Source organism: Cupriavidus sp. 01T418 (assembly GCF_056398885.1).
The window spans coordinates 1-57,309 of record NZ_JBFTQG010000011.1 but is presented as its reverse complement, the minus strand read 5'-3'; the positions used below and the strand labels follow the sequence as shown (position 1 = coordinate 57,309).

Sequence of the window (57,309 nt, the reverse complement as noted above, 5' to 3'; positions counted from 1 at the left end):
GACTCTAGCACGACCAATCGGTTTTCGATGGCAAGAGCCTCCAGTTCGCACAGTTCATCCTCAGACAGCGCGGCCATGTCGAACCTGCAGTCGAGGTACCGCTGTCTGAATGTGGGCTTCTCCACCCGAAGCCCTCGATCCAGAGCTTCGGGGACTCGACGGAAATAGGCTCGAAGGTGACCCTTACCGGCCTTCCTCAGTGCCGCCACGAAAACGAGACGGACTGACTCCATTGGCCCGACGAAAGGCCCTGCTGAAATTGGCGACATCGGTAAATCCGAGCCGGTAGGCGATCTGCGAAATCGGGAGCGTTCCCTCAAGCAGAAGCTTCCGCGCGCGTTCGTTACGCACTTCAATGGCGAGGTCACGGAAGCTGCTTTCCTCCTTCTTCAGGTAGCGGTCCAGGGTGCGTGCCGAGATTGCAAGCAGACGAGCAAGTTCCTCCAGCGGAGGCTGGCTATCCTCTGCTTCGTTCAACATCATGACAACCCATTCGGTCCAGTTTCCCTGTTCACTGTACTTTTGCAGCAGTGCCCGGCATCGCTCCTCCGCCATGCGTACCGCGTGCTCGTCGGCCATCGGAAGAGCCGCGTCCAGGCTCCACGTATCGGCCACCATGCGGATCTCCGGCAGCGGCGAGGCGCCGAAATGCACGCGCGCAGGCGCCAGTTCCCGATAGCGCGCCGCATGCGGCGGCGCTTCCATCGACATGTAGATGTCGTAGACGGATGAGGGGTTCTGCAACAAGGACTTGCATTGCAGGTGCGTCGATACGGCAATCGCCTCCTGGACCAGGTTCAGCGTTTCCCTGGCCATTGGCAGCGCCGGCCGGTAGATGATTTCCACGTGATTACCGGTGCGCTGATAGCGCATCCTGAACATCGGTGTCAGCAGCCTGTAATAGCGGGAACACAGGCGCAGCAGGTGGTCCAGGGTGGGGCACGAAAGCATCGCATACCCCAGGATATCGTGGGAATTCAGCTTGAGGCGGCGACCCCACTCGAAGCCGATGTCGCTACGTCCGGTCAAGCGCAGGGCTTCTGCCAGCAAGCGATCGATCTGCTGTGTGGTGAGGCCGAAATCCGTTTCCCTGAACCGGTCAGGATCAATGCTTACCGCGCGCAGCAGTTCGCCAAGCGAAGTGCCGGCAGACTTGAGGCAATCGCCCATCAGCAGGAAATAACGGGCCGGTATCAAGGGGCGGGCGGCAGCTTTCATCTTCAAATGCCGGAAAGGGGAACCATGTCGAGTGCAGCGTCAAAGTAGTGTCTGAAAATGATAGATCGCTGTCTGAAAATGACAAGTGCGCGCGTGGGCTATCCCCCCAGAATGGGGACCTGCAGGAGCCCCATCCGTCCCGGATGAGGCAATACAAACGGAGACAGTCCATGTTGTTCGAATCCATCAACACCGGTTGCCTGGACGGCAACGATACCCCGTGGGTACCGTTTTCGCCATACAGCAACGACGTGATGATCAAGTACTTCAAGATCGATCCGGTACGGGGGGAAACCATTACGCTGCTGAAGGCGCCCGCTGCCATGGAATTGCCACGCCATCATCACACTGGCACGGTGATCGTCTACACCGTCCAGGGAAGCTGGCGTTACAAGGAACACGACTGGGTGGCCCATCCCGGCAGCGTCGTGTACGAGACCGCCTCCACGCGGCACACGCCGCAAGCAGCGTATGCCGAAGGCCCGGACATCATCACCTTCAACATCGTGGCTGGTGAGCTGCTGTACCTGGACGACAAGGACAACATCATCGCGGTCGAGAACTGGAAGACTTCGATGGACCGCTACCTCAACTACTGCAAGGCCAACGGCATCAAGCCCAAGGACTTGTCTGCCTTCGAAGGTTGATCTTCTGACCTGCGCGCGTTCTTTCCGTACCACCTCAAGCGTATCTCACGCAAGCTGGTCAGGTCGATGACGATCAGCGCCGCCAGGAAGAATGGCTACCTCACAGCGCTGAAGTAGATCTTGACGCATCACAAAAGACAGGAGGAGACATGATTGTACTGACTCGCACACCGTGGCTTCGGCGCGTACTCGTCGCGCTGCTTGGCACGGCCGCACTTCAGGCAAACGCAGGGACGGCAGCCCCAGGCATCGCCGATGCACAGGAAATTGCCACGGAAGCCTACATCTACGCCTATCCGATGGTGCTGATGGAAGTGACGCGACGCGTTTCGACCAACATCGAAGCGCCGGATTCCAAGCGCATGCGCGCGCCGATGAACCAGTTCGCGCACGTACCCGCCTTCCCGGACGACAAGTTCGACACGGTGGTTCGCCCGAATGCAGACACACTGTACTCACCGCTGTGGTTCGACGTCGCGCGTGAACCGATTGTCATCTCCGTGCCGGATTCCGGTGGCCGCTACTATCTGCTGCCGGCGCTCGACATGTGGACGGACGTCTTTACCTCTCCCGGTACGCGCACGACCGGTAACGGCCCGCAGCAGTTTGCCATTGTCGGCCCGCACTGGCATGGCAAACTGCCGGCTGGCATGCCTGCCTATGTCTCGCCGACAGCCGTAGGCTGGATGATCGGCCGGACGCAGACCAACGGCGTCGCCGACTACGCATCCGTGCACAAGTTCCAGGCCGGCCTCAAGGCCACGCCGCTCAGTGCCTGGGGCACGCCAGGATACGTGCCGCCCAAGGGCCCGACCAACCCGCAGCAGGACATGAGCGCGCCGGTGGAACAGGTGGCAAAAATGGACGCCGCGAGCTACTTCGCCATGTTCGCCGAGTTGTTGAAGGACAATCCGCCGCACGCGCAGGACTATCCGATTCTTGACCGCATCGCGCGCATGGGGCTGGTGCCGGGGCAGGCCTTTGATATGAATCGCCTGGCACCGGATGCGCAGGCTGCACTACGGGCGGCTCCGGCGGCTGCGCGGAAGCAGATCGCCCAGGCGCTGCCCCGCTCCGGTTCCGTGGCCAATGGCTGGAGAATGATCGGCAACCCGATCGGCACGTATGGTACCGACTACCTCCGGCGGGCGATGATCGCCTTTGCCGGCCTGGGGGCCAACCTGGTCGAGGACGCAGTCTATCCTTTTGCGATGACGGACGCTGACGGCAAGCCTTTCGATAGTGCGGCGAAGTATGTGATCCACTTTGACAAGGAGCAGTTGCCGCCGGCGCGCAGCTTCTGGTCCCTGACGATGTACAACGATCGCCAGTTCTTTGCTTCCAATCCGATCAATCGCTTCGCCATCGGTGATCGCAATCCGCTGAAGTACAACGCCGATGGCTCGCTGGATCTGGTGATCCAGCGCGATCCTCCCAAGGGCGCCGATTCCAACTGGTTGCCAACGCCGGTAGCAGGCAGCTTTTCGATGAACCTTCGCCTTTACCTGCCCAGGCCCGAGGCGCTGGACGGTGCCTGGAAGCCGCCGGTGATCAGGCGCGTAGCAAGCTGAAATCTGAACGCCCGCATGCCCGATAGAGCGGGCGCTCAGGCTTGCCCCGGCTCGACGTCGTTATGCTTGCCGTGCTTCCAGCGCTCGATGATGGTCGTCGAAAACAGGCCCGCTTTCGTGAACGGGTCGTTGGCGACAAAGGCCTCTACTTCATCCCAGTCGGCAGCGTCGAGAATCAGGAAGCTACCCGTCATGTGCTCGTCACCTGTTCCGCTGCCGGCGCCCAGCGTCGGGCCGCCCAGCGTGATCTTTTCCGCGTAGGGTGCGAGATATTCCAGATGGCGCGCATAGTTTTCGAGTCGGACGTGCAGCTTGCCGGGTTTATCTTTTCGGTAGACTAGAAACAGCATGGTCGCTCCTTGACTGCGTGGCTGGCATTGTGCAACTTGCTGGCGATCTTGACACAGCCCGATTGGCTTGACGTTCGACGGAACCGATGTACATGTTCGATAACTGCGAACATGAGGCCAGGGCTCCCGCATCGCAGTCGGCATGAGCGATTCGAAGATGCTGCCAAACGGCTCGGACGGGGCCGGACGGGTTTTATGAAACTGCCGCATCCGGCACTGCGGTGCCACTGTGGGAGTATGCAGAGTCCTGGGCCAGTGCCGCGACCGTATCCAGGCAGTCCATGGCCTGATGAATGATGCGCAATTCCTGATCAGGATCGCGCGCGGCCTGGACCACCAGCCTGGCGCTCATGCAAAGTCGCAAGGCACTGACGGGGACGCCCGCCTTGTGGCCGCAGTCAACCGGTTGACCGAGGTGATAGGCCAAGGCGCCGGCGCCGCACTCCGGCCTTTGCAGCCGGCGATGGATGCCCGCCGTCTCGTCGCGGCTGAGCACTGCCCTGCCGCCACGCGAAGCTGACCGGTACAGCAGGAAGGGATGAATAGTCTGAATATCATCCCAGCTCGATGGACTGTTCAGCGCGGAGCGGTCCAGCGCCGGCACGTCCAGTGCGGCGAAACCTGGATCGCGGCTCAGCCTTTGCTGGATGGCATTGGCGAAGCGCCGCAGAATGCCCTCGACCTGCGGCGCAGGCACTGCACGGAACTCGCGCAACTCATGGATTGCCGCCTGCCACCGCAGCAGCAAGCCGAAATTCGCGTGCGATCCAAGGGCCTGCGCGCAGGCCCAGTCATGCGGCCATTCCTCGCGCGCGGCGTAGGTGCGGAGTTCCGCGGGGATGCCTCGCTGGCGCAGTTTCTCGCCGACCACCGCTGGCAGCAGCAAAGCGCCGGAAAACGATGGCCCCGCCACGAACTTGGAGCCGGTCAGCGCAATCATGAAGCCGTTGCGCAGGTATGCCTGGATGGTGTCCGGCTCGATGCGGAACTGGCAGGCGTCGACCAGCACCTGCACCTCCGATTGCCAGCGGCGGCGCACTTGCATCGCGCACGAGATGCTCGGCGCAATGCATCCCGTCTTGGACACATCGATCAGCACCAGCAGCACGTGGCGCCCGTCATGCACGGCCTGGCTGACGAGCGCATCGACTTCCGCATCGACCACGTCCGCATCCCGGGGGGTTCCGTCAGCGTTGCGGATCGGCACATTGAGGATGTCGCTGGCGCATGCGTGGCCAAGGGACTCGCCCGGCACGGTGATGCGCCCCAGCGCGTTATACGTGCTGAAGTGCCGCCCGCTCAGCGCCGCGGGCACGCCGCTGCCACTCTCCGCCTCGCCGGCCAGGATCACCAGGGGCCTGACCGGATAGGCACCGGCATCCCCCGCCACTTGCGCCGCTACCCGCGCCGCGAGCAGATGCACATCGGTGCCCGACGCCGAGAAGGCCAGCCCGGGGTCGAGACCATGCCCGATGCCGCATAACGCCAGCAACTCGCGGCGCAGCCGGTCCATCTCGCAGTGATACAACCCGGCCGGAGACTGGTGCGCGAGCCCGGCGGCAATCCGGCCGCGCAATGCGTCCGCCATGGCGAACGCCGCCGGCGAGACCCCCGAGGAAGTGGACGAGCCAAAGGACACCAGCCCCGGCGAAGCGAGTGGCTGGCAACCATACTTGTTCCGTCCGGTGACAGGGTCCAGCGCAATGCGATGATCGCCGCCGCTGACCAGCAAGTCAGCCGTCGATGGCAGCGGTATCGGGGGCGTGCGGTTGGTCGGCATGGTCTCTCTGGCTGGCGTTGATCAGCATGGTCCTGAACGCAGCGAAGATCTTGTGCATCTGCGGCTGCTTGTAGGGAAAAAGATCGACCGGATCGATGTCGTGCACCACCATGGCCGTGTCCGCCTCGAACACCAGCAATGCACCGTCCGGCGTCTCGGCGCAATCCAGACCGACATAGTCAAGGCCCAGCCGCTCCTGGATCAGCGCGAGCGCGTCCCTGTGGCGCAGCGCGAAGGTGTGGTCGAAGTCGCGCATGATCTGCGCTTCTTCATCCCGCTTGGCCTCGCTCTCGGCCATGCCGGCATTGAGATAGTGAATCATCCAGTGCGCGGAGATGCCGACGTGGCAGACGTATGCGCGGCCTTCGATCAGCACGAGCCGGTATTTCCGGTACAGGCCGTCCGCGTTCCGGTAGTCGATGAAGCAGGAAACGTAGAATGCCTGCTCTTCCATTTGCGCCAGGTAGCCGGCGAGTTCGGCCGCGCCGCCGATTTTTTCCAGTCCCTTGCCGGCATGGGAACCGATCGGCCTGACTATGATCGGGAAAACGCCCTCCCCCAGCACCGAGGAGACCGTTGCCTGCTCGCTGGCGACGCTCGCCAGTGCCTGGCGGTCCACGCGCCGGGTCGGCGGCATGCAGATGCCCGGCGCCGACGCCAGCATCGAGGCGGCCGCGTCCCGCGACAGCTGTTGCAGGCGATCCGGCATATTCAGCACCGGGCGCGGCCAGATGGCGGCTAGCGAGCGCAACTGCTCCAGCACGGGCTGGGTGCGGTCGGATTCGCCAACGGCGATAAAGAGCACATCGTGCTCCGGCACGGCCTGCGGCAGCGGGCTTTCCGGGGTGACGTACAGTGCGTCGAGCGCCACGTCGGAATTGCCCAGCAGGCATTCGATCGGCGTATTGGCCATCAGGTCGCCCGACACCATGATGGCCAGCACGCGCAGGCGCACGCCATCATCGCGCAAGGTCGGCAGATGATAGAGCTGCCGCGTCTGCAGCGCCTCGGCCTGGATGGTCATGGCAAGCGCATGATCGCCGATCAGTTGCAGGACCAGCGAGAGATCCATCAGCGCGTTCGCGTCGTCCGGATGCGACTCCAGATGCTTGATCAGCGCCGCGCCAAGCGGGCGCAGGTCCTCATTCTGGTGGGCCGCCCGCAGCAGGTGGCGCAGGCCGATCAGGGTATCCGGGGCCGCCGACCTGGTCACGGGGTCATCGATTGCGTTCATTGTGGTAATCCGCTGGCTTCGGGAATGGATAACGGCACGCTCAGCGACCGGCCGAGAGCGAGGGTGGCGCCCAGCAGGACATCGATGTCCTGCGAGGTGGTGCGATGGTTGAAAAGGGCAACCCGGATGGCGAAGCGGCCGTCGAGCACGGTCGATGACGGCGCGGCCAGGCCGGATTCCTGCAGGGCGACGACGAGATCGCGGTTGACTTGTTCGATGGCGCCGTGCTCATCAAGCCCGGCGCCGATGAAGCGGAAGCAAACGATATTGAGGGACACCGGCGCCAGCAGTTCCAGTTCCGGCTCGGCATCGATGCGGCGCGCGAGTTCCTGCGCGAGGGCGCAGGTATGGACCATCGTGGCGCCCAGCCGCTCGGTACCGTAGACCTTGATCGTGAACCAGGTCTTCAGCGCGCGAAAGCCGCGCGAGAGGTCCGGTCCGAAATCGCAAGGCCAGGGCGAGCCGGCCGCCATGCCGCGCTCGCCGCGGCTGAGATAAGTGCCTTCGTGCGTCGCGAAGGTGCGCAGGTGCCATTGCCGGTCGCGGACCACGAAGAAACCGGCGTCATAGGGGACTTGCAGCCATTTGTGGAAATCGAATGCGATCGAGTCCGCTTGCTCGATGCCGAGCAGCCGCGGAGCCAGTTGCGGACTCAGCATGGCCAGGGCGCCGAAGGCACCGTCGACATGAAAATGCAGTTGCTCCCGGCGCGCAATGCGCCCGATCCCGGCAAGGTCGTCGATGGCCCCCGTATCTACGGTGCCGGCAGTGCCGACGACGAGAAACGGCAAGAAGCCGGCGGCGCGATCGACAGCAATGGCAGCCTCGAGACAGGCCATATCCATGCGCCCCAGATCGTCGACAGCAATCGATCGGAGATTGTCTTTCCCCAGGCCGGCAAGGTCCATGCCCTGCGCGATGCAGCCGTGTGCCCTGGCGGAGGTATAGGCGGTGATACGGTGCGCAGCCTGCGCCACACCGCCCGACCGTACCCCGCTGCCGAGCACCCGGGTCCGGGCGACCAGCACGCCGCAAAGGTTGGCCATGGAAGAACCGGTCAGGAACAAGCCGCTGGCATCCTGCGGGAAGCCGAACAGCTCGATCACCCAGCGCAGCACCTGCCACTCCACCTCGACCGGGATTTGGTCGCGGCCACCCAGGTTGGCATTGAGCCCCGCCGCGAGCATGTCCGCCAGCATGCCGACCGGCGTACCCCCGCCATGCACCCAGCCCATGAAGCCGGGATGCGCGTTGCCCACGGCAAACGGCAGGATGCTGTCCATGAAGGTCCGATGCACCTGCTCCAGCCCGGTGCCATCCCGCGGCAAGGGCTCGCGAAAGCGCTCGCGCACCTGGTCGGGAATCGGCTGCCAGACCGGCTGCTCGCGAATGCCCTGGAGATAGTCCAGCATATCGTCAAGCATGCGGTGGCCCTGCGCCCTCAGTTCGCTCCAGTCGACGGGGTCGAGACTGGCCGGGACTGGCTGCCGGCGGCCCTCGGTGGTTGGTGTTGACATGGCTATTGCGGTCCGGAAAACGCATGTACCCCAGACCGGGGGGCGTTGCGCGACCTCGGCTCCGGGACATCGTGGCGGGGATCATAGCGTCGGGCCGCCGGAGCGTTTTGAGGAGGATGGCGGGTTTATTGCCTTATTTCTCTGTGAAGCCAGGTGCATCGTCCACGCCCCAACCCGGTGCGCGAGCCGCCGCGGGCACCAAAAAACAACACCGCCGCCCGCCTTACCACAATCCAATCATTTGCGAGCGCCGTCGCTCGGGACGATAATTGTGTCGTCAAGCATCTTAAGCGGCGCTCGCACCACCCGTCAGCACCCTCCCACTTCCACTCCCATGCAGCCACACCAAGGCCTACCCTATCCCCAACGATCCTGGGCCATCCTCACTGTGTTCTGCGGCCTCATCATGGCCGTGCTCGATGGCTCGATCGCCAATATCGCGCTGCCCTCGATCTCGCGCGAGCTCGCGGCGGACCCGTCCAGCACCATCTGGGTGGTCAACGCCTACCAGCTCACCGTCACGGTGTGCCTGCTGCCGCTGTCTTCGCTGGGCGACATCCTTGGCTACAAGCGCGTGTACCGCACCGGCCTGGCGGTCTTCCTGGTGGGCTCGCTGTTGTGCGCGCTCTCGCCCAACCTGCCGGTGCTGGTCGCTGCGCGGGTAGTGCAGGGCATCGGCGGCGCGGGCATCATGAGCGTGAATACAGCGCTGGTGCGCTTTATCTACCCGCCCACCAAACTCGGCCGGGGCATCGGCCTGAATGCGCTGGTGGTTGGCATCACCATTGCCGTGGGGCCTTCGGTAGGCGCGCTGATCCTGTCCATCGCAAGCTGGCCGTGGCTGTTCGCCATCAATGTGCCGGTGGCGTTCTTCGCGCTGGCGCTGGCGCGCAAGTCGCTGCCCGCAACACCGCCCCAACCGCATGGTTTCGACTATCGCAGCGCACTGCTGTCGGCCGTGGTGTTCGCCTTGTTCATCCTGGGCGTGGACGGCGCGGGCCATGCCGCCTGGCGGCCTGCCGCGGCGGCCGGGCTGGTGTTGGCGGCAGGGCTGGGCTGGCGGCTGGTGCGCATGCAGCGTGGCAAGCCGGCGCCGCTGGTGCCGGTGGACCTGTTCGCGAGCCGCTCGTTTACGCTGGCGGTAGGTACGTCCTTCTGCTCCTTCATGGCGCAGATGCTGTCCTTTGTGGCGCTGCCGTTCTACCTGGAATACCAGCTTGGCCGCTCGCTGCAGGAGACCGGGCTGCTGATCACGCCGTGGCCGTTGATGGTGGCCATCATGGCGCCGCTGTCGGGGCGTTTGTCCGACCGGTATCCTGCCAGCATCCTGGCGGGGATCGGGCTGGCGTTGCTGGGTTCGGGGCTGGTGGGGCTGGCGCTGCTCGGGCCGGAAGTGTCGAGTTTCGGGGTGTGCTGGCGGATGGCGATGTGCGGGCTGGGTTTTGGCTTGTTCCAGTCGCCCAATAACCGGGCGATGATTGGGGCGACGCCGCCGGCTCGCAGCGGGGGAGCCAGCGGGATGCAGGCGACGACGCGATTACTCGGGCAGACCACGGGGACGGCCGTGCTGGCGCTGCTGTTCGGTATCGACCAGAGTGGCGCGGCTCGCCTGGCGCTCTGCGTGGCGGCTGCCGTTGCGGGGATTGGCGCAGTGGTTAGTTTCAGTCGGTTGCGCAGTGGCAGTGGTTCGGCCGCGCCGGCCAGGTCGGCTGCCGACGCGGACCTCTGAGATTTCGCTGCAGTGCGCCAACCACCCGGGCACGCTACGGAAAGTGGCGAAATGTCACTTTCCGGCTTAATCAGTGCTAGATAGCGGAGGGGAAATGCCAGAAAACCGCTTATGGCTCACACGGGACACGGGCGGCCGCACCTGATGGCCCGGCCGAGCGGCCCCGCGCGGGGCCGGCTCGCCTAGTGCCGGCGCGATGCCTTACACTGGTTCGCATGAGCACAGTCTTTGACCCCATCGCATCGGAATTCACCACAGCTGAAGAAGCGGAGGCGTATGACCGTTGGCTGCGCGCCAAGGTGCAGGCCTCGCTGGATGATCCGCGCCCAAACCTCCCGCACGACCAAGTGATGGGCCGAATGCGTGCGCTTCTGGCTGAAAAAAGGAAAACAGCCGACTCGAATAAATAGTCGTTACTACAAACCAGCTCTACGACTTAATTCGAGCTAACGCATGCTTCCTATCGAATGGCGCCCTGAAGCGAGCGCCGACCTGGCCACGGTCATCACCTACATCGCCGAACGCAATCTGCTGGCCGCCGAACGTCTGCATGCGACCATCGAGCAGGCCACTACCCAGCTCCGCTGCTCCCGTACCTGGGCCGTCCTGGCCGGGCCGAGGACACGCGCGAACTGGTGGTTCACCCCAACTACATCGTGGTCTACCGCGTCACCCTGGTAGCCATCGAAATCGTGGCTGTTGCCCACGCCCGCCAGCAGTACCCGAAGCAGGCTAGGTAAGCCCGCTGCGCGGTTGCATGCTGTTTGAGTCGACACTCATTTGAATGCCAACTCAAATGCTCAATCCGCTATCCCTATTCCGCCTTGGCCCCCGAATCCTTCACCACCTTGGCCCACTTGGCAATCTCCGCCCGCTGGTAGCTGGCCAGCTTTTCCGGCGTGCCCAGGATCGGGTCCAGGCCCAGGGTCTTGAGCCTGGCCTGCACGTCCGGCAACTGGTAAATCCGGTTCAACTCGGCGTTCAGCCTGGCCAACACATCCTTGGGTGTATTCGCCGGCGCGAAAATCGCAAACCACGAATCGGCATCGAACCCCGGCAAGCCTTGCTCCGCCAGCGTGGGAATATCCGGCGCCGAGGGCGAGCGCTTCGCGCTGGTCACCCCAAGCGGCCGCACCTTGCCTTCCTTGATCACCGGCAGCGCCGAGGGCAGGTTGTCGAACATCATGGAAATATGGCCGCCGAGCAGATCCGGAATGGCCATGGCGCGGCCTTTGTAGGGAACATGGGTGAGCTTCACCCCGGCCAGCGCATTGAACATCTCGCCCGCTACGTGCGGCGAGGTACCGATACCCGGCGTGCCGAAGGTGAGGCTGCCCGGCTTGGCCTTGGCCAGCGCGATCAGTTCGGCCACGTTCCTGGCCGGCACGGATGGGTTGACCACCAGCACGTTCGGCGTGGACGCAACCAGGATCACCGGCGCGAAATCCCTGACCATGTCATACGGCATCTTGCTGTAGAGCGCGCCGTTGATGGAGTGCGTGCCCACCGTGCCCAGCGCCAGCGTGTAGCCATCCGGCGCGGCATGCGCCACGGCTTCGGCGCCGATGTTGCCGCCGGCGCCGGGCTTGTTGTCCACCACCACCGGCTGCCCCCAGGACGGGGAAATCTTTTCCGAGAAGATGCGCGCCAGGATATCGGGCGCGCCGCCGCTGGGGAAGCCCACCACCATCCGGATCGGCTTGGAGGGATAGGTGTCGGCCTGGGCCGAAGGTACGGCGAATGCGGCGCAGGCGGCCAGCACGGCCGCTGCGAAAGAGGTGCTGCGCATGGTATGTCTCCCGATGTTTTTCTGGTCGAGCTTGTATCGCGCGCGGGCAGCGGACAGATTCCGTCTTGCGCCTGTGCGCCCACCCACGGAGGTTCCGCCAGCTCTCACGCGGACCTCAAGCCACGCTCATACCACCGTGCCGCCGAACTCCGCCATCACTTTATCGTGCAGGCGGCGCATTCCCTTTAGCCACCGGTCGTAATCCTGCCCCTTGCGCTGGTAGTACTCGAGCACTTCCGGATGCGGCAGGATCAGGAAGCGTTCGTCCTTCACGCCTTCCAGCGTGACCTGCGCCACATGCTCGGGCGTGACCGAGCCGGCCTGCAGGAAGCCCTTGCGCTCACCGTCTTCGCCGAACAGCATTTGCGTCTGCACGCCTTGCGGGCAGATGCAGCTGACCTTGACGCCGCGATCGCCATAGGTGATCGACAGCCATTCGGCAAAGCCGATGGCGGCGTGCTTGGTCACGGCATACGGCGCCGAGCCGATCTGCGACAGCAGCCCGGCGGCCGACACCGTATTGACGAAATAGCCATCGCCACGCGCCAGCATCTGCGGCAACACCGCGCGCGCGGCGTGGATGTGGGCCATGACGTTGATCTCCCAGATGCGCTGCCATTCCTCGGCGCTGGCATCCAGCCCCTTGCGCAGGATGATGCCGGCGTTGGAGCAGAACACGTCGATCTGGCCGAAGCGCTGGGTGGCTTCGTCGGCCAGGGCCTGCACCGCGGCGGCATCGGCCACGTCGACCGGTTGCGCGAACACCTGGCAAGCGGGGCTGGCCTTGGCCAGTTCGGCGGCCACCGCTTGCGCGCCCTTCGCGTCCAGATCGGCCACCGCCACGCCGCGCGCGCCGCCGGCGGCAAAGGCCAGCGCCAGCGCGCGTCCGATGCCGGTGGCTGCACCGGTCACCACCACCGTCTTGTTGAGAATCTCCATCATTGTCTCCTTTGTTTTCTATGTCTGTATTGCCTGCTGGATGGTTGGCACTTGGGCCACGAAAATGCGATGCGTGGCAGCGATGGCGTATGGCGATGCTATCCGCGCCCCTGCCACAAGCGGGCCTGCAGCGCATCCGCCAGCTCGCGGATGCGCGGGCCCAGGTTGCCCTCGAGGATCTCCGGCGTGAGCCGGGTGGCGGCGCCGCCGATATTGATGGCCAGCACTTCCGCGCCGCCTTCCAGCACCACGGGCGCCGCCGCGCCGCTCACGGTGCGGTCCCACTCCGCGTGCGCCTGGCAGAAACCACGCTTGGCGTAGTCGCGCAGCGCACGCTCGAGCTTGATGCGGATCGCAGGCCAGCGCGCCCCGTAGTGGCGCTCCAGGTCCGCCATCACCGCAGCGCGCCGCTGCGGCTCCTGCCCGGCCAGCCACGCCCGCCCGATGGCGGAGGTGGCGGTGGGCAGGCGCGATCCCGGCGCCAGCCGCATGACCAGCGCGCCGCGCGGCTGGCAGACTTCGAGGTAGACCATCTCGTGGCGGTCCGATGTCGCCAGGGCGACCGTGCAATCGGTGGCAAAGGCCAGCGACTGCATCAGCGGCTGGGCGATCTCGCGGATGCCGGAGCCGGCCAGGTAGCGCTGCCCGAGCACCATCGCGCCCTGGCCGAGCCGGTATTTCTCCAGCGACTCGGAATAGATCAGGTAGCCCAGGCTGGTAAGCGTGTAGGTCAGGCGAGAGACGGTGGGCCGCGGAATGCCGGCTCGGCGTGCCAGTTCGGCATTGCCCAGGTAATCGTCGTGCGGGCCGAAGGCGCGCAGCAGGTCGAGCCCGCGCGCCAGCGCGGTGACGAAGTTGCGGTCGTCGCGATCGGAGTCCGGAGCGGCATCATGCGCGGCGGCAAGCGGCGGCGCGGCGGCGGGCGAGAGCGGGATCGACGAGGTGCGCTTCATACGTGGCGAGATCGCTTGGCAACGGCTGGTGAAGAACGTGCCTGTGACCGCCAGGAAAGGCCGCGGACAAGGCGCGCCGGCTATTTCGCTGTGCGGAAGACAATTCCGTATGTCTTGACTGTGCCTCAGGCCGTATGCAACAGTCAATGAAAACGAACGATCGTGCTGGAACGTGACTACGACGACATGCGTGGGACGCTTCACGGTACACGACGAGACCCGCCCCCGGGGCCTGCCCGCAGCAGGCCAACCGCATCGCACAGGAGACAAAGCATGCATTACATGCATTACGCCCTTCAACAGGCCGCACCTCCCCGCGGCTGATTCCCGATTCCCACCCCGCTTGACCGAGCGCCCCCCGTGCTTCGCGCGCGGCGCCGCAACTTCCACGCAGTCCGCGGCGCGGCCTGCGTGCCTTCGTTCGTGATTCGCAAAGTCGCATGAGGTAAGCCCGTGACATTGTTTCTCCAACAAGTCCTGAACGGCCTGACGCTTGGCGGTGTGTACAGCCTGGTGGCGCTGGGCCTGACGCTGGTCTACGGCATCCTGCACGTGCCCAATTTCGCGCATGGCGCCTTCTACATGGCAGGTGCCTACGTCTCGTACTACATGATGACGACGCTGGGCGTGAACTACTGGCTGGCGATGGGCGCCGCCGCCCTCGCAGTGGCGGTGCTGTCGATGCTGGCCGACCGGCTGGTGTTCCATCCGCTGCGCAACGCGCCCGAGCTGCACGACATGATTGCCGCCATCGGCATCATGCTGTTCCTGGAAGCCGGGGCGCAGGCACTGTGGGGCGCGGATTTCCATCGCATGCCCACGCCCTACGGCCAGATGGTGGAAGTGCTGGGCCTGACCGCGCCGGCGCAACGGCTGCTGATCATCGCCGCCGCCTTCGGGCTGATGGTGCTGCTGCACCTGTTCCTGACGCGTACCGTGACCGGTTCCACCATCGTGGCAATGGCACAGAACCGCGAGGGCGCGGCGCTGGTCGGCATCGACGCCACGCGCGTCACGCTGCTGGTGTTCGCCATCTCCGGCGCGCTCGCCGCGATTGCCGCCACACTGTACGCACCGATCAACCTGGTCTACCCGAGCATGGGCAACCTGGTCATCACCAAGGCCTTCGTCATCATCATCCTGGGCGGCATGGGCAGCATTCCCGGCGCCATCGTGGGCGGGCTGATTATCGGCATGGCCGAGAGCTTCGGCGGCTTCTACGTTTCGACCGACTACAAGGACATCATCGCCTTCGTGCTGCTGGTGGGCATCCTGTCGATCCGGCCCCAGGGCCTGTTTGCAAGCAAAGCCGCATAAGGAGCGCAGCATGAGCAAACTGCAAGGCAAGACCGGCTGGGCCCTGTTGCTGGCGCTGGCCATTGCGTTCCCGCTGATCACGCCCAACAGCTACTACCTGACGGTGATGACGCTGGCCTTCATCTATGCCATCGCCACACTTGGGCTGAATCTGATCACGGGATACACCGGCCAGCTCAACCTGGCGCACGGCGGCTTCATGGCGATCGGCGCCTATGCGCTGGGCATTCTCACGGTGGACCACCAGGTACCCTTCTGGGCCGCGTTCGCACTGTCCGGTGTGATCTGCATGGCGGTGGGCTACTTCGTCGGCGTGGTGTCCCTGCGCCTCAAGGGCCACTACTTCTCGATCTTCACGCTATGCATCGGCTACATCATCTACCTGCTGATCGAAAAGTGGGAAAGCCTGACGCACGGCACCGTGGGCCTGATCGGCATCCCGATGCCGGCCTCGGTGGGGCCGCTCGCGTTTGACACCGTGCAGGCGCAGTACTACCTGGTGCTGTTCTTCCTGGTGGCAGGCACCTTCCTGATGCACCGCATCGTGACCTCGCTGCTGGGCCGCAGCTTCATGGCCGTGCGCAATAGCGACGCGCTGGCCGAAGCGCTGGGCATCAACCTGATGCGCACCAAGGTGCTGTCCTTCGTGCTGTCGGTGGGCTATGCCGGCTTTGCCGGTGCGCTGTACGCCGGCCAGGTGCGTTTTCTCGGACCTGATATCGCGCGCACCGACCTCACCTTCGAGATGGTGATGGCAATGCTGGTGGGCGGCACCGGCACCCTGCTGGGACCGCTGCTGGGCGCGGTGCTGGTGCCCTGGGTCACGCAGACGCTACAGTTCCTGCAGGACTACCGCATGCTGGTGTTCGGGCCCGTGCTGATCCTGCTGATCATCTTCGTGCCGGACGGCATCGTCGGCTCGTGGGCCAAGCGCCAGGCGCGCCGCGCCGCCAACGCGCGGCGCGGCGGCAAGAGCCGCGCGCAGCAAGCCGGCGCGTCCGTCGCCGGCAACCCCAACCCCAATACCAATGCCGCCAATGCAGGGGCCGACCATGCTTGAGATCCGCAACCTGACCAGGAAATTCGGCGGCCTGAGCGCCGTGCACGATGTCTCGATCACCTTCGAGACCGGCCATATCAACGCCATCATCGGCCCTAACGGCGCCGGCAAGACGACCTTCTTCAACCTGATCGCCGGCACCCACGCGCCCAGCTCCGGGCAGATCCTGCTCAAGGGCCACGACGTGGCCGGCCTGCGCGCCGACCAGATTGCCCGGCTCGGCGTGGCGCGCACCTTCCAGGCCACCCACCTGTTCGATCGCGCCACCGTGCTGGACAACCTGATCGTGGGCCACCGGCTGCGCACGCACTCCGGCCTGGCCGACGTGCTCTTCAACACGCGCCGGCTGCGCCAGGAAGAACGCCTGTGCCGCGCCAGGGCCGAGGAGGCGCTGGAATTCGTCGGCCTTGCGCACCTCGCGCATGAAGTGGCGGCGGACATCACGCAGGAGGAACGCAAGCGCGTGGCCTTTGCGCTGGCGCTGGCCACCGACGCCGAACTGCTGCTGCTCGACGAGCCCGCCGGTGGCGTCAATCCGGAGGAGACCGTGGGCCTGGCCGAGCTGATCCGCAAGATGGTCCGCCACGGCAAGACGGTCTGCCTGATCGAACACAAGATGGACATGATCATGCGGCTGGCCGACAAGATCATGGTGCTCAACCACGGCGAGAAGATCGCCGAAGGCACGCCGGCACAGATCCAGAGCGATCCGCAGGTCATCGAAGCCTACCTGGGAGCCGACCATGTTGCAGCTTGAACGCGTTTCGCTTTCCTACGGCAGCTTCCGCGCGCTGGACAACATCACGCTGAACGCCAAAGCCGGCGAGCTGGTGGTGCTGCTGGGCGCCAACGGCGCCGGCAAGAGCTCGATCTTCCTCGCGCTCAGCGGCATTCATCGCGCAAGCGGCGGCAGCATGCGCTTCGACGGCCACGAACTGGCCGGCATGAAGCCCTCGCAGATCGTGCAGTCCGGGCTGGTGCATTGCCCGGAAGGGCGCAAGCTGTTTCCCGCCATGAGCGTGCAGAAGAACCTGACGCTGGGCGCCTACGTGCACCGGCGCGACTCGGCCGGCATCAAGCGCTCGCTGAAAGAGGTATTCGAGATGTTCCCCATCCTGCGCCAGAAAAAGGACGACCCGGCCGGCTCGCTGTCGGGCGGCCAGCAGCAGATGGTCGCGCTGGGACGCGCGCTGATGGGCCGGCCGCGCACACTGCTGCTCGACGAGCCGTCGCTCGGGCTGGCGCCGCTGGTGGTCAAGCAGATGTTCGAGGTGATCCAGCGCATCAACCGCGCCGGCACCACGGTGCTGCTGGCCGAGCAGAACGCCTATGCCGCGCTGGGCATCGCGCACCGCGCGTACGTGATCGAGAGCGGCCACATCGTGATGGAAGGTGATCGCGACACGCTGCTCAAGGATGAAGGTATTCGCAAAGCGTATATCGGTGGATAACCGCCGCACATCAACCGTTTGCGCCCTGCTTCAATGTAATGGGAGAGGGGCGAAAGACCGGAGGAAACAGGCAAGAGACGAACGCAGTACAAACACAGTGCCAACACAACAGGAGACAGCCAAATGCAGACCAAGATGATCCGCCGCCTCTTCCCCCTCGCCGCCACCGCCGTGGCCGCGCTGATGGCATCTGGTGCGGCCTTCGCGCAGGAAGTCGTCAAGCTGGGCTATACCGGCCCGCTGTCCGGCGGCGCCGCGCTGTACGGCAAGAACGTGCTGGCCGGCATCCAGATGGCCGTGGACGAGATCAATGCCTCGGGCCTCGAGGTCAAGGGCAAGAAGGTCAAGCTGGAGGTGGTGTCGCTGGACGACAAATACTCGCCCGCCGAAGCGGCCATCAACGCGCGCCGCCTGGTCCAGCAGTACAAGACGCCCGCGGTGTTCGTGCCGCATTCCGGCGGCATCTTTGCGCTGCAGGCCTTCAACGAGCAGGAGAAATTCCTGGTGATGGCGTACTCCAGCGTGCCGCGCATTACCGACACCGGCAACAAGCTGACCATCCGCATCCCGCCGCCTTACACCGGCTATATCGATCCCTTCATCAAGGCGCAGATGAAGCGCTATGGCAAGAACGTGGCACTGGCGCCGGCGGACCATGACTACGCCAAGGCCTGGGTGCAGGCCTTCGTGCCGGCCTGGGAAGGCGCCGGCGGCAAGGTGGTGGCCAACAACCCGATGTCCTACACCAAGGCCACCGACTTCTACAGCGGCGTGTCGCGCGTGCTGGCCGACAAACCCGATGTGATGTTTGTCGGCGGCCCGTCCGAGCCGACCGCGCTGGTGGTCAAGCAGGCGCGCGAGCTTGGCTTCAAGGGCGGCTTTATCGTGATGGACCAGGCCAAGCTCGACGAGATGGCCAAGGTCACCAACGGCCTGGCCATGCTGGAAGGCTCCATCGGCGTGATGCCGCTGGCCAACGATGCCCGCCCGGCCGCGCTGACCTACAACGCCAAATACAAGAAGCTGCATGATGGCCGCGACGCCACCACCGAGATGTCGCTCAACTACACCATGGTGTACGCGCTGGCGGGCGCCATGAAGCTGGCGGGCACCACCTCCGACGCGGCCGCCATCCGGGCGAAGATGCCGGAAGCCGTAAAGACGCTGGCCAAGGATGCCAACCCCAACGAAATCGAGAGTATCGACGCCAGGGGCGGCACCGTTGCCGACACCGTGGTGGGCTGGGTGCAGGGCGGCAAGATCGCCGCGGTGCGCCTGTCCGAACTGGCGAAGTAAGCGCGCGCAGCAAGAGGAAAAGTCCGGCGCCCAAGCGAGGCGCCGGCAGTTGGATTCCCAAAGCTGATCCGATCAGCTTGCCCCGGGCCCGCACGCGTGCGGGTTGCCCTGCCCTGTGCAAGGCGCTGTCGCAGCGCCGCCCGCACTTACGACTGCCGCCCCGCTTGCGGCTGCGCCACCGCGTGCTGCTGCTGGCGTTGCAGATCCTGCTGCCGCCGCTGCTGTTCCTGCTGCTGACGCTGGTGGTCCTGCTGCTGCCGTTGCATCTCCTGCTGCTGGCGCTGCTGGTCTTGCTGCTGGCGCTGCATGACTTGCTGTTGTTGCTGTTGTTGCTGCTGTTGTTGTAACTGCTGCTGGCGTTGCTGTTCCTGTTGCTGGCGCTGCATCTCCTGCTGCTGGCGCTGCATGGCCTGCTGCTGCATGGCCTGTTGCTGTATTGCCTGCTGCTGGCGCTGCTGTTCCTGCATCTGCCTTTGCTGCTGCTGTTGCATTGCCTGCTGGGCGCGCTGCTGATCCTGCATCTGCCGCTCCTGCTGCTGGCGCTGCATCTCCTGCTGCTGTAGCGCGGCCTGCTGCGCCCTCTGCTGGTCACCCAGCTGCCGCTGTTGCTGCTGGCGCTGCATCTCCTGCTGCTGTTGCACGGACTGCTGTGCCCGCTGCTGGTCTCCCAGCTGCCGCTGCTGCTGCTGGCGCTGCATCTCCTGCTGCTGTTGCGCGGCCTGCTGTGCCCGCTGCTGGTCACCCAGCTGCCGCTCCTGCTGCTGGCGCTGCATCTCCTGCTGCTGTTGCACGGACTGCTGYGCCCGCTGCTGGTCACCCAGCTGCCGCTGTTGCTGCTGGCGCTGCATCTCCTGCTGCTGTTGCGCGGACTGCTGCGCCCGCTGCTGGTCACCCAGTTGCCGCTGTTGCTGCTGGCGCTGCATCTCCTGCTGCTGTTGCATGGACTGCTGCGCCTGCTGGGGTTGCGCTGCGGACTGGCCGTTTTGCGGCGGCAAGCCGCGCGCCTGGTCCGGACGCATGGTCCAGCCGCGCGCACGCGGCTCGCCGCCCTGTGCGGGTGGCTGGACGCCATGCTCGGCGCCGGTCAACCCCTGCGGGGCGGGCGGACGAACGCCGCCTTCGGCGCGCTGTGGACCGAAGGCCGGATTTCCCGGATTCCCGCCGGGCACCCCGTGCGTTACAGGTCCCCCCTGCATCTGGCCCGCGCCACCGTGGCCATGGTAGGCCGGCGCCGCCTGGCTCAACCGGACCGGCGCGGGAGCCGCCTGGTTCCCGCCCGGCGCATTGCCGGCGCCACGCCATACCGGCCCGGCACCGGGTACGGTGCCGCCGGTGCGGGCCAGGCGCTGGGCCAGCTCATCGCTGGCCGGACGGCCCGGTGCACGAGCGGCGATTGCCGGGCGCTCGAATCCCCGCACGACTGCCGGCGGCGCCGCTCGCGCGGGGGCCGCGCCGCGCAGGCTGGCCTTGACGGGCGCCAGCGGCGGCGCACCGTTGGCTTCGCCCCGCGGCAGGTCGCGCCATGCCAGGCTGCGCGCGCCGGGAGGCACGCGCTGGCCCTGCACGAAGGCGCGCGCCGGCATGCCGGTAATCGCCTCGGGCACCTCCCGGTTGACGTAGGTGTTCCGGATACGGTTATTGATCACCTCGTTATTGGCGGTGAAGCGATTGATGCGATTGACATAAGCCGGGCTCGCGCCGTAGGCCGGGCGATAAGCCTCGCGCGGTCCGAGCGGATACCACGCTACACCCGGACCCCGGCCGCGGTCGTGGTCATGGTCATGGCCATGGCTGTCATCGATAAATCCCACCAGCGCCGGCGCATAGACCGGCCGCACCGACCGCGGGCCCGGCATCCAGCCCCAACGGTCGCCGATGCGGGCCCAGCGTCCATAGTGGGACGGGGCAAAGCCCCAGGGCGCATCGTCGCACCAGGTCCATCCCCACGGCGCCACCCAGGCCCAGTAGCCCGCGCTGTAGGGTGCCCAGCCCGCGGCCACCACGCGGGGGAACCATACCGCGCCATACCCCGGGTCTTCCTGCCAGTCGCCGTAGTTGTCCAGCGCGGCATAGCCGGTCATCTCGGGCGGGACGTAGCGGGCCGACGGCGAATTGTCCTCGCGCGCATCGCGTGCAATGGTCCAGCGGTCGAAGCCGTCCAGGGGGGGATTGGTGGCGCTGCCAGCCTCGGCCAGGTCGGTACCGGCAAAGCGGGTCTGATCGCCGCGCCGCATTTCCAGCGAGCGGTTGTCGCCGTAGACCACGGCGGAGCCGTGGCGCATGGTGACTACCGTGCCACTGCCGTCGGCTGCCACGTCCAGGCGGTAATCGCCGGGCTCCTTTGGCACGAAAGCCAGATTGGGCGTGTCGATCTCGACCGGCTGGTCGGGCGGCAGCGCGCGCACGCGCAATTGCAGCGTGCCCTGGTTCAGCTTGACCTGGGTGGCGCTGTCGTCGAGGTTGAGCATGGTCACGGCGGTGCCGCTGCCCAGCCGGATGGCCGTGGAACCGGCGTGCAATTCGGCTCGCCCGCCATTGTCGACCCAAAGCCGGTCGCCGGTGGTAATGGGCCGGTTCAGGCCAGCCTGCGCCCAGTCGTCGGAACCCGCCGGGGCGAAGCTCAGGTTGCCGGCGGCATCCGTGATGGTGGCGATGCGGTCGGAGGGGTCGGCCGACTGCGCCAGTGCCGGCATCTGCCAAGCAACTAGAACGATACTTGCGGCCAGGAGCAGGGCGCGGGTGCGGGAGCCAAGCCTGCGGTGGGGAAACATGGGGATACCTCTCGCTCGGAATGGGCGCGCGGGCCAGCACCTGCCGCCCCTGCTGTCACCATATGCTGTCACGATACTTCGCCTGACGCCCCGCTGCCGGACTAGCCTACTTGACTTTGTAAGCACATATTTCCCTGCCTGGCCGCGCCGGGAAGGTGCAATCTGCCCGCGCGCCGCCCGCCACGCCCCCCGCCACCACAAGCATCCACGCTCGACGGGACGATGCGGGACAAAGCCGGAAACAAATTGACGGATGACGGCCGGCGCGGCTGCAAAAGAGCCGGTGCCTGGCAGAAATGGGGAAACGCCGGGGTGGGCTGGTCATGGCGGGGCGGGCTTGGCCCGTCCAACCCGGCTCAGCGAGCCGATTGCCGCAGCAACTCGGTGAACGTGTCGGCAGACATGGGCCGCCCGTACAGGTAACCCTGCACCTCGTGGCAACCGTTCCCGGCAAGGAAATCCCGCTGCTCGGCGGTCTCCACGCCTTCGGCCACCACGCCAATACCCAGGCTGCCGCCCACGTTCACCAAGGCGCGCACGATGGCGGCGTCGACCGGGCTCTGCGTGACGTTGCGGATAAAGGACTGGTCGATCTTGATGCGGTCGACCGGAAATGACTTGAGGAAGCTGAGCGAGGCGTAGCCGGTACCGAAGTCATCGCAGGTCAGCGTCACGCCATCGCGGCGCAAGGTCTGCAACTGCCCGGAAAACTCGTCGCCCTGCTGCAGCGCTATGGTTTCGGTGATTTCCAGCTCGAGCCGTTCGGGCTCCAGGGCCAGTTCGCGCAGCACGTGGCGGACTTCGGTCAGCAGGCGGCTCTCGCTGAGTTGGGCGGCAAACAGGTTGATGGCCACGCGCGGCGCATCGCGAAAACCCAGCGACCACGTGCGCGCCTGAGCACAGGCGGTGTGCAGCAGCCAGACGCCGACGTCCGCCGCCATGCTGCTGGCCGCCAGCGCATCGATGAAGCTGGCCGGTGTCAGCAGGCCCTGGGTGGGATGGCGCCAGCGCATCAGCGCCTCGGCACCCACCACGCGGCCATCGCGCAGGTCGATCTGCGGCTGGTACAGCAGTTCGAACTGGCGTTGCGCGTAGGCATCGCGCAACGCTTGCACCAGCGACAACCGGTTCGTCACGTCGGTGCGCATCTGCGGCTTGAAGAAGCGGATGGTGCGGCCGCCGTCGCGCTTGGCCCGGCCCAGCGCCAGGCTGGCGGAAGCCAGGGCATCGGAGGCATTGTCGCCGCCGGCCGGCATCACGCAGGCGCCCAGGCTGGCCAGGATGTGGTGGCGCCGGTTGCTGTATTCGTGGGGTTCGGACTGCAGGGAAAGGATGGCGGCACTGACGTGGCGCACCAGGGTGGGATCCGCGATGGAGGGGAGCAACACGGCGAACTCGTCGCCCCCGATCCGCCCCAGGATGGCGTCGCGCGGCGAGGCGTCGCGCAGGCGCCGTGCCACGCGGCGCAGGATCTCGTCGCCCTCGGCGTGGCCATGCATATCATTGAATGCGCGAAAATCGTCGATGCCGAGCAGCAATAGGGAACAGCGCGGGGCGGCCTCCATGCGCAGGCGGCTCTCCAGCGTGTTCAAGAATGCCTGGCGCGACGCTACGCCGGTCAGCGGGTCAAGTTCCGCGCTCGACGGGGCGCCAGCCTTCGCCTCTGACCTGGCCACCATGCCTGCCCTGTTTGTGATTATCGACATCGGTCCGATCTGTCTATTTGGCAAGTGTGACTAAAACCAGGAAAAAATCAAGCCGCGTCAATCTATATGACAGCAATATGTTGCGACACGGCGAATACTATTGCCTCCCCGGCCTGCCCCGCCACGGGTGCCATTGAAATGGCCGAAGCCTTCCAGTACCCTACGCCGCTATCACGCACCCATGAACGTACCCCGGGTGCACCGACCAGCCTCCTGACCCGCGTCCGCGCGCCATCTTCACAGCACCCGGACGCCCGCTCGCCCCTTACTACAAAAAAAGCAATGGGAAAACGCACCTTGACCCTCTGGACCATCCGCACGCGCATCCTGGTAAGTTTCGCCTTTATCCTGGCGGTCATATTACTCACGGCCGTGGTCGCCTACGACCGCCAGTCGGCCATCGAGACTTCCGCCGCCTCGCTGCGCGACGATGCCTTGCCGGGACTCTACTACAGCACCGCCATGCGTGGCGCCTGGGGCGAAACCTATATCCTGGCCTGGCAGAGCGTTACCGCCGCCAGCGACGCGGAGCGCAGCCAGATTGCGGAGAAGAACGCGGCTTTGAGCAAGCGGCTGGACGGCCTGGAGGAAAAATACGCCAAATCGATCCTGCGTCCAGACGACCGCCAGCGCTTCGAGAAGTACAAGGAACTCCGCCGCAAGTACGACGAGGTCTCGGCGGCAATCTTCACCGCAACTGGCGCCGAGGCCAGCGCCATGGAAAGCCGGCTGCGCGGCCCGGTCCGCGCCGTCTGGGCCGAAGGCCGGGATGCCGTGCAAACGCTGTTGGAGGACAACAACAAGGTAGCCACGGAAGGCGCCACCAACATCAACCGGGCGGTGGAAACCGCCAAGATCAGCATCGAGATCTCGCTGATTGCCGCCCTGCTGGAGTCGCTGGTGGCTGGCTACCTGCTGTTTCGCTCCATTACGGTGCCGATGCGCTCGATCGTCGAACTGTTCACCAGTATGCGTGGCGGCGACCTGCGCCAGCGCCTGTCGCTCAATCGCAGGGACGAGTTCCTGGAGATCGAGCAGGGCTTCAACCAGATGACCGGCGATCTCACCGGGCTGGTCGGCCAGGCCCAGCGCTCGGCCATCCAGGTGACCACCTCCGTCAACGAGATCGCGGCCACCGCGCGCCAGCAACAGGCCACCGCCACGGAGACCGCCGCCACCACCACCGAGATCGGCGCCACCTCGCGGGAGATCTCCGCCACCTCGCGCGACCTGGTGCGAACCATGACCGAGGTCTCCGGCGCTGCCGAGCAGACCGCGGGCCTGGCCGGCACGGGCCAGGTCAGCCTGTCGCGCATGGAAGCCACCATGCAGCACGTGATGGATGCCGCGGGCTCCGTCAATGCCAAGCTGGCCACCCTGAACGAGAAGGCGGGCAATATCAACCAGGTGGTCACCACCATCGCCAAGGTGGCGGACCAGACCAACCTGCTGTCGCTCAATGCCGCGATCGAAGCCGAGAAGGCCGGCGAATACGGCCGCGGCTTCTCGGTGGTCGCCACCGAAATCCGCCGCCTGGCGGACCAGACCGCTGTCGCCACCTACGATATCGAGCAGATGGTGCGCGAGATCCAGTCCGCCGTGGCCGCCGGCGTCATGGGCATGGACAAGTTCTCCGAGGAAGTGCGGCGCGGCATGTCCGAGGTAACCCAGGTAGGCGACCAGCTCTCCCAGATCATCGGCCAGGTGCAGTCGCTGGCGCCGCGGGTGCAAATGGTCAACGAGGGCATGCAGGCCCAGGCCGGCGGCGCCGAACAGATCAACCAGGCCCTGATGCAGCTGTCCGAGGCGGCCCAGCAGACCGTGGAATCCCTGCGCCAGTCCAGCCAGGCGATCGACGAACTGACGCTGGTCGCCAACGACCTGCGCACCGGCGTGTCGCGCTTCAAGGTATGAGCATGCCGGGCGCCGGCACCACGCCATGAAACTCTTCCTGCTCTTTCGCATCGGGTCCGACCACTACGCGCTGGACGCGAACGAGATCGCCGAAGTGCTGCCGCTGACCACCCTCAAGCACCTGCCCGAGGCGCCGCCCTGGGTCAGCGGGCTGCTGGCGCGCCGTGGCGAGGTGGTGCCGGTGATCGACGTCAACGCGCTGGCTACCGGCACCCCGGTCGCCAGGCGGACCAGCACGCGCACCGTATTGGTGCATTACCACCGGCAAGCCGATGCGCCGCTGCGCCTGCTCGGCTTGCGCCTGGAGTACGCCACCGAGACGCTGCGCTGCGATCCCGCCGAATTTGTCGACAGTGGCGTGGACCCCGCGCCGGCGCGCTACCTGGGGCCCGTGCGCAACGGCAGCCAGGGGATGGTGCAATGGATCAAGGTCGATGCCCTGCTGACCGACGAGGCGCGCGCGCGGTTGTTTCCCGACTTGCCGGCTAAGACGGCCGAGCCAGGGCCATGACCACCGCGGCCCATATCGAGGCATTGCTCAAGGAGCGTACCGGCCTGGACGCCACCACCGTGGGGCCGGGCATGATCGAGCGCGCGGTGCGCGAGCGCCTGGCCTCGGCCGCGGTGGCCGATTACCACGCCTACTGGAACCTGCTGCACGCGCATCCGGATGAACTGCAGGCGCTGATCGAAGCCGTGGTGGTGCCCGAGACGTGGTTCTTCCGCCACCGCGAGGCCCTGCTGGCGCTTGCCCGTTTTGCCGCGATGCGGGTGTTCGGCAGCGATCGCCAACCCGATGGCGCCGGACCGTTGCGCATCCTGAGCGTGCCCTGCTCGACAGGCGAAGAGCCCTATTCGATCGTCATGGCGTTGCTCGATGCCGGCTTGCCGGAGCGGTCTTTCCAGGTCGATGCCGTGGACATCAGCGCACGCGCCCTGGCGCGAGCGCGCATCGGGCAATTCGGCAGCAACTCCTTCCGGGGTAGCCCGCTGGATTTCCGCGACCGGCATTTCACCGCCAGCGCGGGCGGATACGAGATCAAGGCCAACGTGCGCGCCAAGGTGCGCTTGCTGCGCGGCAACCTGCTCGATCCGGTCCTGATGGCCAATGAGGCGCCCTATCATTTTGTGTTTTGCCGCAACCTGCTGATCTATTTCGACCAGCCCACGCAGCGGCGTTCGCTCAGGGTGCTGGAGCGGCTAAGCCGGCCGGACGCCATGATTTTCGTCGGGCCGGCCGAAGCCAGCCTGCTGACAAGCCACGGCTTTGTCCCGGCGGGCGTGCCGCTCGCCTTTGCCTTTACCCGGCGCGGCGCGCACGCGACGGCCCCAGGCAACCCGGTCTTGCCGCCCCATCCGTCGCCGGCCACGGCGCCGGCCACCGCGCCGCCCATGCGGCCGATCCCGCTGCCGGCACGTCCGGTGCCGCCCGCCAGGCCGCTGGCCCCGCGCCGGCACGCGCAAGCCATCGGAGCGCAGGCGCCCTCGGCAACACCGGCCGCGGCCGCCGCCAGGAGCGCCGCCCCGGCCAACGCCGGCAACATCGCGCTGGCCAGGATCTCGCGGCTTGCCGATCGTGGCGACCTCGCCGCCGCGGTGGCGGCCTGCCTCGCGCATCTGGAGGCGCAGGGCCCGTCGGCCGCCGCCTACTGCCTGCTGGGCGTGCTCCACGACGCCACCGGCCGGGCCGCCGACGCGCGCGAGGCCTATCGCCGCGCGCTTTACCTCGACCCGGCTCACCAGGAGGCGCTCTACCATATGGCCGCCATCCTGGAAGCGCAGGGCGACGGCGCCGCAGCGGCCCGCCTGCGCCACCGCGCACAACGCAAGACCCCGACCCGCCATGGCTGAACCCGCATCGCCTCCCCCGGCCGAACCTGGCCTCCTGCCCGCCGCGCGAACGGTCGCCGTGGATGACTGCTGGCGCCGCATCGGCGTGCCGGGAGATGGCAGCTGCGCGCTGCTGGCCACGCACATCCATTGCCGCAACTGCCCAACCTACTCGCGCGCGGCGCTCACGCTGCTCGACAACCTGCCGACCGGCGAAGTCAGCCCGCCCGGCCAGGATACCGAGGACGACGGCAGCGCCGTCCGGGCCGATGCCGCCGCGCGCGGCCCCACCCTGTCCTGCCTGGTGTTCCGCGTCGGCGACGAGTGGCTGGCGCTGCCGGCCGCCGCGCTGGCCCTGGTCACCGCGCCCTGTCCCGTGCATTCGCTGCCGCACCGCCGCCACCCCGCGCTACTGGGACTGGCCAGCGTGCGCGGCAACCTGCTGGTGTGCATCTCGCTGGCCAGGCTGCTCGGTCAGGAAGCGGCCGCCGGCACCGCCTCCAATGCTGCCGCCAGTGCCAAGAGCGGCGCCGGGCACGGCGCCCGGCTGCTGGTGCTGGGCCAGGGCCGCACCGCCATCGCGCTGCCGGTGGATGAGGTCACAGGCGTCGAACGGATCGCGCAGGCCGGCCTGCAGCCTTTGCCAACCACCTTGTCGCGCGCCTCGGCGCACTACACCCGGGCCTTGCTCAAGTGCGGCGGGCGCAGCGTCGGCTTGCTCGACCCCGCCCTGCTGCAGCAAGCCCTGAAGCGGAGCCTGGCATGAATCCGGACCAATTGCGCGACGCCTCCCTGCTGGAGCTGTTCGCGCTGGAGGCGCAATCGCAGGCAGAAATCCTCAATGCCGGCCTGCTGGCACTGGAGCGCGATTCCGCCGCGGCCGACCAGCTCGAAGCCTGCATGCGCGCCGCCCATTCGCTCAAGGGCGCCGCACGCATCGTCGGCCTGGATGGCGGCGTGCGCGTGGCCCACGTGATGGAAGACTGCCTGGTGGCGGCCCAGCGCGGCGAACTGCAGTTGCGGCCGGTGCATATCGACACCCTGCTGCACGGCACCGACCTGCTGCTGCGGCTGGGCTGCCCGCCCGGCGGCGATCTCGGCTGGGCCGACCAGGCCGGCAAGGCCGAGGTCGACGCCCTGGTGCTCCGGATGGGCGCGCTGCTCGCCGGCGAGGAGGTCGACGCCGACATCTGGGCGGCGGATCAGGCCGCGCATCGCGCCGCCCCGGAGGGCGAAACGCTGGCCGCAAGCCAGGCGTCCACGCGCGCGCCGACCGATGACGCGGCGAGCGGCGGCGAAACATCCACCGCTGCGGCCACGGCGACCTCCGGTGCAGCGTCCAACCTGCCTGACACACAGGAGCGCATGCTGCGCGTCAGCGCCGATACGCTCGACCAGTTGCTGGCGCTGTCGGGCGCGGCGATGGTGGAAACGCACTGGCTCAAGCCCTTTGGCAATGCCTTGCAGCAAACCCGGCGGCTGCAGATGCGCGCGCTCCAGGCGCTCGACGCGCTGCAGGTGGCGCTTGCGGCCAGCCCGGCGGACGCCCTCGCACGGGCCTCGCTGGCCGAAGCGCAGCGCTTGCTCGGCGAGAGCCACCAGCAGTTGTCCCAACGGGCCACGGAGCTGGAACAGTACGATCACCGTAGCGGCCGGCTTGCGCACCAGCTCTACGACCGGGCGCTCGCCAGTCGCATGCGGCCCCTGGCCGACGGCCTGACCGGCTACTCGCGCATGGTGCGCGACCTGGGGCGCTCGCTGGGCAAGGCGGTGCACCTCGAACTGGTCGGCGCGAGCGCCAAGGTCGACCGTGACATCCTGGAGCAACTCGAAGCGCCGCTGGCCCACCTGCTGCGCAACGCGGTGGACCACGGCATTGAAATGCCGGAAGTGCGCCGCGCCGCCGGCAAGCCGGCCGAAGGCCGCATCACGCTGAGCGCGCGCCACAATGCCGGCCGGCTGGCGATCGTGATCGCCGACGACGGCGCCGGCGTGGACCTCGATGCCCTGCGCCGCGCCATCGTGCGGCGCAACATGGTGCCCGAGGAAACCGTGGCCAGGCTGTCGCAGGCGGAGCTGCTCGACTTCCTGCTGCTGCCTGGCTTCAGCATGCGCGAGACCGTCAGCGACGTATCGGGGCGCGGCGTCGGGCTCGATGCCGTGCAAGACATGATCCGCCAGGTGCGCGGCAGCATGCGCCTGACGCAGGAGAGCGGGCGCGGCATGCAGTTCCACCTGGAATTGCCGCTCACCCTGTCGGTGGTGCGGGCGTTGCTAGTGGAAGTATCCGGCGAGGCCTATGCGTTCCCGCTGGCCTACGTCATGCAGGCCATCAACCTGGAGCGCGGCGACATCGAGCAACTGGAAAACCGCCAGCACTTCCGCTTCGGCGAGCGACAGATAGGCCTGGTCAGCGCCGCCCAGGTCTTGCAGCAGGCGGAGACCCGCCGCGACGAGGACACGGTGCCGGTGGTGGTCCTGGGCGACCACGAGCGCACCTACGGAGTGGCGGTGGACCGGCTGCTGGGCGAGCGCATCCTGGTGGTGCAACCGCTGGTGGCAAGCCTGGGCAAGATCAAGGACATCGCCGCCGGCAGCCTCACCGAGGACGGCACACCGGTGCTGATCTTCGATGTGGAGGACATGATCCGCTCGGTGGAAAAGCTGCTGTCGGAAGGCAGGATCGACCGCATCCGCCGCGGCGATGCCGAGGCGGCCCCGGTGCGGCGCAAGCGCGTGCTGGTGGTGGACGATTCGCTTACGGTGCGCGAGCTTGAGCGTAAGCTGCTCTCCAACCGCGGTTACGAAGTCGCGGTCGCGGTGGACGGCATGGACGCCTGGAACGTACTGCGCGCCGAGTCCTTCGACCTTGTCATTACCGATATCGATATGCCGCGCATGGACGGCATCGAACTGGTCAGCCGCATCAAGCGCGAGGCCCGCCTGCAGCAGGTGCCGGTGATGGTGGTGTCGTACAAGGACCGGGAGCAGGATCGCCAGCGCGGCCTGGAGGCCGGGGCGGACTATTATCTGGCCAAAGGCAGCTTCCAGGACGCCGCGTTGCTCGATGCGGTACAAGACCTGATTGGAGAGGCACGCACATGAAGATCGGCATCGTCAACGATTCCCGGCTGGCCGTGGCCGCCCTGCGGCGCGTCATCGCGCTGGATCCGTCGCTGGAGGTGGCATGGGTGGCCGAGGACGGCGACAGCGCCGTGCGCATGGCCGCGGCGCGCACGCCTGACCTGATCCTGATGGACCTGCTGATGCCGGTCATGGACGGCGTCGAGGCAACCCGACGCATCATGGCCGACTCGCCGTGCGCCATCGTGGTGGTGACCATGGACCTTGGCCGCAACATCAACCAGGTATTCGATGCCATGGGCCACGGTGCCATCGACGCTGTCGATACGCCCACGCTGACCGAGCCTGACGCCAAGCTGGCCAGTGGCCCGCTGCTGCGCAAGATCCGCAATATCGGCCGGCTGCTCGATGGCCGCACCGGGCCCTCGCGCGCGCTCGCGCCGCTGACGCGCAAGGCCAGCGCCGAGCGTCTGGTCGCGCTGGGTGCGTCGGCCGGCGGCCCCGCCGCGCTGGCCACCGTGCTGGCCGGCCTGCCGGCCGGATTCCCCGCCGCCGTGGTCGCGGTCCAGCATGTAGACAAGGCCTTTGCGGCCGGCATGGCCGAGTGGCTGGACGCGCAGTGCACGCTGCCGGTGCGTCTGGCCCGCGAGGGCGAGGGTCCGCAGCCGGGCACCGTGCTGCTCGCCGGCACCAACGACCACCTGCGCCTCGTCAGCGCCACGCGCATGGCCTACACGGAAGAACCGGGCGACTACCTGTACCGGCCGTCGATCGATGTTTTTTTTGAAACCGTGGCCCAGCACTGGCGCGGCGACGCGGTAGGCGTGCTGCTGACCGGCATGGGCCGCGACGGCGCGCTGGGCCTCAAGGGCATGCGCGAGCGCGGCTACCTGACGATTGCCCAGAACCAGGCCACCAGCGCCGTCTACGGCATGCCCAAGGCCGCCGTCGCCATCGGGGCCGCCAGTGAAATCCTGCCGCTGGCGCAGATCGCCGCCCGCATCGTGCGGGCATGCAACACCATTAGCAATCAATAACCGGCAGCAGCACACCCGCGCCAGGCGCATTTTTTTGGCGCCGCCAAGCCGGAAGCACGAGGAACACAATGTCTGAAGATACAAATCCTGAAATCATGCGGCGCCCGGATGCATACCTGGCCATGGTGCTGCTGGTGGACGATCAGGCCATGGTCGGGGAAGCGGTAAGGCGCGAACTCGAACCCGAACTGGATATCGATTTCCACTACTGCGCCAAGCCCGACGAGGCCGTCGCCGTGGCGCAGCGCACCCGCCCCACGGTGATCCTGCAGGATCTGGTGATGCCCGGCATCGACGGCCTGACGCTGGTACGGCAATATCGCGCCAATCCGGCAACCCGCGACATTCCCATCATCGTGCTGTCCACCAAGGAAGACCCGCTGATGAAAAGCGCGGCCTTTGCCGCCGGCGCCAACGACTACCTCGTCAAGCTGCCCGACACCATCGAGCTGGTGGCGCGCATCCGCTATCACTCGCGCTCCTACCTTAACCTGCAGCAGCGCGACGAGGCCTACCGCGCGCTGCGCCAGAGCCAGCAGCAGTTGCTGGAGACCAACCTGGAGTTGCAGCGGCTGACCAATTCGGACGGGCTGACCGGGCTGTCCAACCGGCGCTATTTCGACGAGTACCTCGGGGCGGAATGGAAGCGCGCCAATCGCGAGCAAAGCCAGCTGGCACTATTGATGATCGATGTGGATTCGTTCAAGGCCTACAACGACACCTACGGCCACGTGGCGGGCGACGAAGTGCTGCGCCGCGTGGCGGGCGTGATTCGCGAGAACTGCGCGCGCCCGGCCGACCTGCCGGCACGCTTTGGCGGTGAGGAATTCGCCATGATCCTGCCCTCCACATCGCCCGGCGGCGCGCGGCTGCTGGCCGAAAAAGTCAGGCGCGCAATCGAAGCCCTGCAGGTGCCGCATAGCGGCTCCCCGGTGGGGCCGTGCGTGACGATCAGTATCGGCGGCACGGCGATCGTGCCCGGCGACGACGTACCATTCAGCCGCCTGGTGGAAATCGCCGATGCGGGGCTCTACCAGGCCAAGCGCAATGGCCGCAACCAGGTCGTGATGACGTCCTGACCACGCAGGGCGGCACTCATCGCCGCCCTCTGCGCCGCCCTCTGCCGCGCTCCTGCGGCGCGCCAGGCAATCGTTGCAGGCATATCCAAGGCGTCTGTTTCTAGGGCGTCTGCTCGATATCGCTCTGCAACACGCCCAGGTGCGAGAGATAGGTGTTCAATTCTTCCTGCCCGCTATCCGTAATGCAGTAGACGCGGCCACTGCCCTCCACCAGCACCGCCGTAATCGCCCGTGCGATCAGCAGACTGCGCAGGATAGGCCTGAGCGAACGGATGTTCTTCTCGACGCCGTGCTCGCGCAAACGGTCGACCAGCGTCATCACCGTCGATGGGCTCGACTGGACAAGTTTCAGGATGTACAGCTTCGAAACGAAGCCATCTAGTGCTGGAGTTTTCATGCGGCGCCTGTGACGCACCTGGCAGCGGTGCGATAGAACTGATCATCATGCGCAGCCCTGGTACTGCGAGTGCAGCCGGGCGTGTTCACTGCAAGCGGCCCGGTTTGCACCGGGAGTGCTCTTTAAAAAGATTCGGGGCGCACGAGGCACCCCGAATCCTGCGTTGCGCGCGCCGGCACGAAGCCGGCGCGGGTGGGACTCTATGACTACTCTTCCTGGAACGCCTCTTCGCGCTTCGCCTTGATCGACGGCAGTGCGACAACAGCAACCAGTGCGGCAGCGGCGATCAGCAGGCCCATCGACAGCGGACGGGTCACGAACACGGTGAACTCGCCACGCGACAGCAGCAGGGAGCGGCGGAAGTTCTCTTCCATCATCGGTCCCAGCACGAAGCCCAGCAGCAACGGCGCCGGCTCGCACTTGAGCTTCAGGAACAGGTAGCCGATGATGCCGAAGCCAGCTGCCATGAACACGTCGAAGGTCTGGTTGTTGACCGAGTACACGCCGATACCGCAGAACACCAGGATGGCCGGGTACAGGTAGCGGTAAGGCACGGTCAGCAGCTTGACCCAGATCCCGATCATCGGCAGGTTCAGGATGATCAGCATCAGGTTGCCGATCCACATCGAGGCGATCAGGCCCCAGAACAGCGCGGGGTTGCTGGTCATGACCTGCGGGCCCGGCTGGATGTTGTGGATCGTCATTGCGCCCACCATCAGCGCCATCACGGCGTTGGGCGGAATGCCCAGCGTCAGCAGCGGGATGAAGGAGGTTTGCGCAGCGGCGTTATTGGCCGATTCCGGACCAGCCACGCCTTCGATGGCGCCCTTGCCGAACTCATGCGCGTACTTCGAGGTCTTCTTTTCCAGCGAGTAGGCTGCAAACGAAGCCAGCGCAGCACCGCCACCCGGCAGGATGCCCAGTGCGGAACCCAGCAGCGTGCCGCGCAGGACTGCAGGCGCCATGCGCTTGAAGTCTTCCTTGCTCGGCCACAGGTTGGTCACGCGGTCGGTAAAGGTCTCGCGGTCTTCCTTCTGCTCCAGGTTGGCGACGATTTCCGCGAAGCCGAACATACCCATGGCCAGCGCGACGAAGTCGATACCATCGGTCAGTTCCGGGATGTCGAACGAGAAGCGCGCGGCGCCCGAGTTCACGTCGGTACCGATCAGGCCAAGCAGCAGGCCCAGCACGATCATTGCCACGGCCTTGGGCAGCGAGCCCGAAGCCAGCACCACCGCGCCGATCAGGCCCAGCACCATCAGCGAGAAGTACTCGGCGGGACCGAACTTGAACGCCAGTTCCGACAGCGGCGTAGCAAACGCAGCCAGGATCAGCGTTGCCACGCAGCCGGCGAAGAACGAGCCCAGGCCCGAAGTCGCCAGCGCTACGCCCGCTCGCCCGCGCCGCGCCATCTGGTAGCCATCGATGGTGGTCACCACCGACGACGACTCACCCGGCAGGTTGACCAGGATGGCGGTGGTGGAACCACCGTATTGCGCACCGTAGTAGATACCGGCCAGCATGATCAGCGCCGCCACCGGGGGCAGCGTGTAGGTCACCGGCAGCAGCATGGCGATGGTGGCCAGAGGCCCCAGGCCCGGCAGCACGCCGATCAGGGTACCCAGCACACAGCCCAGGAAGGCGTATGCGAGGTTTTGCAGCGACAGTGCCGTGGAAAAACCCAAGGCAAGATGGTCAATCAATTCCATATGGCCGACTCCTTAACCAGTAATGAAAGCAGGCCACACCGGCATCTGCAGGTTGATGCCGTACACGAAGGCGCCCATGCTGATCAGCACCAGCACGATGGCGTTCAGGATCGCGCCCTTCCAGCTGAATTCGTGGCTGGCCATCGACGACACCAGCACCAGCACGAACACCGACAACACCATGCCGAGCGGCTTGAGCAGCAGGCCGAACAGCACCACCGAACCCAGAATCCACAACAGGGTCTTCAAGTCCCAGCGGGCGAGCTGGTCGGCTTCGCCCTTTTTCGATACCGAACCTATCAGCACGAATGCACCGAGGATGGCGAGTACCAGGCCGAGTAGAAACGGAAAATATCCGGGGCCCATCTTGGCGGCTGATCCCATGGAATAGCCGCGGGCGACCCAGGAAAAGCCCAGTCCGACCAGAATGAACATCAGGCCGGAGGCAAAGTCCTTTTGGCTGCGTATGCGCAAAACGATTCTCCTCAAAGTACATGAAAGCAGTGCGCTGCGCACACAGGCTCGTGCATGCGAAGGCGGTTCGAACGGCAGGAAAAAGGGGCCTTCCTGCAGGATGGGTCGAACAATAGAGAGGGGATCTTTCAGCTTGCTTTCATTTGTCTTGGTTTAGGGGTATTCACCGATACGCATGGAAAGCCGACAAAAACGACATCAATCACACGCTGATGTATCCACGAAAGACGCATGAAAGGTAACTGAAGGGAACCTGAAGGGAAGTTGAAGGGGAATTGAAGGAAAGCCCGAAGAGAGCAGGCGCCGCCGAGATCGCCATGCGACGGGCACGAACGCGCCGACGGCATCTTGCGCTTGCCTCTCATGCCGACGGGATGGCTGCCGCGCGAACGAGGCGCAAGCGGGCGCGCGCTCAGTCGGCGCCCTGCTTCGACACCTCGCGCGCCGCGCCTGCTATCGCCGCTTCGCCAGCGCCAGCAGCGCCGGCGGTGGTCAGGGCTTCCTCGCATGGCGTGCCCATGCTGGTGTCGGGCGCCTGGGGCGCGAACTCGGGCTCCGGCGCCAGGCCGGGCGTCGCCGGCAGGATATGGCTGGCGCGCCAGTTGCCGAACCGGTAGTAAGCCATCGCCAGCGTCACCGAGACCATCGAGCCCAGCGGGAAGCTCCACCAGATCGCATCAGCGCCGATGGTGCGTTCGAGTATCCAGGCGAACGGCAGCCGCACCACCCACATGGACAGGAAAAGAATCACCAGCGGCGCCATCACCGCGCCGGTGGCGCGCACCGTGCCGAACACCACGATGGTGAAGCCGAACAGGATGAAGGACCACAATACGATGGCATTGATATGCTGGGCGATGCCGATCGCCGTGCCGTCATCGGGCAGGAACAACCCCAGCGAGTGGCGGTTGAACAGGTAGATCAAGCCGACCAGCGCGCCCGTCATCAGCAGGTTGAACAACATCCCTACCCGCGTGATGCGCGTCACGCGATCCCACAAGCCGGCGCCCACGTTCTGCGCCACCATTGACGACACGCTGGCGCCCACGGCCAGCGCCGGCATCTGCACGTAAGTCCACAACTGCGAGGCCACGCCGTACGCAGCCGTGGTCTGCGAGCCGTAGCGATTGACCAGCGACATCATCACGATCGCCGACGACGAAATCACCACCATCTGCAAACCCATCGGCAGGCCCTTGGCCACCAGCGCGCGCAGGATGGCGGTATCGGGCCGCAGGTAGGCCAGCTGATGCCGGCGCAGCGCGAGGAAATGACGGCGGCGGTAGAGTACAACCAGCATCGCGGCCAGGCTCACCACTTGCGCGATCAGCGTGGCCAGCGCCGAGCCCGCGATGCCGAGTCCGGGGAGCGGGCCCATGCCGAAGATCAGCAGCGGATTGAGCACCACGTCCAGGCCCACCGACAACAACATGAAATAAAACGGCGTGCGCGAATCGCCCGCGCCGCGCAGCGTCATCATCGCGAAGTTGTAGAAGTACATGAAGGGCAGCGCCAGGAAGATGATGCGCAGGTAACTGATGGCCAGCGGCCTGGCATCGGCCGGCGTATCCATCGCGGCCAGGATGTCGGGCGTGAAGGCATAGCCCAGCGCCGAGGCAAGCACCGAGAGCAGCACGAAGAACGTGGTGCTGGTACCCACCACGCGGCGCGCCTCGACCAGGTCGCGCGCGCCCACGGCTTGCCCGATCATGATGGTGTTGGCCATGCTGATGCCAAATACCACGCCCAGCAGGAAGAACAGGATGATGTTGGCATTGGAGGTGGCCGTCAGCGCCGCCTCGCCCAGGAAATGCCCGACCCACACCGAGTTGATCGATGCATTGAGCGACTGCAGGATATTGCTGCCCAGCACCGGCAGCGAAAACAGCAGCAAGGTGCGGCCGATCGGGCCCGTGGTCAACTGGGCTTTGGATTTTGTTGGCATGTTCGAGGCTGCTTGTGTCGTGTTATTGCGCCGGACAATCATGGGGTGAACGGAGCAATGCCGATGTCGATATCGATGTCGATCACAATGCCCCGCGCACGCCACTATCTCATACCTCGCTGACAGCCTTTGTCAGCGGACGTCTGTCAGACGGAAAGCCAATTGTAAGCAGTTGTTTGGATCCGGGCACGAGCCTTGGCGGCGGGAAGTCAAACAATAGCGAAATGCGCAACACGAGTGGCCCTCGGCGTCTCGCAGAGCGGCCTTCGCGGCGTCCCCGCGAAGGTACCGAGGGCCGTGCCGATCCCTAAGCCATGAGGTCCGAAATGTCGAAGATCAAGTCGATTCGCTTTTTGCAAGCTTCCACCGCCCTGGCCGCCGGCCTGCTATGTGCCGCTTCCTTTGCCCAGGCGCCCGCCACCCCTGCCGATAGCGGCAACGCCGCTGTACCGGCCGGCACGACCCAGATCGAGCCGCCCAAGGACCCGCTGGTGCAGCACCGCGATGCCAACAAGCAGGCTTCGGACGAATACAAGTCCAAGAAGAAGGCTGCCAAGAGCGAGTACAAACAGGAGGTCAAGTCCGCCAAGCAGCAAAAGAGCGCGCAGAAGTCAGACAACAATGCGACGCTGAAGCAGGAGATGTCGGCCGCGCCTGCCAACGCGCCGAAGAACTAAGCGTACACGGGCGCCCTTTGCGGGCACCCAAGGCATAAGCGCCCCGCTTTAGCGCCTGGACGCCTCCCGATAGGCCGCGATGCGCGCCTTGAGTCCGGGCCGGGCAGCGGAGCGCACCAGTTCGGCTAACTGCGCCGCGCGCGCCGCCTCGGCCGCGCCCTGGCCGCCTAGCGTGGCGGCCAGGATGGCGGCCTGTGTCGGGGCATCGAGCCGCCGCGCCCGCGCGGCCAGCGCCGCGAGCGCGGCGGCGCGTTCCTCCGGCGCCAGCACCGCGCCGGCCAGCCCGGAAGCCAGCGCTTCATCGGTCGGCACGGCACGTCCGCTGACGATCCATTCCCGCGCCGCGGCCACGCCGACCAGTTGCGCCAGCCGCGCACTGCCCAGCACCAGGCCAAAGGCCGCACCCGGGAAGGCGAGGGTGCTGCCCTGCGCGATCCAGCGTTGCTCGCAGGCCGCCAGCAGGTCGGCGCCCGCGCCCATGGCGCGTCCCTGTACCAGCGCTACGGTGGTGAAGGGCGCGCCGTGCACGCTTTGCAGCAGCAGCTCGACGCGCACGAAGCGCGCCAGCAGCGAATCGTCGCTCTCGTTATCCAGATCGCCCAGGTCGAAGCCGGTGCAGAAATGCGTGCCGGCGCCCTCGATGGCGAGCAGACGCGTGCCATCGTGGTGGCAGGCCTGCACCGCCGCCGCCAGTTCCGCCACCAGCGCGGCGGACAACGCATTGCCGCGCTCGGGCCGGTTCAGCATCAACCGGGTGACGTCGCCCTGTCGATCGACCAGCAGGATGCCTTGTCCTTGTGTCACCGTTGCCTCCTCACGCCGCCGCCGGGGGCCACAAGTTCGGCACCAGCGCGTTGGAGTAGCCGGAGACGAAGGGCTTGGTCTCTGCGCTCGCGGCATCGTAGACATGGCGCTGGATGCGGCCGATATTGCCGCCATACAGGTGAATGCTGATCGAGACCTGGTCGTCATGGGCATTGCGCACGCGGTGCACATCGCCCAGCGTGGGCGAAACCGCGGCCACCTGGCCTGCGGACAGCAGGACCTCGCCGCCGTCGGTCACCAGTTGCCCAGCCTCGACACGGTAGCGCTGCTCGATCTCGGCGCCACGCAGCACGCCGATCAGGCCCCACACGGTATGGTCGTGGACCGGCGTCTGCTGGCCCGGCCCCCACACGAAGCTCACCAGCGAGAAGCGATCGAGCGGGTCGCCGTAAAGCAAGTGCTGCTGGTAATAGATGGGATGCGGCTGCGCCATGGCGTCGGGCAGCCAGTCGTCGTGCGCCACCAGCGCGCGCAGCGGACCGGTGGCACAGGCCAGCAGCACGGCCTCGTTCGCGCCCGCGGGGCCGGCCTGTTCCACCAGCCGGCTAATGTTGGCGACGAACTCGCGCAGGCGTTCGATCTTGTCGTTCATGATGCTTTCCCCCTGCTTTCCCCCGAGAAGTCCTGGTCCGCGCCGGCCAGCGGGTAACGTGCGCGAATGGCGTCGTTATGCTCCCCCAGCGCGGGCGGGTCGCGGCGGATCGGCAGGCCCTGGCCGTCAAGGCGCAGCGGCGAAGCAAAGGTGCGCGTCTGGTGCCCGCCGGGCAAGGTCAGCGGCTGCACCCACTCCATATGCGCGACCTGGGGATCGTCGAGCGCGGCGGCGTAATCGTTGATGCGCGCATGCGGCACGCCGGCAGCATTGAATGCGGCGATCCAGTGCGCCACGCCGGCACCGGCGAAACACTCCTCCAGCAGCGCCTTGAGCGCAGCCTGGTTGGCGGCGCGATCGCGCGTGGTGGCAAAGCGGGAATCGGCCGCCAGCGCCGGCAGCCTGACCACCCGCACCACTTCCAGCCAGAGCTTCTGGTTGCCCGCGGCAATGGCAAAGCAGCCATCGGCGGCCCGGAAGGCCTGGTACGGTGCATTGCGCGGATGGGCCGAACCGAGCTTGACCGGGCTCTTGCCCGTGCCGAAGTATTCGCTGGTCTGCAGCGCCGCGATGCCGAGCGTGCAACCATACATCGGCACGTCGATATGCGAGCCCGCGCCGCCGGCACGCACGCGCGCCAGCGCGCTGGCAATGGCGAAGGCGGCATAGAGCCCGGAAGCGAAATCGGCCAGCGGCACGCCACACTTGACGGGCGCGCCATCGGGCTCGCCCGTCACGCTCATCACCCCGGCTGCGGCCTGGATGGTCAGGTCGAAGCCGCCCTCGCCGGCGCGCGGCCCGCTCTGCCCGTAGGCCGATACCGAGCAGTACAGCAATTGCGGCCGCCGCTCGCGAACGCTCGCATAGCCCAGGCCGAGCCGGTCCATCACGCCGGGGCGGTTGTTCTCGATCACCACGTCGGCGTCCAGGATCAGTTGCCGCGCCAGCGCGACGTCGGCGGGATCCTTCAGGTTGAGCGCCACCGATTGCTTGTTGCGGTTGAGCGAGGCGAAGTTCTCGGAGAACCCGTTCGACAGCGGCGGCCACTGGCGCAAGGTGTCGCCGTCCGGCGGCTCCACCTTGACCACTTCGGCACCCATGTCGGCCAGCAGCATGCCGCAGAAGGGCCCGGCCGCCACGGTACAGAACTCCACCACCCTGACCCCGTGCAGGGGCAGGTCCTTCTCGCTGACATCGTGCATCTGGATACCCGGGAAACGTTGGCGGCGTGGCTGATTCCGGGCTGTTGGCGCCATCGCGTCCGCAAGCCCGGCATCGCCTCTGCAACCGCGATGCAAACCATTATATTCACGTTCCAAAATAGGCTACTATCGTTCCACATTTGAGAATTCATGCCGGGTGCATCACACGCGGCGAGTCCGTCATGAACAACACCCTGATCAAGGGCCTGGGCGTCATCGAGTTGCTGGCGCACTGCGACCGCCCCCTCGGCCTGACCGAGATCGCCACCCACCTGGGCCTGGCCAAGAGCAATGTGCACCGCCTGCTGCAGGCGCTGACCGAACTCAATTATGTGATCCGGGACGCCTCCGGCACAGGCTACAGCGCCTCCATCAAGCTCTGGGAACTGGGCTCCGCGGTGCTCTCGCGCCTGGACCTGCGTCGCCACGCTGAAGCCTGGATGGACAAGCTGATGCACGCCAGCGGCGAAAGCGTGCATCTTTCGGTGCTGGATCGCGCCGAAGTGGTCTACGTGCACAAGATCGACAGCCCCAACCCGGTGCGCGCCTATACCCAGATCGGCGGCCGTGTGGTGGCGCACTGCGTGGCCACCGGGAAGGCCATGCTGGCCTTCCAGCCGGACGCCGCGCTGCAGCGCATATCGGCCGCGCTGGTGCCGTCCACACCCAACAGCATCGTCGAGCCGGAACGCTTCCTGCGGGAAATGGACAAGATCCGCAGGCAAGGCTATGCGGTCAACCGGGGCGAGTGGCGCGAAACGGTCTACGGCGTGGCGGCGCCGATCAGCGACGGCAACGGGCACGTGATCGCCGCCGTCGGGCTGTCGGGGCCCGCGGAGCGCTTCAAGCCGCAGAAGATCAGGGACTTTGCCGGGATGGTGCTGAACGCCGCCACGGAGATTTCCGACAGCCTCGGTGGCGGCGCCCGGCACAATGCGCTGGCCCTGGCCACGCGCAGCATGGTGGCGGCACGGCGCCAGGCGCGGCACACCCGGCACCGAGCACCCGCCGGTGCACAAAACGAGCCGTCAGGTTAAGCTTGCGGTTTGGCCGCCGCGCCCGGCCGGGCGCGGCACCCCCACGGCGGCGGCACCGGCTGCGCTTGTCGCACGCAACCTTCTTCAGGAGAAAGGCATGTACCAGGATCTCGCCCTCTATATCGACGGGGAATTCGTCAAGGGAGGGGACCGACGCGAGCAAGACGTCATCAACCCGTCCACCCAGGAACTCCTGGGCAAGCTGCCGCACGCCAGCCGCGCCGACCTCGACCGCGCCCTGAACAGCGCGCAGCGCGCCTTTGAAAGCTGGAAGAAGACCTCGCCGCTGGATCGCTCCAGGATCCTGCGCCGCGTGGCGGAACTGACCCGCGAGCGCGCCAAGGAGATCGGCCGCAATATCACCCTGGACCAGGGCAAGCCGCTGGCCGAAGCCATCGGCGAAGTCATGAGCTGCGCCGAGCACGCCGAATGGCACGCCGAGGAATGCCGCCGCATCTACGGCCGCGTGATCCCGCCGCGCCAGCCCAATGTGCGCCAGATCGTGGTGCGCGAGCCGATCGGCGTCTGCGCTGCCTTTACGCCGTGGAACTTTCCCTTCAACCAGGCGATCCGCAAGATGGTCTCGGCCATCGGCGCCGGCTGTACGCTGATCCTCAAGGGCCCGGAAGATTCGCCCAGCGCGGTGGTCGCGCTGGCCCAGCTGTTCCACGATGCAGGACTGCCCCCGGGCGTGCTGAACATCGTCTGGGGTGTGCCGAGCGAGATCTCCACCTACCTGATCGAATCGCCGATCGTACGCAAGATCTCGTTCACCGGCTCCGTGCCGGTGGGCAAGCAGCTGGCCGCGCTGGCCGGCGCCCACATGAAGCGCGTGACCATGGAACTGGGCGGGCACTCGCCGGTGCTGGTGTTCGACGATGCCGATATCGAGCCGGCGGCGGAAATGCTGGCGCGCTTCAAGCTGCGCAACGCCGGGCAGGTTTGCGTGTCGCCCACCCGCTTCTACGTGCAGGAAAAGGCCTATGACAAGTTCCTGGCGCGCTTTACCGAAGTGATCGGCTCGATCAAGGTCGGCGACGGCCTGGAAGACGGCACCCAGATGGGCCCCCTGGCGCACGAGCGCCGCATCGCCTCGATGGAGCAGTTCCTGGATGACGCCAGCCATCGCGGCGGCAAGGTGGTGGCCGGCGGCTCGCGCATCGGCAGCAAGGGCTTCTTCTTCGCCCCCACCGTGGTCACCGGCCTGCCCGACGATGCCAAGCTGATGGTCGACGAGCCCTTCGGCCCGGTGGCGCCGGTGACGCGCTTCAAGGATGCCGAGGAAGTGCTGCGCCGCGCCAACAGCCTGCCCTATGGCCTGGCCTCCTATGTCTTCACCAACTCGCTGAAGACCGCGACGCTGGTGTCCAACGGCCTGGAAGCCGGCATGGTCAATATCAACCACTTCGGCATGGCGCTGTCCGAGACGCCGTTCGGCGGCATCAAGGATTCCGGCATCGGCAGCGAAGGCGGCCAGGAAACCTTCGATGGCTACCTGGTGACCAAGTTCATTACGCAAGTCTGATGGACAAGCCGCGGCCTGGCCGCCGCGGCAAAGGCGCCGGATGATGGCAGGCATGCATCGTCCGGCGCCGCTTCCCCGCATTCTCCGCATTCTCCGGCGCTGTCCCGCGCAAGGCCGTGACGTCAGCCCGGCTTGACCCTTTTCTTCCCCAGCCCTCGCGCCAGCCGGTAATCCTCCGCGAAATCCTTCCACTGTGCCTGCGCCAGCTCGCACCCGTGCCGTGCCAGCCGCAGCACCGGCGCGCGCCAGCGCGAACCGCTGGCAAACTCCTGCAACTGCTCGATGCGATCGGCGGCGTTGTGCCCGCAGCCGCGCATATGCGACCAGGCCGCCGTGCGCGCCATGGTAATCAGCACCTCGCGCAGTTCCTCGCGATCGGTGTGCGGGCCAAGGTTGACCCGGTCGGCGGTGGGCTGCAGGCTCTTGACGATAAAGGAAGACGCCTTCCCCATCGACACCGCGGAAAGCAGCGCAGGCGAGACCGCCTGCATGACGTGCTGGATATGCACCACGCGCGATGCGTCGCTGTCCCAGTTGGGTTGCGTGCGGTACGGCAGGCCTTGCCAGGCGCTGGGCGCGGCGCGCTTGATGTCGACCAGGCGCTGGCCCAGCGCATCGCCCTGCGCATGGGCCAGCACCACGTAACGCTCAAGCCCCAGGCTGCCAACGCCGGCAATCCGGCGGGCGGCATCATCCGCGACCAGCCGCCCATGCTGCGACTGCCGCCCGAACTCGCGCAGGATGGTGGCGGCACGCTTGCGCTCGCCCTTGCGTAGCGCCAGCGCATGCTTGCCGTCGACCAGCAGCCGCCGCTTGCCGTCACTGCGCACCGTGCGCTCGGCCAGCAGTTCGCCGCGGCTGCGGCGTTTGACGCGGCGCAGCAGTGTCGCGACCATGCCGGTGGCCGTGGCGCGCTCCACCCAGCGCGGCTTGCCGCTGGCCAGCACTGCCGCATAAGCATCGAGCATGCGCTCGGCGCCGGCACGCGCATCGGCGGTGGACAGTCCCAGTTGCGGTGCCGCGATCATCAGGCTCGATAGCAGGCGCACGAGATCCACCGTAAGCGGCGCGACCAGCGCATCGTCGAAGTCGTTGAGGTCGAAATAGACCAGGCCGTTGTCGCCCTTGAAACTGCCGAGATTCTCCAGGTGGAGATCGCCGCAGACATAGGTGGTCGGCGCCTCGATCAGCGCGGCCTCATTGCCCACGGCGGCGGCATAGAGATGGTTGGTGCCGCGCAGGAAAGCGAACGGATCCGTGGCGATGGCGGCGAGCTTGCGTGTCAGCCGCTCGGGATCGCGGCCATGGTTATAGATCAGGATGGCTTCCGTGGCTGGGTGCATGGCTTCCTCGTAGTGGCGGGCAACGGATCAAGTGTAACCGGCAAGCCACCTCGGATGAAATCTGCCCCGCCCTGAGTCCCCTTTGGAGCGTGCCGCGTGCCCAAATGCCTTCGGGAAAGACCAGGATCGGTGCGTTTGAGGTACTGGCCTAGCGCGTCCAATCCGGACCAACAGTCTGGCGGGCCACCCGCAGCAGGCCGGCGCTGACTACGGAATTCAGGATAATTATCGCTTATAGTAAATTTGCAAAAAGTTCTATTTCAACAGCATTCGAAGGCATGACAGACTCGCGTTAACGAGCAACTGAGGCATGCGTAAGATTTCGTTGATTCATCTTACTTCCGCTTGCACCTCGGGCGCCAGAAACAACATAGATAAACGCAGTCTTCTGGGGATTTCCGGGTGGTCATGACTCAGCTTTGCATTCAGCTCAAAGCAGTATGCTCGCGCGCGCGCAAAGCGCCGCGACCTCCAATCCATTTCGCTCGATCATCGCTCGCAGCCTGTCTTGGTTGACCAGGGCATGAGCGAACCTTCGCCACTTGCCTTGATCTCCGACAATGGCGAGACCCAGGACGAACTGCGCCCATCCGCGATAGACACCGGATTGGAATGCCTTTGCCTGATTGCTCGCTTCCACTCTCTGGCAGTGGAGAAGGCGCAGATCGAACACGAATTCCGTGCCGGCGCCAGTCTGTCCAGGCTGGAGTTGATACTAGCCGCAAGAAAGCTGGGGCTTTCTGCCAGGGCAAGTCGCGTGCGTGCTCAACGCCTGAACAAAGCGGCGTTGCCTGCGATTGCAGTCGGAAAGGATGGAAAATTCCTGGTCCTCGCCAAGGTGGATAAAGAAAAATGCCTGATTCACGATCCTGAATCACAACGCCCCGTAGTGCGGTCAACTGACGAATTCGATCAATGGTGGGCGGGAGAACTCATCCTGTTCGCCTCCCGTGCATCCATTGCCGGCGATCTCGCCAGGTTTGATTTCACCTGGTTCATTCCCGCCATCGTGAAATACCGCCGCCTGCTAGGCGAGGTAGTGGTCGTCTCCCTTGTCCTGCAGGTCTTCGCATTGATCACGCCGCTGTTCTTTCAGGTGGTGATGGACAAGGTATTGGTGCATCGTGGCTTCACTACGCTCGACGTCGTTGCGGCGGGCCTCCTTGTGGTCATCACCTTCGAGGTTGTCCTTACCTCGCTCCGCACTTATCTCTTCTCCCATACGACCAGCCGGATCGACGTTGAACTGGGTGCGAAGCTCTTCCGCCATCTACTCTCCCTACCGTTGTCTTATTTCCAGGCGAGACGGGTCGGGGACTCCGTCGCACGCGTGCGCGAGCTGGAGACGATTCGGAGTTTCCTCACGGGCAATGCCATCACCCTGGGGTTGGACTTGTTGTTCTCGTTCGTTTTCGTGGCAGTGATGTTCTACTACAGCGGCTGGCTAACGCTGATCGTCGTGCTGTCGCTGCCGTGTTACGTAATGCTATCGATCTCCTGGACGCCAATGCTGCGGGCCAGGCTCCACGAGAAGTTCAATCGAGGCGCTGAAAATCAGGCCTTCCTTGTGGAAACGGTGAGCGGGATCGATACGGTCAAGGCGATGGCTGTCGAGCCGCAGTGGACCCGCCAATGGGACAACCAACTCGCGGCCTATGTGTCGTCCAGTTTTCGCACTTCCACGATCGGTACGTTGGCAAACAGCGGCGTCACACTCGTAAGCAAGCTTGTGACGGTGGCGACAATGTACTTTGGCGCGAAACTTGTGATTGGCGGAGATCTGACTGTCGGCCAACTGATCGCATTCAACATGCTCGCCGGACAAGTCGCCCAGCCGGTCATGCGTCTGGCCCAACTATGGACCGACTTCCAGCAGACCGGCATTTCAGTACAACGATTGGGTGACATCCTCAATACGCGCACCGAGACTGTCGGCACCAAGTCCGCATTGCCTTCGATCCGTGGCCGTGTAGACCTGGACGCCGTGGTGTTCCGCTACAAACCAGATATGCCTGAAGTGCTGCGCAGCGTGTCGCTCTGCGTCGAGGCTGGCGAAGTCATTGGCATTGTCGGTCGATCCGGATCAGGAAAAAGCACGCTGACCAAATTGATTCAACGGCTATACACACCGGAGCAGGGGCGGATCCTTGTCGACGGCATCGACCTGGCGCTGGTGGATGCCACTTCATTGCGACGGCAGATCGGTGTCGTACTGCAAGACAACACACTGTTCGCCCGCACGATCCGCGAGAACATTGCTCTGACGGATCCAGGGGCACCGCTGGATGCGGTGATCCGTGCGGCAAGGCTGGCCGGTGCGCACGAGTTCATTTCCGATTTGCCGGAAGGCTACGACACCCTGGTCGGCGAACATGGCGCCACCTTGTCCGGAGGACAGCGACAACGTATCGCGATTGCCCGCGCATTGATGGTCAATCCGCGCATCCTGATATTCGATGAGGCCACCAGTTCGCTCGACTATGAATCCGAACGCATCATCCAGGACAACATGAAATCGATTTGCCGCGGCCGCACAGTGCTGATCATCGCACACCGCCTTTCAGCGGTCCGGGATGCCAACCGGATCGTTGTGATGGAGCACGGCAGGATCGTGGAGGTCGGAACCCACGCAGACCTTTTGGGAAAGCCCGATGGGCACTATGCCCGGCTCCACGCTTTGCAGGCTGGATGATGGGAAGCCTTGTTCTTCGCCTTAAGGTCTTCGCGGATCTCTTTGCTCGCTACGGAAAAGTATTCTCGCATGCGTGGCAAGCACGCAAGAGTCTGGAGTCCGCAGGATACAGCCGCGCAGAGGCCGAATTTCTGCCTGCTGCCCTCTCGCTTGTCGAGTCACCTGTCTCGCCGGCCCCGCGGGTAGTCATGTGGCTGCTAATCGCGTTTGCCGCGATCGCCCTGGTTTGGTCCATCTTTGGCCAGATCGATATCGTGGCGACAGCTCAGGGCAAGATTGTCCCGAATGATCGCATCAAGGTAATCCAACCTTTGGAGACGGCCAAGATCACCGGGATCCATGTCACTGACAGCCAGGAGGTGCGGGCTGGCGATATTCTGGTTGAACTCGATCCAACCGCGGCGCAAGCCGACCTGAATCGTCTTGACGCCGAGCACGTTGCAGCCACCTTGCAGATCACACGATCGCGCTCAATGATCGCGGCGATCGAACAGCGCCGGATGCCAGTCATGGAGCGGCCGGAGAACGTTCCTCAACCACAGTATCTGGACGCCAGCCTCCTTCTTGAGGGCCACTTTGCGGAGTACGCATCGAGGCGTACCCGCATGGAAGCCGATCTCGTTCGGCGCGAGGCGGAGCGTCAGTCAATCACCGAACTGATTCATAAGCTGGAGCAGACCGTTCCCCTTGCCCAGCAGCGTGCACGGGACTTCAAGGATCTGGTCGAGAAGAATTTCGTGTCCAGGCATGGTTACTACGAACGTGAACAGGTGCGCCTTGAGCAGGAAGGCGACCTGGCGACTCAGCGTAGCCGCTACACGGAGATCGAAGCCTCGATCACAGAAGCACGTGGCCAGTTGGCCGCGCTTGCCGCCGAGACCCGGAGAACCCATCTCGATAGCCTGAACGAGGCGCAGCAGAAGATTGCCGCGCTCGACCAGGAAGTACGCAAAGCACGGATGCGGGTGACTCTGACGCGACTCGTGGCGCCGGTGGATGGCACGGTTCAGCAGCTTGCCGTGCACACAGTCGGTGGCGTGGTGACGGAAGCACAGCCTCTGATGATTGTGGTACCCAAAGATAATCCGGTGGAAATTGAAGCATTCCTGGAGAACAAGGACATCGGCTTCGTCACCACCGGACAGCCGGCAACGGTGAAGATTGAGACTTTCCTTTACACCAAGTACGGGACGATTGATGGGACGGTCACTGCCGTTTCGCGCGACGCGATCAACGATGAGAAGAGAGGGTTGATCTACTTGTCGCGGATTCGGCTCGCGAAGACGGTAATTGACGTGGATGGGAAACTGGTTCGCTTGTCTCCCGGGATGTCTGTTACAGCGGAATTAAGGACGGGAAAACGTCGCGTCATTGAGTTCTTCTTGTCTCCACTTTTATCTCATAAATCGGAGAGTTTGACGGAGCGGTGAATGTTTATTTCGCAGAACCAGACCTGCCTCCTGCACCAATCACGTCAACTTCACCTATATAAACAAGAGCCATGAATTATCGAACTATTATTTGCTTCGCGCCGATATTTGTAGTTGGATCAATTCCATTCCTTGTTGGCGATACGGCCTGCGACGGAGGTCTAATTGATCGATTTGGCTGGATTCAATCAACATTTCCACCAATAAAGTTTTATATAATTAAATCATCATTTCCGTGTGTTTCTTTTTTATACTTTTCGTTGATGATGATGCTGGCTATTCCATACTCACTTATTGGCTTCTTCTCTGCCAGAGAATTCTACTTTAATCGTGGCAACGAAATCGCACGCAACAAATCAAAACTTCGACTTACATCAAGATTCGCGATTTCTATTTTAGCTATATTAACCTGCATATATTTTGCCCTCTTTGTAAACACAGGAATGGAATTTAAAACAGCCCTAGTAAATAGAAGCAGAGTTGCACTATATCTGGCGGGTTGGTTGTTATCCGGGGTAAATGCTGGCGCACTCGTTGGCTGCGTTTGTGCCATGGTTGAATTTTTATTCATATTTCTTCGCAAAGGAAGGAGATAAGCATGGCTTGGAATAAATTGGACGAATGGGATGCCGCAAGCAGCTCAGCACAATATCTCGGGAAAATCTTGGGAGAAGCTTCCGATAAACTCAATAGTCTTATCACGGCCGCTAACGATCTTGCCAGGCAGGAAATTCGTTCAGCCATCGTAAACCATGAGATGGCCCAAGCGTGGGATAGGGTTACATCAGCACTAAGCTCGGAGCTGGATATGCAGACATTTTGCTAAACAATTCCCCTACTATCATTATTCGCTAAAAATCAATGAATAATATTGAAAATAAGGGAACGGCGATATGGCGTCCAATTTTTCCGTCCTATTTCCCGATGACGGCACTATTATCCGGAATAGTACTTATTATTTTTTTGTCACTATTTCCTTCGCCAATTCACGATGAAGGCGAGAGTAAGATACTTTACGAATTATCCACCCGCATACCGGACGTACGCRCCGTCACCGAAAATTCAGAATTGCCGCTCCCGATTGCATTGTCTTACGGAAGCGCTATTCTGTTGCCCCCCATTTTTGGCGTGCTTACGGCGCTATCAATAATCAATTTGCTTCCCCTGCGCGAAGTGATCTCAAAGAAGAACGCTACCTCCAGGGTAATTATTACCCTATTCCTCCTGGTGGCCCTGATTTGCCCGTATCTAATTGAGTTAACCGGGAACATACATCAGCCATCTTCAAAAATCCTGCTGATCATAAAATCCAGTCGCGCAGCGATTGCATTATGGTCAATATGCACTCTCAATTTTTTCTATTTTTCCTGGCTTTTTGTTTTATTTGAAATTTCTAATTTCGCAAAATATATTACGGGATTGAAAAGTGGCGACAAATGATAATGTTGGATCCATAGTTTTTCATGATGTGAAAGATAATTTCAAGTCATATTGGACAGGCCCTACTGCCACAGTTTCCTCGTCGTCGGGATGGATTGCAACGTCAAGTCATGTCAGTGCAACGCGCCCAGTGCGCTACCCCCAATGAATGGCACCGGCGTGGTCCGGGATCTGCGCACTGCTGCCAGCCTCAGTCCGGCCCTGGCCGCTGTCCTCCAGAGCTACGTTCGGACCGAAACGCACGCAGGACAGCAGACACAACTCGATAACCTGGTCGACAGTTGGGCGCAAAGCTCGACTTAAATAGCCATGAATTATCGAACTCTTATTTGCTTCGCACCGATATTTGTAGTTGGTGCAATTCCCTTCCTTGCTGGCGATACGGCCTGCGACGGAGGTCTAATTGATCGGCTTGCCTGGATTCAATCAACATTTCCACCAATCAAATTTTATATTATTAAATCATCATTTCCGTGTGTTTCTTTTTTATATTTCTCGCTGATGATGGTGATGGCCATTCCCTACTCAATCATTGGCTTCCTCGCCGCCAGAGAATTCTACTTTAATCGTGGCATCGAAATCACACGCAATAAATCAAAACTGCGACTTACCTCAAGATTCGCGATTTCTATTTTAGTTATATTAATCTGCATATATTTTACCATTTTTGTAAACACAGGAATGGAATTTCAAATAGTTCCAGTAAATAGTAGCAGAGTTGCACTGTATCTGGCCGGCTGGTGGCTATCCGGGGTAGGTGCAGGCGCACAAGTCGGCGGTGTTTGTGCCATGGTTGAATTTTTATTCATATTTCTGCGCAAAGGAGGTGGTGAAAATAATGCCGAATGACATTCTGGAAAGGGGCAATACCCTTGCTGAAGCCCCGAAGGGGGCCGTGGACGTTGGCAGCAACGACGCTGGCTCCGTCGATCATGCCTCCAGCGTGCTTGGGTTGGCGGGTGTTGCCGTGGTTGCCGAAGGGGGGCCGCTGTTCCCGCATGGAAACGGTCTTCTCACGGTCCTGCGATCGACGGGGAGAAAGATGGAAAGTAACAAGTGGCGCAAAAGGTGTGGCATCGCGTCTGTATGGCTCGCGACGCTGCTGTGGTGCATGCAAGGTGCCGTGCTCGCGGCGTCGGAAAGGCCGTCCGCCATCGGACATCTTGGTGGCATTCCCGTCGTAATTCCATCACCGTATGCGCGGTTCCTCGAGTACGACGGCGATCCAAATTTCATGGAGCGCCGAACCGGACCAAAACCAGTGCGGACCTTTCAGTCCGGCATCAGTGGTTTCGCATTCGAGGTGCATTTCCCGGATATGACGGTGCTCGACCCGGACAACCACGATGACGCGCGTAAGGAAACCATCCGCACAACGAGATGGATGCGGGTCCTGGTCGATGCGAACACAAACTTCGGAACCGGCGGTGACACCGCCTTGGAACGGGCAGTCGAAAGTCTACGCGATCCAAAGCGGCGACAGTTCCCATATCGACGCCTTCAGGAACAAACGTACGGGCTGACAGGCTACGCTCCCATTGTCGAGTCATCCGCGAGCAGCGTGTGGACCTACGCGTCGAGCTCCAATGTCTATATCAGGAGAGACGACGCAGGTCGAGTCACCACGTTCATAGAGTGCGGAAACGCTTCCCACGCAGCTGAGCGTTGCCAGCAAAGGTTCCTTCTGCGGCCAGGCTTGCGCGTCAGCGTATCCGTCAACTTTCGTAGAGAACTGCTGAGCCACTGGATGGAGATTCAGGACTCAGTAACCGCGACCATCCTCGGCTTCAAGGCGAATGCCCTCACAACGAACAGCAACGAATAGGGAGCGAGACGTGCCTGCTCAAATAACGACCAGTGAACTGTCGCAGCTCAATGGGATGCTGCGGAATGGCTGGCGCCGATAGCCAGGAAGGCAACGACAGACTGGATGGCGGCTACGGCAGCCTGACTGGCGGATACGGCTCGGACACCTACGTCTTCGGCGTCGGCTCCGGCCAGGACACCATCAACAACTAAAAATCCATATAAACACAAAATGAATTCAGAATCATTAACACCAAAACCAAGGCGACATCCATACATCACTTTGGCAATAGGATTTACATTTCCATTATTAGTTGCATGGATTCACACCCATCACTTTCCACAATTCAATCGAGGAATTATTTTCTTTTTTTTGACGGCCCCATTCCTCATTGCACTTTTATTTGCCAATGAAATTCAATCAAAAAATAGAAAATCAATCACGCATCTTCTCGGAAAAACACAGCCACGCGACGCACTAATCGTCATGCATTCCCTAGAAAAAAATGACAGCAACATCGCATCAAAATTAGCAAAAAAATACTGGCTAACTCATTTAGCACAGATGTACTTGTCCGGCCACGTTTATGGTTGGTTTCTTCTTATATTTGGCTACTTTTTTAGGTGGTGAAAATAATGCAAAATATTATTATGACAGGTGGTAATATCCTTGCTGAAGCTCTGAAGGGGTACGCGGATGTTGGCAGCAACGACGCTGGCTCCGTCGATCACGCTTCCGGTGTGCTTGGGTTGGCGGGTATTGCCATCGCGATGGTTGGTTATAAGGATCACCCGTTCGGCAAGAGCCTGTCGACTTCTCTCGGCATCAAGGGCGCCGTCCTCGGTACCGTCTTGGGTGGCATTCAGCTGGCGGACGCAATTCAGCGTTATGAGGCTAGCGTGACTGGCCCGGCAACTTCCGCGGAACGTGAGGAGGCGCTGCAGAACCTCGCCGATAAAACTGCTGGAGTTGTGGCGTCTATTGGGGGAGCGATCGCGGCGGTCCCAGGTGGTCAAGCATTGGGTTTGGCCATTTGGCTTGGGGCGTCGCTCGCCCAGCAGGCGACGAATGGGAACATACAACGCAGCTACCGCTTCGTCACAAATGAGCTATCTTCATTGCTTGGCGCAAACATTGATTATGTTAATGCGACCCGCGTCCAACCACGGCGTGATCCCCTAACGCTAGACTTGGATGGCGATGGTCTGGAAACGGTAGGCGTAACCGCAAGTGCGGTGATGTTCGATCACGATGGCGACGGTGTAAAAAACGCTACAGGCTGGATCAACTCAGACGATGGCTTCTTGGTGCTAGACCGCAATGGCAATGGGAAAATAGACGATGGATCGGAGCTTTTTGGAGACTCCACGCCGTTATCGACGGGGGCCAAGGCATCGGACGGATTCTGTGCCCTGCGCGACCAGGATACAAACGCTGATGGCATAGTCGATGCATCAGATGAAAATTGGAACAAGCTGAAGGTATGGCGAGATCTGAATCAAGATGGCATAAGTCAGGCCGAAGAGTTGTTCACGCTAGCGAGTCTTGGAATAACCAGCTTCAACACGCGGTCACAGACGAACAGCCAGATACTGGCAGATGGAAATAGGATTGCAGACCTCGGTACCTATACGCGTGTCGACGGTGGTACCGGTTCGAATGGCGATATTGGCGAGATGGCTGACATCGACCTTGGCGAAGACAAATTCTATCGCGAGTATGCGGACAAGGTATCGATTAGAGATGATGTGAAAGATCTCCCGGACATGCTCGGATCAGGCCGCGTTAGAGATCTAAGGGAAGCAGCGAGTCTCGATACGCCAGCTGGCGCAATGCTCCGCGCAGCGCTGGCAAAATATGCGTCTTCTGAGAACAGACAAGAACAGTTGGCAATGCTTGATCCCTTGGTTGAGGCGTGGGCAAAAACCAGTGACCTAGATTACGATCGAATTCACAATTATGTTGAATCATGGAGAACCCAGCATCCCAATGCAGTGGTTTCTCTATCGCCTGCCGACGAGCGCCTTCTTGCTATCACGTCAATCTTCAGTGGCAATGATCGTCCCGAGACGCTTCTAGCTGGCGGTGGAACGGTCGAGCTATGGTCAGCCAGGCGTGACCTGTTGCAGCAGTCACTTAACGAGATTAAAGAGGCAACCTACAATTCCCTGGTTATCCAGACCAGACTAAGACCGTATCTCGATGCAATAAAAACGCATTTCGATGATGACGGAAGAATTCATCAGTCATTTGGTGACATTGGTATTATTTTATCCAAAAATTGTAACGAAGATATTTTCTCCGAATTGGGCGACCTGGTCGATCTGAATCGAGTGATCGATCCGCATGGAACGGGAATCGATGGTCGCTGGGATGGTTGGTCTCGGCTGGAAAAAATCTGGCAAGCTCTTCCCCACTCGACAGAGAAACAAGTATTCTCCGCCAACCTGAGCTCTGACTTCAGAATATTTCTTGGCAGTGGTGCAGGAGATGTATTGACTGGAACGGCCGGCGATGATGTTTTAGTGGGAATGCTGGGCAATGACACGCTTGTTGGCAACGAAGGCAACGATACCCTGCTTGGCGGTTCGGGAGCCGACTCCCTGAATGGTGGCAATGGCAACGACACCCTCGACGGTGGCGCCGGCAACGATAGCCTGATTGGCGGATACGGCTCGGACACCTACGTCTTCGGCATCGGCTCCGGCCAGGACACCATCAACAACTACGCGCCGAACGACACCACGGCGGGCAAGCTGGATGTAATCCAGCTGACGGGCCTGAAGGCCTCGGATGTCACGCTGCGCCGCGAGAATGATGACCTGGTCATCACCATCAACGGCACGAACGACGGCCTGCGCGTCTCGTCCTACTTCTACCAGGATGGGGTCAGCACATACGGCTACGCGGTAGACCGGATTCAGTTCGCCGACGGCGTCGCCTGGGACATCGCCACGGTGAAGACCCAGGTCCTGCTCGCGACGGCGGGCAATGACAGCCTGACGGGCTATGAGACCAGCGACGCTCTGAACGGCCTGGACGGCAATGACATCCTGCGCGGTCGGGGTGGAGACGATGTATTGGACGGCGGCGCAGGCAGCGATGCGCTGTATGGCGATGCCGGCAATGACACGCTCAAGGGCGGCTCCGGCGCCGATAGCCTGTATGGCGGAGACGGCAACGACTCCTTGCTGGGCCAGGAAGGCAACGACATGCTGGATGGTGGGTATGGCAACGACATCCTCGACGGCGGCACCGGCAACGATCGCCTGAGCGGCGGATGCGGCTCGGACACCTACGTCTTCGGCGTCGGCTCCGGCCAGGACACCATCCACAACTACGCACCGAACGACACCACGGCGGGCAAGCTGGATGTGATCCAGCTGACGGGCCTGAAGGCCTCGGATGTGACGCTGCGCCGCGAGAACGATGACCTGGTCATCACCATCAACGGCACGAACGACGGCCTGCGCGTCTCGTCTTACTTCTATCAGGATGGGGTCAGCACATACGGCTACGCGGTAGACCGGATCCAGTTCGCCGACGGCGCGGCCTGGGACATCGCGACGGTGAAGACCCAGGTCCTGCTGGCGACGGCGGGCAACGACAGCCTGACGGGCTATGAAACGAGCGACACACTGAACGGCCAGGACGGCAATGACATGCTGCGCGGGCGGGGTGGAGACGATGTATTGGACGGCGGCGCAGGCAGCGATGCGCTGTATGGCGATGCCGGCAACGACACGCTCAAGGGCGGCTCCGGCGCCGATAGCCTGTATGGCGGAGACGGCAACGACACCCTCGACGGTGGCGCCGGCAACGACAGCCTGACTGGCGGATACGGCTCGGACACTTACGTCTTCGGCGTTGACTCGGGCCAGGACACCATCAACAACTACGCGCCGAACGACACCACGGCGGGCAAGCTGGATGTGATCCAGCTGACGGGCCTGAAGGCCTCGGATGTGACGCTGCGCCGCGAGAACGATGACCTGGTCGTCACCATCAACGGCACGAATGACAGCCTGCGCATCTCCTCCTACTTCCATCAGGATGGGGTCAGCACATACGGCTACGCGGTAGACCGGATCCAGTTCGCCGACGGCGTCGCCTGGGACATTGCCACGGTGAAGGCCCAGGTCCTGCTGGCGACGGCAGGCAATGACAGCCTGACGGGCTATGAAACGAGCGACACCTTGAACGGCCAGGACGGCAATGACATGCTGCGCGGTCGGGGCGGAGACGATGTATTGGACGGCGGCGCAGGCAGCGATACGCTGTATGGCGATGCCGGCAACGACACGCTCAAGGGCGGCTCCGGCGCCGATAGCCTGTATGGCGGAGATGGCAACGACTCCTTGCTGGGCCAGGAAGGCAACGACATGCTGGATGGCGGCTACGGCAACGACATCCTCGACGGTGGCGCCGGCAACGACAGCCTGAGCGGCGGATACGGCTCCGACACCTACGTCTTCGGCGTTGGCTCGGGCCAGGACACCATCCACAACTACGCGCCGAACGACACCACGGCGGGCAAGCTGGATGTGATCCAGTTGACGGGCCTGAAGGCCTCGGATGTGACGCTGCGCCGCGAGAACGATGACCTGGTCATCACCATCAACGGCACGAACGACAGCCTGCGCGTCTCGTCTTACTTCTATCAGGATGGGGTCAGCACATACGGCTACGCGGTAGACCGGATCCAGTTCGCCGACGGCGTGGCCTGGGACATTGCCACGGTGAAGACCCAGGTCCTGCTGGCGACAGCTGGCAACGATAGCCTGACGGGCTATGAAACGAGCGACATGCTAAGCGGCCAGAACGGCAATGACATGCTGCGCGGTCGGGGTGGAGACGATGCATTGGACGGCGGCGCAGGCAGCGATACGCTGTATGGCGATGCCGGCAACGACACGCTCAAGGGCGGCACCGGCGCCGATAGCCTGTATGGCGGAGACGGCAACGACTCCTTGCTGGGCCAGGAAGGCAACGACATGCTGGATGGTGGCTACGGCAACGACATCGTCGACGGTGGCGCCGGCAACGACAGCCTGAGCGGCGGATACGGCTCCGACACCTACGTCTTCGGCGTCGGCTCCGGCCAGGACACCATCAACAACTACGCGCCGAACGACACCACGGCGGGCAAGCTGGATGTGATCCAGCTGACGGGCCTGAAGGCCTCGGATGTGGCACTGCGCCGCGAGAACGATGATCTGGTCGTCACCATCAACGGCACGAACGACAGCCTGCGCGTCTCCTTCTACTTCCATCAGAATGGCGCCAGTACCGCGGGCTACACGGTGGATCGCATTCAATTTGGCGATGGTGCCAGTTGGAGCTATGCGACCGTGCTTGCGAATCTGACAGCCACGCCAGCAAGCGGTCAGAGGCTGAATGGTACGAACGGGGCCGAAACGATGCTTGGAGGCAACGGTAGCGACAGCCTGTACGGCTATGGAGGCAATGACACCCTGGATGGCGGTGCAGGCAACGACTCACTCGATGGTGGCGCGGGCGACGACGTCTATCTGTTTGGCCGCGGCTCGGGCAAGGACACCATCTCCAGCGCCGACACCACGGTAGGCAAGCAGGATGTCATCCAGTTGGGCAATGGCATCACCACCGACGATGTGAAGGCCGTGCGCGAAGGCAACAACCTGGTGGTGACCCTCAAGGGCAGCGCCGATATCCTCACTGTCGCCAACTACTTCTACAACGACGCCWCCTACGGCTACCAGGTCGAGCAGATCCGCTTTGCCGATGGCGCGATGTGGGATGTGGCCGCCATCAAGGCGCTGGTGCAGGTCGCCAGCGCGGACAACGACACGCTGCACGGCTATGCCACGGCGGACACGCTCTTCGGGCTGGCTGGGGACGACACGCTGTACGGGTATGCTGGCAACGACACGCTCGATGGTGGCGATGGTGCCGACACGCTG

49 protein-coding genes are annotated in these 57,309 nt (G+C 63.8%); 31 read left to right on the top strand and 18 right to left on the bottom strand.

What is annotated here, in order from left to right:
- Positions 1-183 precede the first annotated feature (183 nt).
- Positions 184-1,218 (bottom strand): AraC family transcriptional regulator, encoded by a 1,035-nt coding sequence (locus AC1DQ3_RS14020; RefSeq protein WP_477120789.1) that lies wholly within the window; start codon positions 1,216-1,218, stop codon positions 184-186.
- A 170-nt stretch (positions 1,219-1,388) separates the two neighbouring features.
- On the opposite strand from AC1DQ3_RS14020, the gene AC1DQ3_RS14015 reads away from it, so the two are divergent.
- Positions 1,389-1,865 carry a 2,4'-dihydroxyacetophenone dioxygenase family protein gene (locus AC1DQ3_RS14015; RefSeq protein WP_477120788.1) on the top strand — a complete coding sequence of 159 codons (477 nt, stop codon included), beginning with the start codon at positions 1,389-1,391 and terminating at the stop codon, positions 1,863-1,865.
- Positions 1,866-2,014: 149 nt separating this feature from the next.
- Positions 2,015-3,436, top strand: a complete 1,422-nt coding sequence (locus AC1DQ3_RS14010) for a DUF1254 domain-containing protein (RefSeq protein WP_477120787.1) — start codon at positions 2,015-2,017, stop codon at positions 3,434-3,436.
- 35 nt (positions 3,437-3,471) lie between these two features.
- Here AC1DQ3_RS14010 and AC1DQ3_RS14005 read toward each other — a convergent pair whose 3' ends face one another.
- From AC1DQ3_RS14005 to AC1DQ3_RS13990, 4 genes are all read right to left on the bottom strand, one after another.
- Positions 3,472-3,786 carry a YciI family protein gene (locus AC1DQ3_RS14005; RefSeq protein ID WP_477120786.1) on the bottom strand — a complete coding sequence of 105 codons (315 nt, stop codon included), beginning with the start codon at positions 3,784-3,786 and terminating at the stop codon, positions 3,472-3,474.
- Between the two features lie 193 nt (positions 3,787-3,979).
- Positions 3,980-5,566: a hypothetical protein gene (locus tag AC1DQ3_RS14000; RefSeq protein WP_477120785.1), complete on the bottom strand. Its 1,587-nt coding sequence runs from the start codon at positions 5,564-5,566 to the stop codon at positions 3,980-3,982.
- Entirely contained in the window at positions 5,520-6,800 is a 1,281-nt protein-coding gene (locus tag AC1DQ3_RS13995) for an ATP-grasp domain-containing protein (RefSeq protein ID WP_477120784.1), read from the bottom strand. The genes AC1DQ3_RS14000 and AC1DQ3_RS13995 overlap by 47 nt, the downstream gene beginning before the upstream one ends.
- Positions 6,797-8,317 carry a pyridoxal phosphate-dependent decarboxylase family protein gene (locus tag AC1DQ3_RS13990; protein WP_477120783.1) on the bottom strand — a complete coding sequence of 507 codons (1,521 nt, stop codon included), beginning with the start codon at positions 8,315-8,317 and terminating at the stop codon, positions 6,797-6,799. The genes AC1DQ3_RS13995 and AC1DQ3_RS13990 overlap by 4 nt, the downstream gene beginning before the upstream one ends.
- 334 nt (positions 8,318-8,651) lie before the next feature.
- Here AC1DQ3_RS13990 and AC1DQ3_RS13985 point away from each other — a divergent pair, with 334 nt between their 5' ends.
- The 4 genes from AC1DQ3_RS13985 to AC1DQ3_RS13970 all read left to right on the top strand — a co-directional run bounded on the left by AC1DQ3_RS13985 (position 8,652) and on the right by AC1DQ3_RS13970 (position 10,786).
- Positions 8,652-10,046 (top strand): MFS transporter, encoded by a 1,395-nt coding sequence (locus AC1DQ3_RS13985; protein ID WP_477120782.1) that lies wholly within the window; start codon positions 8,652-8,654, stop codon positions 10,044-10,046.
- A 215-nt stretch (positions 10,047-10,261) separates the two neighbouring features.
- Positions 10,262-10,456, top strand: coding sequence for a type II toxin-antitoxin system RelB family antitoxin (relB, locus tag AC1DQ3_RS13980; RefSeq protein ID WP_477120781.1), 195 nt, complete (start codon positions 10,262-10,264; stop codon positions 10,454-10,456).
- A gap of 43 nt (positions 10,457-10,499) precedes the next feature.
- Entirely contained in the window at positions 10,500-10,727 is a 228-nt protein-coding gene (locus AC1DQ3_RS13975) for a type II toxin-antitoxin system RelE/ParE family toxin (RefSeq protein WP_477120780.1), read from the top strand.
- Positions 10,682-10,786: a hypothetical protein gene (locus AC1DQ3_RS13970; RefSeq protein WP_477120779.1), complete on the top strand. Its 105-nt coding sequence runs from the start codon at positions 10,682-10,684 to the stop codon at positions 10,784-10,786. Before AC1DQ3_RS13975 ends, AC1DQ3_RS13970 begins: the two co-directional genes overlap by 46 nt.
- 74 nt (positions 10,787-10,860) lie before the next feature.
- On the opposite strand, the gene AC1DQ3_RS13965 is transcribed toward AC1DQ3_RS13970, so the two are convergent.
- The 3 genes from AC1DQ3_RS13965 to AC1DQ3_RS13955 form a co-directional block, all read right to left on the bottom strand.
- Positions 10,861-11,835 carry a Bug family tripartite tricarboxylate transporter substrate binding protein gene (locus AC1DQ3_RS13965; protein ID WP_477120778.1) on the bottom strand — a complete coding sequence of 325 codons (975 nt, stop codon included), beginning with the start codon at positions 11,833-11,835 and terminating at the stop codon, positions 10,861-10,863.
- 126 nt (positions 11,836-11,961) lie between these two features.
- Complete coding sequence (locus AC1DQ3_RS13960) at positions 11,962-12,774, bottom strand: SDR family NAD(P)-dependent oxidoreductase (RefSeq protein WP_477120866.1); 813 nt, start codon at positions 12,772-12,774, stop codon at positions 11,962-11,964.
- 98 nt (positions 12,775-12,872) lie between these two features.
- Positions 12,873-13,727, bottom strand: coding sequence for an IclR family transcriptional regulator (locus AC1DQ3_RS13955; protein ID WP_477120777.1), 855 nt, complete (start codon positions 13,725-13,727; stop codon positions 12,873-12,875).
- Between the two features lie 453 nt (positions 13,728-14,180).
- Here AC1DQ3_RS13955 and AC1DQ3_RS13950 point away from each other — a divergent pair, with 453 nt between their 5' ends.
- The 5 genes from AC1DQ3_RS13950 to AC1DQ3_RS13930 all read left to right on the top strand — a co-directional run bounded on the left by AC1DQ3_RS13950 (position 14,181) and on the right by AC1DQ3_RS13930 (position 18,851).
- Complete coding sequence (locus tag AC1DQ3_RS13950; RefSeq protein WP_477120776.1) at positions 14,181-15,044, top strand: branched-chain amino acid ABC transporter permease; 864 nt, start codon at positions 14,181-14,183, stop codon at positions 15,042-15,044.
- Between the two features lie 10 nt (positions 15,045-15,054).
- Positions 15,055-16,104: a branched-chain amino acid ABC transporter permease gene (locus AC1DQ3_RS13945; RefSeq protein WP_477120775.1), complete on the top strand. Its 1,050-nt coding sequence runs from the start codon at positions 15,055-15,057 to the stop codon at positions 16,102-16,104.
- Positions 16,097-16,861, top strand: coding sequence for an ABC transporter ATP-binding protein (locus tag AC1DQ3_RS13940; protein WP_477120774.1), 765 nt, complete (start codon positions 16,097-16,099; stop codon positions 16,859-16,861). Before AC1DQ3_RS13945 ends, AC1DQ3_RS13940 begins: the two co-directional genes overlap by 8 nt.
- Positions 16,848-17,555, top strand: a complete 708-nt coding sequence (locus tag AC1DQ3_RS13935; protein WP_477120773.1) for an ABC transporter ATP-binding protein — start codon at positions 16,848-16,850, stop codon at positions 17,553-17,555. The genes AC1DQ3_RS13940 and AC1DQ3_RS13935 overlap by 14 nt, the downstream gene beginning before the upstream one ends.
- Before the next feature lie 123 nt (positions 17,556-17,678).
- The gene (locus AC1DQ3_RS13930; RefSeq protein ID WP_477120772.1) at positions 17,679-18,851 is read left to right on the top strand and encodes an ABC transporter substrate-binding protein; all 1,173 of its coding nucleotides are present in this window, start codon (positions 17,679-17,681) and stop codon (positions 18,849-18,851) included.
- 146 nt (positions 18,852-18,997) lie between these two features.
- Here the strand turns inward: AC1DQ3_RS13930 and AC1DQ3_RS13925 are convergent, their stop codons facing one another.
- Both AC1DQ3_RS13925 and AC1DQ3_RS13920 read right to left on the bottom strand, forming a co-directional pair.
- Positions 18,998-21,622, bottom strand: a complete 2,625-nt coding sequence (locus tag AC1DQ3_RS13925; protein WP_477120771.1) for a DUF6600 domain-containing protein — start codon at positions 21,620-21,622, stop codon at positions 18,998-19,000.
- A 356-nt stretch (positions 21,623-21,978) separates the two neighbouring features.
- Complete coding sequence (locus tag AC1DQ3_RS13920; protein ID WP_477120865.1) at positions 21,979-23,301, bottom strand: putative bifunctional diguanylate cyclase/phosphodiesterase; 1,323 nt, start codon at positions 23,299-23,301, stop codon at positions 21,979-21,981.
- A gap of 309 nt (positions 23,302-23,610) precedes the next feature.
- Here AC1DQ3_RS13920 and AC1DQ3_RS13915 point away from each other — a divergent pair, with 309 nt between their 5' ends.
- The 7 genes from AC1DQ3_RS13915 (at position 23,611) to AC1DQ3_RS13885 (ending at position 32,272) form a co-directional block, all read left to right on the top strand.
- Positions 23,611-25,242 carry a methyl-accepting chemotaxis protein gene (locus tag AC1DQ3_RS13915; RefSeq protein ID WP_477120770.1) on the top strand — a complete coding sequence of 544 codons (1,632 nt, stop codon included), beginning with the start codon at positions 23,611-23,613 and terminating at the stop codon, positions 25,240-25,242.
- 25 nt (positions 25,243-25,267) lie between these two features.
- Positions 25,268-25,753, top strand: a complete 486-nt coding sequence (locus AC1DQ3_RS13910; protein ID WP_477120769.1) for a chemotaxis protein CheW — start codon at positions 25,268-25,270, stop codon at positions 25,751-25,753.
- A complete protein-coding gene (locus AC1DQ3_RS13905) occupies positions 25,750-27,093 on the top strand; it encodes a CheR family methyltransferase (RefSeq protein WP_477120768.1) in 1,344 nt (447 codons plus the stop codon). Before AC1DQ3_RS13910 ends, AC1DQ3_RS13905 begins: the two co-directional genes overlap by 4 nt.
- Complete coding sequence (locus tag AC1DQ3_RS13900) at positions 27,086-27,838, top strand: chemotaxis protein CheW (protein ID WP_477120767.1); 753 nt, start codon at positions 27,086-27,088, stop codon at positions 27,836-27,838. The genes AC1DQ3_RS13905 and AC1DQ3_RS13900 overlap by 8 nt, the downstream gene beginning before the upstream one ends.
- Complete coding sequence (locus AC1DQ3_RS13895) at positions 27,835-30,177, top strand: hybrid sensor histidine kinase/response regulator (RefSeq protein ID WP_477120766.1); 2,343 nt, start codon at positions 27,835-27,837, stop codon at positions 30,175-30,177. The genes AC1DQ3_RS13900 and AC1DQ3_RS13895 overlap by 4 nt, the downstream gene beginning before the upstream one ends.
- A complete protein-coding gene (gene cheB, locus AC1DQ3_RS13890) occupies positions 30,174-31,193 on the top strand; it encodes a chemotaxis-specific protein-glutamate methyltransferase CheB (RefSeq protein WP_477120765.1) in 1,020 nt (339 codons plus the stop codon). Before AC1DQ3_RS13895 ends, cheB begins: the two co-directional genes overlap by 4 nt.
- Before the next feature lie 68 nt (positions 31,194-31,261).
- Positions 31,262-32,272 (top strand): diguanylate cyclase, encoded by a 1,011-nt coding sequence (locus AC1DQ3_RS13885; protein WP_477120764.1) that lies wholly within the window; start codon positions 31,262-31,264, stop codon positions 32,270-32,272.
- Between the two features lie 100 nt (positions 32,273-32,372).
- Here the strand turns inward: AC1DQ3_RS13885 and AC1DQ3_RS13880 are convergent, their stop codons facing one another.
- The 4 genes from AC1DQ3_RS13880 to AC1DQ3_RS13865 all read right to left on the bottom strand — a co-directional run bounded on the left by AC1DQ3_RS13880 (position 32,373) and on the right by AC1DQ3_RS13865 (position 36,797).
- The gene (locus AC1DQ3_RS13880; protein WP_477120763.1) at positions 32,373-32,669 is read right to left on the bottom strand and encodes a transcriptional regulator; all 297 of its coding nucleotides are present in this window, start codon (positions 32,667-32,669) and stop codon (positions 32,373-32,375) included.
- Positions 32,670-32,875: 206 nt separating this feature from the next.
- Positions 32,876-34,378, bottom strand: a complete 1,503-nt coding sequence (locus AC1DQ3_RS13875) for a tripartite tricarboxylate transporter permease (protein WP_477120762.1) — start codon at positions 34,376-34,378, stop codon at positions 32,876-32,878.
- A gap of 12 nt (positions 34,379-34,390) precedes the next feature.
- Complete coding sequence (locus AC1DQ3_RS13870; RefSeq protein ID WP_477120761.1) at positions 34,391-34,852, bottom strand: tripartite tricarboxylate transporter TctB family protein; 462 nt, start codon at positions 34,850-34,852, stop codon at positions 34,391-34,393.
- 412 nt (positions 34,853-35,264) lie between these two features.
- Entirely contained in the window at positions 35,265-36,797 is a 1,533-nt protein-coding gene (locus tag AC1DQ3_RS13865) for an MATE family efflux transporter (protein WP_477120760.1), read from the bottom strand.
- A 326-nt stretch (positions 36,798-37,123) separates the two neighbouring features.
- Between AC1DQ3_RS13865 and AC1DQ3_RS13860 the strand changes: the two genes are divergently transcribed.
- Positions 37,124-37,474 (top strand): hypothetical protein, encoded by a 351-nt coding sequence (locus tag AC1DQ3_RS13860; RefSeq protein ID WP_477120759.1) that lies wholly within the window; start codon positions 37,124-37,126, stop codon positions 37,472-37,474.
- 48 nt (positions 37,475-37,522) lie between these two features.
- Here the strand turns inward: AC1DQ3_RS13860 and AC1DQ3_RS13855 are convergent, their stop codons facing one another.
- The 3 genes from AC1DQ3_RS13855 to AC1DQ3_RS13845 are packed head-to-tail and all read right to left on the bottom strand — an operon-like array spanning position 37,523 to position 40,093.
- Positions 37,523-38,278 (bottom strand): enoyl-CoA hydratase/isomerase family protein, encoded by a 756-nt coding sequence (locus AC1DQ3_RS13855; RefSeq protein WP_477120758.1) that lies wholly within the window; start codon positions 38,276-38,278, stop codon positions 37,523-37,525.
- Between the two features lie 10 nt (positions 38,279-38,288).
- Positions 38,289-38,891 (bottom strand): cysteine dioxygenase family protein, encoded by a 603-nt coding sequence (locus AC1DQ3_RS13850; protein ID WP_477120757.1) that lies wholly within the window; start codon positions 38,889-38,891, stop codon positions 38,289-38,291.
- A complete protein-coding gene (locus tag AC1DQ3_RS13845; protein ID WP_477120756.1) occupies positions 38,888-40,093 on the bottom strand; it encodes a CaiB/BaiF CoA transferase family protein in 1,206 nt (401 codons plus the stop codon). The genes AC1DQ3_RS13850 and AC1DQ3_RS13845 overlap by 4 nt, the downstream gene beginning before the upstream one ends.
- A 182-nt stretch (positions 40,094-40,275) precedes the next feature.
- Between AC1DQ3_RS13845 and AC1DQ3_RS13840 the strand changes: the two genes are divergently transcribed.
- Both AC1DQ3_RS13840 and AC1DQ3_RS13835 read left to right on the top strand, forming a co-directional pair.
- Positions 40,276-41,130 (top strand): IclR family transcriptional regulator, encoded by an 855-nt coding sequence (locus AC1DQ3_RS13840; RefSeq protein ID WP_477120755.1) that lies wholly within the window; start codon positions 40,276-40,278, stop codon positions 41,128-41,130.
- 97 nt (positions 41,131-41,227) lie between these two features.
- Complete coding sequence (locus tag AC1DQ3_RS13835) at positions 41,228-42,655, top strand: NAD-dependent succinate-semialdehyde dehydrogenase (RefSeq protein WP_477120754.1); 1,428 nt, start codon at positions 41,228-41,230, stop codon at positions 42,653-42,655.
- A 122-nt stretch (positions 42,656-42,777) separates the two neighbouring features.
- Here the strand turns inward: AC1DQ3_RS13835 and AC1DQ3_RS13830 are convergent, their stop codons facing one another.
- Positions 42,778-43,998: a DUF2252 domain-containing protein gene (locus AC1DQ3_RS13830; protein WP_477120753.1), complete on the bottom strand. Its 1,221-nt coding sequence runs from the start codon at positions 43,996-43,998 to the stop codon at positions 42,778-42,780.
- 523 nt (positions 43,999-44,521) lie between these two features.
- Here AC1DQ3_RS13830 and AC1DQ3_RS13825 point away from each other — a divergent pair.
- The 10 genes from AC1DQ3_RS13825 to AC1DQ3_RS13780 form a co-directional block, all read left to right on the top strand.
- Positions 44,522-46,690, top strand: a complete 2,169-nt coding sequence (locus AC1DQ3_RS13825; RefSeq protein WP_477120752.1) for a type I secretion system permease/ATPase — start codon at positions 44,522-44,524, stop codon at positions 46,688-46,690.
- Entirely contained in the window at positions 46,687-48,120 is a 1,434-nt protein-coding gene (locus AC1DQ3_RS13820) for an HlyD family type I secretion periplasmic adaptor subunit (RefSeq protein ID WP_477120751.1), read from the top strand. Before AC1DQ3_RS13825 ends, AC1DQ3_RS13820 begins: the two co-directional genes overlap by 4 nt.
- Before the next feature lie 71 nt (positions 48,121-48,191).
- Positions 48,192-48,716, top strand: a complete 525-nt coding sequence (locus AC1DQ3_RS13815; RefSeq protein ID WP_477120750.1) for a hypothetical protein — start codon at positions 48,192-48,194, stop codon at positions 48,714-48,716.
- Positions 48,717-48,718: 2 nt separating this feature from the next.
- Positions 48,719-48,946: a hypothetical protein gene (locus AC1DQ3_RS13810; RefSeq protein WP_477120749.1), complete on the top strand. Its 228-nt coding sequence runs from the start codon at positions 48,719-48,721 to the stop codon at positions 48,944-48,946.
- A gap of 35 nt (positions 48,947-48,981) precedes the next feature.
- Entirely contained in the window at positions 48,982-49,560 is a 579-nt protein-coding gene (locus AC1DQ3_RS13805; RefSeq protein WP_477120748.1) for a hypothetical protein, read from the top strand.
- A 309-nt stretch (positions 49,561-49,869) separates the two neighbouring features.
- Positions 49,870-50,409: a hypothetical protein gene (locus AC1DQ3_RS13800; RefSeq protein ID WP_477120747.1), complete on the top strand. Its 540-nt coding sequence runs from the start codon at positions 49,870-49,872 to the stop codon at positions 50,407-50,409.
- Positions 50,399-51,385 carry a hypothetical protein gene (locus tag AC1DQ3_RS13795; protein ID WP_477120746.1) on the top strand — a complete coding sequence of 329 codons (987 nt, stop codon included), beginning with the start codon at positions 50,399-50,401 and terminating at the stop codon, positions 51,383-51,385. Before AC1DQ3_RS13800 ends, AC1DQ3_RS13795 begins: the two co-directional genes overlap by 11 nt.
- 65 nt (positions 51,386-51,450) lie before the next feature.
- Complete coding sequence (locus tag AC1DQ3_RS13790) at positions 51,451-51,579, top strand: hypothetical protein (protein ID WP_477120745.1); 129 nt, start codon at positions 51,451-51,453, stop codon at positions 51,577-51,579.
- Between the two features lie 19 nt (positions 51,580-51,598).
- On the top strand, positions 51,599-51,997 hold the full coding sequence (locus AC1DQ3_RS13785; RefSeq protein ID WP_477120744.1) for a hypothetical protein: 399 nt from the start codon (positions 51,599-51,601) through the stop codon (positions 51,995-51,997).
- Positions 51,998-52,002: 5 nt separating this feature from the next.
- On the top strand, positions 52,003-57,309 hold a 5,307-nt coding region (locus tag AC1DQ3_RS13780; protein WP_477120743.1), incomplete at its 3' end, for a calcium-binding protein.

What these genes read in the sequence shown, in the direction of transcription:
- AC1DQ3_RS13830 (WP_477120753.1), bottom strand. Translation starts at nt 43,998, where the DNA reads ATGCACCCAGCCACGGAAGCCATCCTGATCTATAACCATGGCCGCGAT.
- AC1DQ3_RS13935 (WP_477120773.1), top strand. Translation starts at nt 16,848, where the DNA reads ATGTTGCAGCTTGAACGCGTTTCGCTTTCCTACGGCAGCTTCCGCGCG.
- AC1DQ3_RS13800 (WP_477120747.1), top strand. Translation starts at nt 49,870, where the DNA reads ATGAATTATCGAACTCTTATTTGCTTCGCACCGATATTTGTAGTTGGT.
- AC1DQ3_RS13885 (WP_477120764.1), top strand. Translation starts at nt 31,262, where the DNA reads ATGTCTGAAGATACAAATCCTGAAATCATGCGGCGCCCGGATGCATAC.
- AC1DQ3_RS13900 (WP_477120767.1), top strand. Translation starts at nt 27,086, where the DNA reads ATGGCTGAACCCGCATCGCCTCCCCCGGCCGAACCTGGCCTCCTGCCC.
- AC1DQ3_RS13965 (WP_477120778.1), bottom strand. Translation starts at nt 11,835, where the DNA reads ATGCGCAGCACCTCTTTCGCAGCGGCCGTGCTGGCCGCCTGCGCCGCA.
- AC1DQ3_RS13850 (WP_477120757.1), bottom strand. Translation starts at nt 38,891, where the DNA reads ATGAACGACAAGATCGAACGCCTGCGCGAGTTCGTCGCCAACATTAGC.
- AC1DQ3_RS13840 (WP_477120755.1), top strand. Translation starts at nt 40,276, where the DNA reads ATGAACAACACCCTGATCAAGGGCCTGGGCGTCATCGAGTTGCTGGCG.
- cheB (WP_477120765.1), top strand. Translation starts at nt 30,174, where the DNA reads ATGAAGATCGGCATCGTCAACGATTCCCGGCTGGCCGTGGCCGCCCTG.
- AC1DQ3_RS13865 (WP_477120760.1), bottom strand. Translation starts at nt 36,797, where the DNA reads ATGCCAACAAAATCCAAAGCCCAGTTGACCACGGGCCCGATCGGCCGC.
- AC1DQ3_RS13960 (WP_477120866.1), bottom strand. Translation starts at nt 12,774, where the DNA reads ATGGAGATTCTCAACAAGACGGTGGTGGTGACCGGTGCAGCCACCGGC.
- AC1DQ3_RS13905 (WP_477120768.1), top strand. Translation starts at nt 25,750, where the DNA reads ATGACCACCGCGGCCCATATCGAGGCATTGCTCAAGGAGCGTACCGGC.
- AC1DQ3_RS13795 (WP_477120746.1), top strand. Translation starts at nt 50,399, where the DNA reads ATGCCGAATGACATTCTGGAAAGGGGCAATACCCTTGCTGAAGCCCCG.
- AC1DQ3_RS13920 (WP_477120865.1), bottom strand. Translation starts at nt 23,301, where the DNA reads ATGGTGGCCAGGTCAGAGGCGAAGGCTGGCGCCCCGTCGAGCGCGGAA.
- AC1DQ3_RS13845 (WP_477120756.1), bottom strand. Translation starts at nt 40,093, where the DNA reads ATGCACGATGTCAGCGAGAAGGACCTGCCCCTGCACGGGGTCAGGGTG.
- AC1DQ3_RS13810 (WP_477120749.1), top strand. Translation starts at nt 48,719, where the DNA reads ATGGCTTGGAATAAATTGGACGAATGGGATGCCGCAAGCAGCTCAGCA.
- AC1DQ3_RS14015 (WP_477120788.1), top strand. Translation starts at nt 1,389, where the DNA reads ATGTTGTTCGAATCCATCAACACCGGTTGCCTGGACGGCAACGATACC.
- AC1DQ3_RS13955 (WP_477120777.1), bottom strand. Translation starts at nt 13,727, where the DNA reads ATGAAGCGCACCTCGTCGATCCCGCTCTCGCCCGCCGCCGCGCCGCCG.
- AC1DQ3_RS14010 (WP_477120787.1), top strand. Translation starts at nt 2,015, where the DNA reads ATGATTGTACTGACTCGCACACCGTGGCTTCGGCGCGTACTCGTCGCG.
- AC1DQ3_RS13825 (WP_477120752.1), top strand. Translation starts at nt 44,522, where the DNA reads ATGAGCGAACCTTCGCCACTTGCCTTGATCTCCGACAATGGCGAGACC.
- AC1DQ3_RS13910 (WP_477120769.1), top strand. Translation starts at nt 25,268, where the DNA reads ATGAAACTCTTCCTGCTCTTTCGCATCGGGTCCGACCACTACGCGCTG.
- relB (WP_477120781.1), top strand. Translation starts at nt 10,262, where the DNA reads ATGAGCACAGTCTTTGACCCCATCGCATCGGAATTCACCACAGCTGAA.
- AC1DQ3_RS14000 (WP_477120785.1), bottom strand. Translation starts at nt 5,566, where the DNA reads ATGCCGACCAACCGCACGCCCCCGATACCGCTGCCATCGACGGCTGAC.
- AC1DQ3_RS13820 (WP_477120751.1), top strand. Translation starts at nt 46,687, where the DNA reads ATGATGGGAAGCCTTGTTCTTCGCCTTAAGGTCTTCGCGGATCTCTTT.
- AC1DQ3_RS13990 (WP_477120783.1), bottom strand. Translation starts at nt 8,317, where the DNA reads ATGTCAACACCAACCACCGAGGGCCGCCGGCAGCCAGTCCCGGCCAGT.
- AC1DQ3_RS13945 (WP_477120775.1), top strand. Translation starts at nt 15,055, where the DNA reads ATGAGCAAACTGCAAGGCAAGACCGGCTGGGCCCTGTTGCTGGCGCTG.
- AC1DQ3_RS13930 (WP_477120772.1), top strand. Translation starts at nt 17,679, where the DNA reads ATGCAGACCAAGATGATCCGCCGCCTCTTCCCCCTCGCCGCCACCGCC.
- AC1DQ3_RS13815 (WP_477120750.1), top strand. Translation starts at nt 48,192, where the DNA reads ATGAATTATCGAACTATTATTTGCTTCGCGCCGATATTTGTAGTTGGA.
- AC1DQ3_RS13790 (WP_477120745.1), top strand. Translation starts at nt 51,451, where the DNA reads ATGGCTGGCGCCGATAGCCAGGAAGGCAACGACAGACTGGATGGCGGC.
- AC1DQ3_RS13915 (WP_477120770.1), top strand. Translation starts at nt 23,611, where the DNA reads ATGGGAAAACGCACCTTGACCCTCTGGACCATCCGCACGCGCATCCTG.
- AC1DQ3_RS13940 (WP_477120774.1), top strand. Translation starts at nt 16,097, where the DNA reads ATGCTTGAGATCCGCAACCTGACCAGGAAATTCGGCGGCCTGAGCGCC.
- AC1DQ3_RS14005 (WP_477120786.1), bottom strand. Translation starts at nt 3,786, where the DNA reads ATGCTGTTTCTAGTCTACCGAAAAGATAAACCCGGCAAGCTGCACGTC.
- AC1DQ3_RS13880 (WP_477120763.1), bottom strand. Translation starts at nt 32,669, where the DNA reads ATGAAAACTCCAGCACTAGATGGCTTCGTTTCGAAGCTGTACATCCTG.
- AC1DQ3_RS13995 (WP_477120784.1), bottom strand. Translation starts at nt 6,800, where the DNA reads ATGAACGCAATCGATGACCCCGTGACCAGGTCGGCGGCCCCGGATACC.
- AC1DQ3_RS13875 (WP_477120762.1), bottom strand. Translation starts at nt 34,378, where the DNA reads ATGGAATTGATTGACCATCTTGCCTTGGGTTTTTCCACGGCACTGTCG.
- AC1DQ3_RS13975 (WP_477120780.1), top strand. Translation starts at nt 10,500, where the DNA reads ATGCTTCCTATCGAATGGCGCCCTGAAGCGAGCGCCGACCTGGCCACG.
- AC1DQ3_RS13860 (WP_477120759.1), top strand. Translation starts at nt 37,124, where the DNA reads ATGTCGAAGATCAAGTCGATTCGCTTTTTGCAAGCTTCCACCGCCCTG.
- AC1DQ3_RS13785 (WP_477120744.1), top strand. Translation starts at nt 51,599, where the DNA reads ATGAATTCAGAATCATTAACACCAAAACCAAGGCGACATCCATACATC.
- AC1DQ3_RS13895 (WP_477120766.1), top strand. Translation starts at nt 27,835, where the DNA reads ATGAATCCGGACCAATTGCGCGACGCCTCCCTGCTGGAGCTGTTCGCG.
- AC1DQ3_RS13985 (WP_477120782.1), top strand. Translation starts at nt 8,652, where the DNA reads ATGCAGCCACACCAAGGCCTACCCTATCCCCAACGATCCTGGGCCATC.
- AC1DQ3_RS14020 (WP_477120789.1), bottom strand. Translation starts at nt 1,218, where the DNA reads ATGAAAGCTGCCGCCCGCCCCTTGATACCGGCCCGTTATTTCCTGCTG.
- AC1DQ3_RS13835 (WP_477120754.1), top strand. Translation starts at nt 41,228, where the DNA reads ATGTACCAGGATCTCGCCCTCTATATCGACGGGGAATTCGTCAAGGGA.